General features: G+C 59.5%; 44 protein-coding genes (2 of these 44 running past the window's edge). 16 read left to right on the plus strand and 28 right to left on the minus strand.

The window, feature by feature from the left end:
• From SBC1_RS13750 to SBC1_RS13765, 4 genes are all read left to right on the plus strand, one after another.
• Positions 1-1,141, plus strand: partial view of a hypothetical protein gene (locus SBC1_RS13750; protein WP_243830221.1) — the 3' portion only. 1,133 nt of this gene lie to the left of the window's left edge; only the last 1,141 of its 2,274 coding nucleotides appear in the window; the start codon falls outside the window, past its left edge; it ends in the stop codon at positions 1,139-1,141.
• A 391-nt stretch (positions 1,142-1,532) separates the two neighbouring features.
• Positions 1,533-1,706, plus strand: a complete 174-nt coding sequence (locus tag SBC1_RS13755) for a hypothetical protein (RefSeq protein WP_165988119.1) — start codon at positions 1,533-1,535, stop codon at positions 1,704-1,706.
• A 461-nt stretch (positions 1,707-2,167) separates the two neighbouring features.
• On the plus strand, positions 2,168-2,308 hold the full coding sequence (locus SBC1_RS13760; protein ID WP_165988121.1) for a hypothetical protein: 141 nt from the start codon (positions 2,168-2,170) through the stop codon (positions 2,306-2,308).
• A 102-nt stretch (positions 2,309-2,410) separates the two neighbouring features.
• Positions 2,411-2,863 carry a GDP-mannose mannosyl hydrolase gene (locus tag SBC1_RS13765; RefSeq protein WP_165988866.1) on the plus strand — a complete coding sequence of 151 codons (453 nt, stop codon included), beginning with the start codon at positions 2,411-2,413 and terminating at the stop codon, positions 2,861-2,863.
• A gap of 245 nt (positions 2,864-3,108) precedes the next feature.
• Here SBC1_RS13765 and galU (SBC1_RS13770) read toward each other — a convergent pair whose 3' ends face one another.
• Positions 3,109-4,041, minus strand: a complete 933-nt coding sequence (galU, locus tag SBC1_RS13770) for a UTP--glucose-1-phosphate uridylyltransferase GalU (protein ID WP_165988123.1) — start codon at positions 4,039-4,041, stop codon at positions 3,109-3,111.
• 279 nt (positions 4,042-4,320) lie between these two features.
• Here galU (SBC1_RS13770) and SBC1_RS13775 point away from each other — a divergent pair, with 279 nt between their 5' ends.
• A complete protein-coding gene (locus SBC1_RS13775) occupies positions 4,321-5,493 on the plus strand; it encodes a GlxA family transcriptional regulator (RefSeq protein WP_243830222.1) in 1,173 nt (390 codons plus the stop codon).
• Between the two features lie 140 nt (positions 5,494-5,633).
• On the plus strand, positions 5,634-6,224 hold the full coding sequence (locus SBC1_RS13780) for a phosphatase PAP2 family protein (RefSeq protein WP_165988125.1): 591 nt from the start codon (positions 5,634-5,636) through the stop codon (positions 6,222-6,224).
• Positions 6,225-6,293: 69 nt separating this feature from the next.
• Here the strand turns inward: SBC1_RS13780 and galU (SBC1_RS13785) are convergent, their stop codons facing one another.
• Entirely contained in the window at positions 6,294-7,214 is a 921-nt protein-coding gene (gene galU / locus SBC1_RS13785) for a UTP--glucose-1-phosphate uridylyltransferase GalU (RefSeq protein ID WP_165988127.1), read from the minus strand.
• Positions 7,215-7,490: 276 nt separating this feature from the next.
• Complete coding sequence (locus SBC1_RS13790; protein ID WP_165092361.1) at positions 7,491-7,634, minus strand: hypothetical protein; 144 nt, start codon at positions 7,632-7,634, stop codon at positions 7,491-7,493.
• 303 nt (positions 7,635-7,937) lie between these two features.
• Here SBC1_RS13790 and SBC1_RS13795 point away from each other — a divergent pair, with 303 nt between their 5' ends.
• From SBC1_RS13795 to SBC1_RS13805, 3 genes are all read left to right on the plus strand, one after another.
• Positions 7,938-9,116 carry an acyltransferase gene (locus SBC1_RS13795; protein WP_165988129.1) on the plus strand — a complete coding sequence of 393 codons (1,179 nt, stop codon included), beginning with the start codon at positions 7,938-7,940 and terminating at the stop codon, positions 9,114-9,116.
• A gap of 244 nt (positions 9,117-9,360) precedes the next feature.
• A complete protein-coding gene (locus SBC1_RS13800) occupies positions 9,361-10,623 on the plus strand; it encodes an aconitase X catalytic domain-containing protein (RefSeq protein ID WP_165988870.1) in 1,263 nt (420 codons plus the stop codon).
• Positions 10,601-11,053, plus strand: coding sequence for an aconitase X swivel domain-containing protein (locus SBC1_RS13805; RefSeq protein ID WP_165988131.1), 453 nt, complete (start codon positions 10,601-10,603; stop codon positions 11,051-11,053). Before SBC1_RS13800 ends, SBC1_RS13805 begins: the two co-directional genes overlap by 23 nt.
• Here the strand turns inward: SBC1_RS13805 and SBC1_RS13810 are convergent, their stop codons facing one another.
• From SBC1_RS13810 to SBC1_RS13820, 3 genes are all read right to left on the minus strand, one after another.
• The gene (locus SBC1_RS13810) at positions 11,054-13,564 is read right to left on the minus strand and encodes a glycosyltransferase family 4 protein (protein ID WP_165988133.1); all 2,511 of its coding nucleotides are present in this window, start codon (positions 13,562-13,564) and stop codon (positions 11,054-11,056) included.
• Between the two features lie 15 nt (positions 13,565-13,579).
• Complete coding sequence (locus SBC1_RS13815; RefSeq protein WP_165988136.1) at positions 13,580-15,073, minus strand: oligosaccharide flippase family protein; 1,494 nt, start codon at positions 15,071-15,073, stop codon at positions 13,580-13,582.
• 1,128 nt (positions 15,074-16,201) lie between these two features.
• Positions 16,202-18,439 (minus strand): hypothetical protein, encoded by a 2,238-nt coding sequence (locus tag SBC1_RS13820; RefSeq protein ID WP_371826736.1) that lies wholly within the window; start codon positions 18,437-18,439, stop codon positions 16,202-16,204.
• 865 nt (positions 18,440-19,304) lie between these two features.
• Between SBC1_RS13820 and SBC1_RS13825 the strand changes: the two genes are divergently transcribed.
• Positions 19,305-20,285 (plus strand): GDP-mannose 4,6-dehydratase, encoded by a 981-nt coding sequence (locus tag SBC1_RS13825; RefSeq protein ID WP_165988137.1) that lies wholly within the window; start codon positions 19,305-19,307, stop codon positions 20,283-20,285.
• On the opposite strand, the gene SBC1_RS13830 is transcribed toward SBC1_RS13825, so the two are convergent.
• From SBC1_RS13830 to SBC1_RS13880, 11 genes are all read right to left on the minus strand, one after another.
• Positions 20,275-21,246 (minus strand): LysR family transcriptional regulator, encoded by a 972-nt coding sequence (locus SBC1_RS13830; RefSeq protein WP_165988139.1) that lies wholly within the window; start codon positions 21,244-21,246, stop codon positions 20,275-20,277. The genes SBC1_RS13825 and SBC1_RS13830 overlap by 11 nt on opposite strands.
• A gap of 218 nt (positions 21,247-21,464) precedes the next feature.
• Positions 21,465-22,631: a glycosyltransferase family 4 protein gene (locus tag SBC1_RS13835; protein WP_165988141.1), complete on the minus strand. Its 1,167-nt coding sequence runs from the start codon at positions 22,629-22,631 to the stop codon at positions 21,465-21,467.
• Between the two features lie 52 nt (positions 22,632-22,683).
• Positions 22,684-23,970, minus strand: a complete 1,287-nt coding sequence (locus tag SBC1_RS13840; RefSeq protein WP_165988143.1) for a glycosyltransferase family 4 protein — start codon at positions 23,968-23,970, stop codon at positions 22,684-22,686.
• On the minus strand, positions 23,967-25,496 hold the full coding sequence (locus tag SBC1_RS13845) for a glucose-6-phosphate isomerase (RefSeq protein ID WP_243830223.1): 1,530 nt from the start codon (positions 25,494-25,496) through the stop codon (positions 23,967-23,969). Before SBC1_RS13845 ends, SBC1_RS13840 begins: the two co-directional genes overlap by 4 nt.
• A gap of 3 nt (positions 25,497-25,499) precedes the next feature.
• Positions 25,500-26,657: a glycosyltransferase gene (locus SBC1_RS13850; RefSeq protein WP_165988145.1), complete on the minus strand. Its 1,158-nt coding sequence runs from the start codon at positions 26,655-26,657 to the stop codon at positions 25,500-25,502.
• A gap of 56 nt (positions 26,658-26,713) precedes the next feature.
• Positions 26,714-27,700 carry a glycosyltransferase family 2 protein gene (locus SBC1_RS13855; RefSeq protein WP_165988876.1) on the minus strand — a complete coding sequence of 329 codons (987 nt, stop codon included), beginning with the start codon at positions 27,698-27,700 and terminating at the stop codon, positions 26,714-26,716.
• Positions 27,701-27,742: 42 nt separating this feature from the next.
• Positions 27,743-29,965, minus strand: coding sequence for a polysaccharide biosynthesis tyrosine autokinase (locus SBC1_RS13860; RefSeq protein WP_165988147.1), 2,223 nt, complete (start codon positions 29,963-29,965; stop codon positions 27,743-27,745).
• A gap of 46 nt (positions 29,966-30,011) precedes the next feature.
• Positions 30,012-31,187 carry a polysaccharide biosynthesis/export family protein gene (locus SBC1_RS13865; RefSeq protein WP_165988149.1) on the minus strand — a complete coding sequence of 392 codons (1,176 nt, stop codon included), beginning with the start codon at positions 31,185-31,187 and terminating at the stop codon, positions 30,012-30,014.
• Entirely contained in the window at positions 31,181-31,636 is a 456-nt protein-coding gene (locus SBC1_RS13870; protein WP_165988151.1) for a low molecular weight protein-tyrosine-phosphatase, read from the minus strand. The genes SBC1_RS13865 and SBC1_RS13870 overlap by 7 nt, the downstream gene beginning before the upstream one ends.
• 118 nt (positions 31,637-31,754) lie before the next feature.
• Positions 31,755-33,146: a UDP-glucose/GDP-mannose dehydrogenase family protein gene (locus SBC1_RS13875; RefSeq protein ID WP_165988153.1), complete on the minus strand. Its 1,392-nt coding sequence runs from the start codon at positions 33,144-33,146 to the stop codon at positions 31,755-31,757.
• 51 nt (positions 33,147-33,197) lie between these two features.
• On the minus strand, positions 33,198-34,568 hold the full coding sequence (locus SBC1_RS13880; protein ID WP_165988154.1) for an undecaprenyl-phosphate glucose phosphotransferase: 1,371 nt from the start codon (positions 34,566-34,568) through the stop codon (positions 33,198-33,200).
• Positions 34,569-34,732: 164 nt separating this feature from the next.
• Here SBC1_RS13880 and SBC1_RS13885 point away from each other — a divergent pair, with 164 nt between their 5' ends.
• Positions 34,733-35,056, plus strand: coding sequence for a hypothetical protein (locus SBC1_RS13885; RefSeq protein WP_165988156.1), 324 nt, complete (start codon positions 34,733-34,735; stop codon positions 35,054-35,056).
• 66 nt (positions 35,057-35,122) lie between these two features.
• On the plus strand, positions 35,123-36,628 hold the full coding sequence (locus SBC1_RS13890) for a mannose-1-phosphate guanylyltransferase/mannose-6-phosphate isomerase (RefSeq protein WP_165988158.1): 1,506 nt from the start codon (positions 35,123-35,125) through the stop codon (positions 36,626-36,628).
• A gap of 109 nt (positions 36,629-36,737) precedes the next feature.
• Here the strand turns inward: SBC1_RS13890 and SBC1_RS13895 are convergent, their stop codons facing one another.
• The 4 genes from SBC1_RS13895 to SBC1_RS13910 form a co-directional block, all read right to left on the minus strand.
• The gene (locus SBC1_RS13895; RefSeq protein WP_243830224.1) at positions 36,738-37,712 is read right to left on the minus strand and encodes a transposase; all 975 of its coding nucleotides are present in this window, start codon (positions 37,710-37,712) and stop codon (positions 36,738-36,740) included.
• A 360-nt stretch (positions 37,713-38,072) separates the two neighbouring features.
• Entirely contained in the window at positions 38,073-39,113 is a 1,041-nt protein-coding gene (locus SBC1_RS13900; RefSeq protein ID WP_243830225.1) for a glycosyltransferase family 9 protein, read from the minus strand.
• A gap of 204 nt (positions 39,114-39,317) precedes the next feature.
• Positions 39,318-39,545: a polysaccharide biosynthesis protein gene (locus tag SBC1_RS13905; RefSeq protein WP_371826757.1), complete on the minus strand. Its 228-nt coding sequence runs from the start codon at positions 39,543-39,545 to the stop codon at positions 39,318-39,320.
• 240 nt (positions 39,546-39,785) lie between these two features.
• Entirely contained in the window at positions 39,786-41,054 is a 1,269-nt protein-coding gene (locus SBC1_RS13910) for a tyrosinase family protein (protein ID WP_165988160.1), read from the minus strand.
• A gap of 854 nt (positions 41,055-41,908) precedes the next feature.
• Here SBC1_RS13910 and SBC1_RS13915 point away from each other — a divergent pair.
• Positions 41,909-43,141: a GNAT family N-acetyltransferase gene (locus SBC1_RS13915; protein WP_165988162.1), complete on the plus strand. Its 1,233-nt coding sequence runs from the start codon at positions 41,909-41,911 to the stop codon at positions 43,139-43,141.
• A 217-nt stretch (positions 43,142-43,358) separates the two neighbouring features.
• Positions 43,359-44,492 (plus strand): hypothetical protein, encoded by a 1,134-nt coding sequence (locus SBC1_RS13920; protein WP_165988164.1) that lies wholly within the window; start codon positions 43,359-43,361, stop codon positions 44,490-44,492.
• A 363-nt stretch (positions 44,493-44,855) separates the two neighbouring features.
• Here SBC1_RS13920 and SBC1_RS13925 read toward each other — a convergent pair whose 3' ends face one another.
• The 6 genes from SBC1_RS13925 to SBC1_RS13950 form a co-directional block, all read right to left on the minus strand.
• The gene (locus tag SBC1_RS13925; RefSeq protein WP_165988166.1) at positions 44,856-46,037 is read right to left on the minus strand and encodes a glycosyltransferase; all 1,182 of its coding nucleotides are present in this window, start codon (positions 46,035-46,037) and stop codon (positions 44,856-44,858) included.
• A complete protein-coding gene (locus SBC1_RS13930) occupies positions 46,034-47,215 on the minus strand; it encodes a glycosyltransferase family 4 protein (RefSeq protein ID WP_165988168.1) in 1,182 nt (393 codons plus the stop codon). The genes SBC1_RS13925 and SBC1_RS13930 overlap by 4 nt, the downstream gene beginning before the upstream one ends.
• A gap of 312 nt (positions 47,216-47,527) precedes the next feature.
• Positions 47,528-48,895: a murein biosynthesis integral membrane protein MurJ gene (gene murJ / locus SBC1_RS13935; RefSeq protein ID WP_165988169.1), complete on the minus strand. Its 1,368-nt coding sequence runs from the start codon at positions 48,893-48,895 to the stop codon at positions 47,528-47,530.
• Between the two features lies 1 nt (position 48,896).
• Positions 48,897-49,184 carry a hypothetical protein gene (locus SBC1_RS13940; RefSeq protein ID WP_165988172.1) on the minus strand — a complete coding sequence of 96 codons (288 nt, stop codon included), beginning with the start codon at positions 49,182-49,184 and terminating at the stop codon, positions 48,897-48,899.
• Positions 49,185-49,245: 61 nt separating this feature from the next.
• Positions 49,246-50,523: a Vi polysaccharide biosynthesis UDP-N-acetylglucosamine C-6 dehydrogenase TviB gene (gene tviB, locus SBC1_RS13945; RefSeq protein ID WP_165988174.1), complete on the minus strand. Its 1,278-nt coding sequence runs from the start codon at positions 50,521-50,523 to the stop codon at positions 49,246-49,248.
• A gap of 84 nt (positions 50,524-50,607) precedes the next feature.
• Positions 50,608-52,854, minus strand: coding sequence for a polysaccharide biosynthesis tyrosine autokinase (locus SBC1_RS13950; RefSeq protein ID WP_165988176.1), 2,247 nt, complete (start codon positions 52,852-52,854; stop codon positions 50,608-50,610).
• A gap of 1,101 nt (positions 52,855-53,955) precedes the next feature.
• Here SBC1_RS13950 and SBC1_RS13955 point away from each other — a divergent pair.
• On the plus strand, positions 53,956-54,867 hold the full coding sequence (locus tag SBC1_RS13955) for a glycosyltransferase (RefSeq protein WP_243830226.1): 912 nt from the start codon (positions 53,956-53,958) through the stop codon (positions 54,865-54,867).
• 16 nt (positions 54,868-54,883) lie between these two features.
• Here the strand turns inward: SBC1_RS13955 and SBC1_RS13960 are convergent, their stop codons facing one another.
• Entirely contained in the window at positions 54,884-56,029 is a 1,146-nt protein-coding gene (locus SBC1_RS13960) for a GNAT family N-acetyltransferase (protein ID WP_165988179.1), read from the minus strand.
• A gap of 632 nt (positions 56,030-56,661) precedes the next feature.
• Between SBC1_RS13960 and SBC1_RS13965 the strand changes: the two genes are divergently transcribed.
• Positions 56,662-57,671, plus strand: partial view of an acyltransferase family protein gene (locus tag SBC1_RS13965; protein WP_165988181.1) — the 5' portion only. The gene runs 937 nt beyond the window's last position; only the first 1,010 of its 1,947 coding nucleotides appear in the window; its start codon is at positions 56,662-56,664; its stop codon lies off the right edge, out of view.

Genomic DNA, 57,671 nt, shown 5'->3' on the forward strand with positions numbered 1-57,671 from the left:
GGGCAAGGACACGCACAGTTACGCGCCGTCCTCGCTCGCCGACTACAGCGCCTATATGAAGCGCGTAGGCGAGGAATCGAACCGGGTGCGCTCGAGCATTTTTCCGCGGCAATCGAATAACTACTATCAGGTGAGCTGGGAACCCGACTATGAAGGTGGCCTGCCCTGGCGCGATACGGACGCCAATCTCGTCGCCATGTACAAGGCGACTTACGAAGCAATCCACGCCACCGATCCTCATGCAGTGGTGATGGGGTTGACGTTGTCGTCGCTGGGGAAAAACACTGACTGGCTGAACCGGCTCGCGCCGCTAGGGATTGCCAAGTATCTCGACGGTGTGAGCGCGCATGGGTACTACGACGTGGGAACGTCGCCATCGCATCCGCCAGAACGCATGGCGGGTAACAGCGATCCGCAGAAAGCCGCGCAAAGCCTGCCGGCAATGATGCGCGGGCTGCGTCACGCCATGACGCAAATGCTCAAACCAGGCGCGAAACTGTTCATCACCGAGTCAGGGATCAGCTATGACATTGGCACGAAGTACGGACCCTCGACGCCATCGGCGAACGTGCTCTATGCGCAAGGCGCGTTGGTCTCAAGGCTGCACCTGATCCTGCTCGGCGAGGGTGCGGACATGAGCTATATCTTCTACACGGCCGATCCGACCGAAGTGGGTTATGGCATCTTCTTCGATCTCGTCAACGCCGAAGGCGGCTACGGCCAGACGCAGATCAGCCCGAAACCCGCAGCCATGGGCGTGGCCGCGATGACCCGCATTATCGATGGCACCAGCACGCTTGGACCCGTCAAGAGCACGCCGCCCGGCGTCTACGCGTATGCGTTCCAGCGCTTGAACGGCGGCAAGGTCGTCACCGCGCTGTGGACGCACGAGAATGCGGTCTGGCCGGGGGCAGCCGGCTTCAGCGAGACACATGGCGTGAAATACACGTTGCCCGTGGATGCAGCCGGAACATCCGGAACGGTTACCGTGCTCGACATGATGGGTAATCCGTCCACGCTGCCTTATGCAAACGGCCGCGTGGCGCTGACGCTGACCGAGGCGCCGGTGTATGTGGTGTCGCAGAATGCCGGCGTGATGAAGGCGAACGTCAACACGCCCGAAGGCTACGTGGCGCAGTAACCCTTCTCGTCCTCATACCCAGGTATTGGCATGCCCCGGTCACCCTTTGGCCGGGCGCTCTTCGTTGACGTTTCTCATTCAACGCTCGCGTGTAGGTCCGGCTATCGATGCCGCATGAAAACGACGCTAACGCAGCACGTTTTCCTCACTACAGCGTTTCAAGACTCCATCGAATTTTTGCGAAAGTTCCGACAGAACCGGCTTCCCGCGTGCCTTACATTCGATCTCCATGACGACAGTCGAAGCGATCGAAGGACAAGGCATTGCATGTTCGAGACCCGCTGAGGTCGTCTGATTCGACCACGCCGCGAAGCCTCGGCGCGCGCGTTCGTGCCATTCATGTAATCGGGCAAATCATTTTTAGGGCAGTGGCGACCCCACTGCAATCGACATGAACCACCAAGAACAAGGGCATTCCATCACAACTGCGGGCGGCCTCCTTTTCGCCGCCATACTCGGCTGCCTGACCGTGCTGAGCGCTTGCCCGCCTGAAAAAGCCCACGACACCGCCGAAGAGATCAAGCATCCTGCAGGAACGTCGGTTGAAGAGTCCACGCATGTCTGATGCGCAGCAAACAAGAGGCAACGAAGGAAGACCATCACGCTTAGGCCAGATACGCCAAAACGTAAAGCGCTGCGTCCATGCAACTACGCCCCCAGGCATGACGAGTTCCAGCCACCAGCGCGGTGACAATCGTCGTGGGCATCCGCGCACCGTGTATGCCGCGAATAACAGGCTTGGCTGGTTCGCGAGAATCACAGCATGATCTAAGTACGTCATCCATCAGAAGTTGCCGCTTTCTTCATGCCTATGACGCATCTCCAAGGCCGCTCAAGGACGATTTCTCCGATTGGCTTCCAAACGCGATCTTTCGGCGTAATAAGCCAGTTCAAAGCCGTTACGGCGACGATGGCCGCGCGCTAAACTGGCTCATCTGTATAAAATGCCGACGCAGTGAACGCACGCACGCAAACATTGCGTGCGTGGCCGCCAACACAGCGATCCAAACCACACTCGGAACCATCATGGACGGCCTGCGCTGGACGGCGATTATCCTCGTCGCAATGCTCGGCGGTGGGTTGGCAGTCTGCGCGCTAATCGCCCTAGTGGTGCTTTTCATCGGCCACGTCGCCGCGCGCTTATTCAATAACGATGAACATGACTGAGGTACTACGAGCGTGACAGATCTCTCTTCGTTTTCATCAGTCGCCGCCGCCGCGCAACAGGCCGATCTGCTTAAGAAAGCGCCGCCATCCGAGGCGTCCGTCATCCTCGACGACGCGGATTTCCTCAATGCCATTCGGCTGACACCGCTTGTATCAATTGACCTGATAGTGACCGACGGCAACCGCCGCGTGCTGCTGGGACAACGTCGCAACCGGCCCGCACAAGACACCTGGTTCGTGCCGGGCGGCCGGGTTCGCAAAGGCGAAACGCTCGATGCCGCGTTCACGCGCGTAGTTCGTGATGAGCTAGGCATAGCCAGCGTACAGCGCTCGTCGTCGCGTCTGTTCGGTGTGTTCGAGCACTACTACGACGACAACTTCGCAGGTGTCCCTGACATTGCCACGCACTATGTCGCGCTCGCTTATTCGATCATGCTGAGCGGCTCGGTGCCGATCGGCCGCTTTGATCAACACAGCGACTACGCATGGCTGATGCCCGCAGAAGTGCTGGCTCGCGAAGACGTGCACCCGAACGCAAAAGCGTACTTTCGTTAAGGAACGCGAGTGGTCACCAGTTGTGCTAAAAGCGGCTCGGCGAGCCGCTTTTTTACGTGCTGCGCGCGAAAAAAAAGCCCGCACGTGGCGGGCTAAAGACCATAGCGCGTGCCGGGGGGCTAGCGCTACTTACAACGCGGTTCATGTTGCCATTCGAATCCTGTTCGCCTTGTTCGCCGGACGTGTCTGCAGCTAACACCGGACCAGCGTATTCATCGATTCGTGGTTCGTAACAAGCGATTCATTCAGCCGATCAGTTCCGGCGCCTCATCAAGCGGCTCCTCGTGCGTCTCGGGCGCGGGTTTGAGGCCCGCGAGAAACGCTTGCAAGTAGGCTTCGAACGGACCGGCCACTTCCGGATGACGCAACGCGAACTCCACGGTCGCCTTCAGATAACCCAGCTTGCTGCCGCAATCGAAGCGCTTGCCCTTGTAGCGGTAAGCGAGCACCTGTTCATGTGCAAGCAACGCCTGGATCGCATCGGTCAACTGGATCTCGCCGCCCGCGCCCGGCTTCTGCGTGCGCAAATGCTCGAAGATGCGCGGCATCAGCACATAGCGTCCGACCACGCCAAGGTTGGATGGGGCCAACGCCGGCTCCGGCTTCTCCACCACACCTGCGATCTTGACGAGCCCGTCATCCCACTGCCGGCCCTCAATCACGCCATACGACCCGGACTCGCGCGGATCGATCTCCTCCACGCCCAGTACCGACGAGTGATAGCGGTTGAAGACCTCGACCATCTGCGCCATCACGGGCGGCTTGCCGTCCAGCAGATCGTCGGCGAGCATGACGGCGAACGGCTCGTTGTCGATCAGCTTTTCCGCGCACAGCACTGCGTGGCCGAGTCCGAGCGGCTCCGCCTGACGCACATAGACACAGTTGACGTGGGACGGTTTGATGCTGCGTACCAGTTCAAGCAGCGCACGTTTTCCGCGTGCCTCGAGCTCGGCTTCAATTTCGTATGATTTATCGAAGTGGTCCTCGATCGCGCGTTTGCCCCGGCCCGTGACGAAGATCATTTCCGTGATGCCCGCCGCGACCGCCTCTTCCACCGCATACTGGATCAGTGGTTTGTCGACGATGGGCAGCATTTCCTTCGGACTTGCCTTGGTTGCAGGAAGAAAGCGCGTACCGAGTCCTGCGACGGGAAACACCGCCTTGCGTACCTTGAGCATCTCCGCCCCCTTGTTTGTCCGGCGCTCGATAACGGGCCAGGATTCTAGTCAATGCAGTCTTTCGCGATGCCTCGTGCAATGTCTCATGCAACCCGAAAAAGAGACTGCGCAACTGGCTTTTTTCATCATTGATGTTCAGCTTATTACTTGAATATCGAAACCATCTGCCAACATCTCGTTCTTTTCAGACGACTGCCCTGACGCTTCTACGGCGCCGCGTATAGTGCGACGCATACGATATCAATCCCCGCCGCCCGGGCCGACAACGGAGAGAAGTTGATGGGACACGTCAATGGCATGAGCCGGCTGCAAATCGTGCGATTGCCGAGTGCTGACTCTGCGCCGGCGTCCGATGCGTCCCGCTCGAACCGCCATGAATCCAGGCACGAAACCGCATCCGGAGCCGCGCACGAATCAGGACCCGGTTCAGCACACGAAGCGATGCAAGAAGCCATGCACGAAGCGACACAGGAAGGCAAGACCGCACCGAAGCGGATCGGCATACTGATCTTCGAAGACTTCTCGCTGGTCGAGGTAAGTTCGATATCAGAGGTGTTTTCGCTCGCCAACGACATATCCACGTTGTCCGATTCCGCCGCCGTCAAGTCGGGCGCACCACCGGATTATGCGTTGCTGTTCTTGTCCAGCGATGGCGGCAGCGTTGCCAGCAGTTGTTCGATGCGCATCTGGACCGAGAGTCTGGACACACGCTGGATGAGCGAGTGCGACGCCCTCTTCATTGCTGGCGGCGAAGGCGCGCAGCAAGCGAAACTGGATACGGCGTTACTCAGGCGGCTAAGCCGGGTCGCACCAAAGATATCGTTTGTAAAGGCCATTGGCGAAGGGTCGCAGATCCTCGCGGCGGCGAACCTTTCATTGCAGAACCGGGCGCCCGACTTTGAAGACCCGGCGGCGGCATCCGCGTTGACGAGTTCGCTGTTCATCGCTGAGCAGACACTGACGCTCGATGACCCCAAGGGTCCAATCGCAGCCGCCCTCTCCATCATCAAGCGCGATTACGGCCCGGCGGTGGCGCGTGAAGTATCGGAGCGTTCCATTCCAGGTGCGTGGCCGAAGCTGTCCGCCGTGCTCGACGACACAGACGTAGGCGGAGTGCGACAAAAGATTGACGCAGCGGCGCGGTGGATGCGTGAAAACTACATCCGGCCGATTTCGATTGCGGATGCCGCGCGCGTGGCGGCCATGAGCGAGCGCAATTTCCTGCGCCGCTTCAAGGCGCAGATCGGGTTGACGCCGTCGGAGTATTTGTTGCGGGCGCGACTGGATGCCAGTTGCATGCTGCTCGCCGCGACCGACCTTCCCGTCGATAAGATTGCGCGTCGATGCGGCGCCGGCAGCGGCGATGGACTGGCGAAGATATTCCGCAAGCGCCTGTCCATTTCACCGACCGAATACCGGCTGGCCGGACGCAGGAAAGCCGCGGAGGAATGAGAGGATGTTTACGCTAAGGCGGCTTTACGGCGTGACAGCGTTAGAAACACGGATTAAAAAGCCAAGCAGCAGGCACAGCGCAACAAGCGCAGCGGCGACGATCCTGGTCACCGCTCAAGCGCGCGCTTTTCGGGGGGGGTATGACGAGTACGACTGTTTTGAGTTTGATCACCAATTTCGGTGATGCGGGTTTGACCGTTCCCGTGGCAGCCGGGTGTGCGTTGTGGCTAAGCACGAGTGACAAGCGCGAAGCGCTGGTTTGGTTGGGTACGCTGGTGGGCGCGTTGGCGTTGGTCGGGGTGAACAAGATTCTGTACGCGGGCTGTGGCATCGAGCTTCGTTCGATCGACTTCCGCGTGATCAGCGGCCACACCATGCTGACATCGGCGGTGTGGGGCGTGACGTTCGGTTTGCTGGCCGGCAGCAGAGGCGTGAGGTGGTACAGATTAGGCGCCGCGGCCGGCTTGGCACTGGGCGCACTGATCGGCTTTTGCCGGGTCGTGCAGGACGCACATACACCCATTGAAGTGGTGGCTGGCTGGTTCCTGGGCGGCGGTATCGCGTTGTATTTCCTGCGACGCTTCTTCAAACAGCCGCGCAAGATGCCGGGGTCGATCTTTGCCGGGCTGGGTCTGCTTGCGGTGTCGACGATTGCCTATGGGCATCACGCGCCGATTCAGCAAATGCTCGTCGCCTACTCACCGTGGTTATGCCGGTGGTTTGATTTCTGATTGACTGGTTCTGAGGGAATCGCTCGCGCCACGTGTGACGTGGTGCTGGCGCGAACGAAAATCATCCGCCTAGAAAGGCTCAATCGCCTCAGCTTGCTCGACCACTTCCGCAGGGAACATCGCGGGCAGACACTCACGCAAATAGGCCTCGAAGTCTTCACGCACTTCGGGGTGCTGCAACGCAAGCTGCACCGTCGCCTTCAAATAGCCGAGCTTGCTGCCGCAATCAAAACGGGTGCCGTAATACCGGTAGGCGAGCACCTGCTCGACCGTCAGCAACGACGCAATCGCATCAGTCAATTGAATCTCGCCGCCACTGCCGGGCCTTGTATTGCGTAGATGCGTGAAAATTCCCGGCATGAACACATAGCGCCCCACCACCCCCAGGTTCGACGGCGCCAAAGCCGGCTGCGGCTTCTCCACGATGCCCGACAGCTTGATGATGTCCTCTTCCCACTCGCGCCCTTCAATCACGCCATAGGACGCGCTATCGATGCGGCTGATCCGCTCCACCCCAATGACCGAGCTATGGTAATGATTGAACACATCGACCAGTTGCTTCATGACCGGCTCCTCGCTGTGAAGCAGGTCGTCGGCAAGGATCACGGCGAACGGATTCTCGCCAATCAACTTTTCGGCGCATAGCACCGCGTGGCCGAGCCCGAGCGCGGTCGGCTGGCGCACGTAAAAGCAGTCCACATTCGCGGGCTTGATGTTGCGCACGACCTCGAGCAACGCCTCCTTGCCGCGCGCTTCGAGTTCCGCCTCGATCTCGTAGGATTTGTCGAAGTGGTCTTCAATCGCTCGTTTACTTCGGCCCGTCACGAATATCATTTCCGTGATTCCCGCCGCTATGGCCTCTTCGACCGCGTACTGGATCAGCGGTTTATCGACGACAGGCAGCATTTCCTTCGGGCTCGCTTTTGTCGCGGGAAGGAAACGGGTGCCAAGTCCCGCGACAGGAAATACGGCTTTGGTGACTTTCAACATCGCGCGCGCTTCCCCAAAATACGTTCAAATTAATGCACGAACGCCCGTTCGTGCGTGTTCGTGCAGTATCCCCATGCATCGAATTCGCATTCATTCGAAGCTTTCAATTACGGCACCGATATTCATCGAAAGCCGCGTTTGAAAACGTAAAATAATTTGCTGCGTCGCAAGGCGATGAGCCGGATCACCCTGACCCCATTGGTTGCGGGAGCCAGCCGGTGCACGAAAAAAATATTCAAGCTTGCGCCGCACCGCAGCGCGGCCGCCCTGAAACAATTATTCCTGATCGTCCGAATGCGGAAAGCGAATGCCCGACGCGTTCAGCTTCGACATAGGATCGTTACGCAGCGCGTCCCGATAAGCCGAGACCGCGGCGAGGATCAACAAAACAGCAATACCGGCAAATGCGTGCATGTCCATGACGTACCCCGTTTTTGAATGGTTTGAAATGAAGTTAGCAGAAAAAAAACGACAAATAATTGCCGAATAAATTCGTTACCTTTCGAACAGACCGTAACAAGCTTTTTGCTCATCATGTGCACGACGAGGTGTTTGCCTCGCATATTTTTCCATTATTTGCCGGACTAAGATGCCATCTGCAAAGTGCGCCGCTTAGTAGCCCACCTAGTGAACCACGCAGTGCGCCGCAACCGCACCAGATAAGGCACAGCCAAGGCCGGGAACCGTCTCCGGCCTTTATTCAACCTGGACACGAGGTTTTCAATGAGCGATTCGTCCCTGCTCGATCCGGCCGGTTCCGCCCTGCAGTTACCGATCGAACGCGCAGCCGCTGTCAGCATCGACGACCGCGATGTGGCCATCAACGCGTGGCGTGGTTTTGCGGCATTGCTGGTCGCTTATTTTCACTGCCGCCAGATCACCTGGATCGGCATACAGCAATTCCACAGGACCGGGGCCAGGTTCGACCTCAACACGCTCTTCAGCTATCTCACGTTCCCCATTGCCTGGGGTTCGGCCGGTGTGCCGATCTTCTTCGTGATCAGCGGGTACTGTATTCATCGCGGAACGGCGCGCAAGCTGCTAGCGAATCCCGCCGCTCACTTCAATACCGGCAACTTCCTCATGCGCCGTTTCGCGCGTATTTATCCCGTACTGCTTGCCGCGCTGGTGCTGACGTACGTGCTGGATACGTTCAGCCACGGCTTCACGCCGGTCAGCCCCAAGATTGGCACGGCGGATCTGCATTTGTTCATTGTCAACCTGCTTTCGCTGCAGGGCGTAGCTGGCGGTACATTCGGGTCGAACGGCGCGTTGTGGACGCTGTCGCTCGAAGTGCAGTTCTATCTTGTGTATCCGTTGCTGATTGCATTGCGCCGACGGATCGGGATGAAGTCGGTGCTGGTTTGCGTTGGCATCGTCAATGTGATTTCGGCGTTGGTATTTGAGCGTCACGAGATTGTGCTGTTCGCGTCGTACTGGTTCTCATGGACGCTCGGCGCGTGGATCGCCGAGGCGAAGGCCGCGCCCGATGCGCGCAAGATGCCCAACGGGTCGATGAAGCTGAAGATCGCCGCGGCTGTGGTGGCCTTGCTTGGCTGCGGCGCGTTCAAGTTCGGGCAATACCTGGCGTTCCAGTTCTGGGCGCTGGCGTTCGCGCTGTATCTGTTCCAGGCACTCGATAAACCCATGCGCAACTCGTTGCCGGTAAGGGGTTTCTCGTGGCTTGGCGAGTTCAGCTTTTCACTGTATATCGTGCATATTCCGATCCTGATCCTGCTCGGATCGGTGCTGTTTCACTCTGCGCTGCAAACGACTATCTGGGCGTCGTTCGCCTTCATGGCTGTGCCGATTGCGGTGGCTTATGTGTTCTACATGCTGGTCGAGCGCCCCGCGATGAACTGGTCCGCCAGTCTCAAGCGACGCCAGTCGGCCGCTGCTTAAGCGCAGTCCTCGGCTTAAAACAAAACGAAGAAGCCTCGCGCCAGCAGCAATATCGTCTAGTTAAGGTTCCCGTGAAAAAACCGCGCTCAGCAATGAGCGCGGTTTTTTCTATCTGGACGTGCGTCGGCGTGAATCGGCAGGCAAGTGCCCCTGAGCGGGTTTTGAGAGCAGCTCCTAAGCGCGATAAACTGAGCAACGGCAAATCCCTCGGCAGGTTCCTCGCCGTCCAATCAGGAAATCAATGATGTTGCAGCTCAGTGAGCGAGACGCCGCAATGCTGAATGGCGACGCGGGCAGCGGTGTCGCACTGGCCATGAGGATCGTCACGCGCACGGCGAACGTGATGGGCGCCGGCAGGTTGATCGATATAACGTCGGCGCACATAGACGGTTGTCTTTATCACGGCGCGGCAAGCCTGGACTTCGTCGAACGATTCGTCGAGAGTGAAACACGGGTAGCGGTGCCCACGACGCTGAACGTCGGCTCTCTCGACTTGATCCATCCCGAGCTGTATCAGGGAGAGCAAAGCACTCAGCGCGCCGCCGAGCGGCTCATGAAAGCCCACATCGAACTGGGATGCGAGTCGAGCTTTACGTGCGCGCCCTACCAGCTCGAGCATCGCCCCAAGCTTGGGGACCAGATAGCCTGGGCGGAATCCAACGCCATCGTATTCGCGAATTCGGTCCTGGGCGCCCGCACCAGCCGATACGGCGACTTCCTCGATCTGGCGGCTGCGATCACGGGCCGAGCACCCTACGCCGGCTTGCATGTCACCGAAAATCGGGCGGCCCGGATCCTGATCCGGGTTGCCGATTTCGCCGCGCTTCCTGGCCGCGATGTGTTCTTCGCGGCGCTCGGCTTCGTGCTTGGCAAAGTCGCGGGCGCGAGCGTGGCGGCCATCGACGGTCTGCCGCCCGATACCAGCGAGGACGAGCTGAAGGCGCTTGGAGCAGCGGCGGCTTCGAGCGGCGCGGTGGGGCTTTTTCATGGCATCGGCATCACGCCGGAAGCGCAGACGCTCGACGCAGCGTTTCAGGGAAAGCAGCCCACTCGGGTAATCGATGTTTCGCTGGATCAGCTTCGCGCCGTTCGCCGGCATCTCAATCATGCGCAGCCCGGTGATGCGTTGGTTGCTGTCAGCCTTGGAACGCCGCATTTTTCCGTCAGCGAATTCGAGCAGCTTGCCGCCTTGTTCGCAACGTTCTCCGGTCCGCTCGCGTGCGACTTCTATGTGAACACCAGCCGGTTCGTATTGTGGCAACTCGAGTCGACGGGCATAGCGGATACGCTTGCGTCCAGAGGCGTGCAGATCGTCCTCGATACCTGTACCTACATAACGCCCGTCATGAAAAAGATGAGCGGTATGGTCATGACGAACTCGGGCAAGTGGGCACTTTACGCACCCGCGAATATTGGCGTGCGAGTGGCCTATGGAAGCATGAACGAATGCGTGCGCTCCGCTTTCACGGGAAAGGTTTGCTTCGATGAACCCACAAGCCAGTTTTAAAGCCGAGGCCCTCACGAGCGGATTCGCGCGGGCGCCCGGCGTCTTTATTGAGCCGCTGAGTTTCTGGGGCGGGTACGACGCTGAGACGGGGACCATTGTCGATCAATCGCATCCGGCCTTCGGCCAGCGCCTTGCCGGTGTGATCCTGCTAATGCCGAGAGCAAAGGGGTCGAGCTCCAGCAGCAGCGTGCTTGCCGAAGCCATACGCAACAAAACCGGACCCGCGGGCATTGTGTTATGCGAGCGGGACCTGATCATTGCCATTGGCGTGATCGTCGCGAACGAACTCTATGCATCACAGGTCCCGCTCGTGCTCGTGAGCAACGAGGAATTCGAACAGCTATGCAAAGCCGGCGGCGTCATCCAGATAGACGCGCGATCAGGCAAAGAAGCAGCGCGGGTAACGATCGAGAGTTCTCCTGTGCTTTAGCTAGCTTCGTTTCAATCGCGACTTCCCGGCGACATCGGAGAGAATCTTTTGAACGCTCTCCACATACCTTTCGGTACCGAAGCGGTTGATCGCATTCGCATAACCCTGCTCGACCAGCCGGTTGCGCAAACCGGCATCGGACGATAGCTCGCCCAGCGCGCCCGCGAGCGCGTGGACGTCGCCGGGCGTACAGAGAATGCCGTTCTCGCGATCTTCCACGATGTCCGTCACACCGCCCGCCCGCGCCGCCACGATCGGCCGCTTCGCCAGCATGCCTTCAATAATCACGCGGCCGAACGGCTCCGGGCTGATGGACGTGTGCGCGACAACATCGACCGCTTTCATGCATGCCGCAATATCGTTCTGGAAGCCCAGAAAATGCACGCGGTCAGCCAGACCATGTTCAAGCACGTAGGCACGCAATTCCGCCTCGTAGGCGTCCTCGCCGAAAAGCGCTGCCCCTACCAGCACGGCATGCATCTCGGGCGCCTCCAGCAGCGCCTCGAGCAGGATGTGCTGCCCCTTCCAGCGCGCGAGCCGGCTGAACGAGCCCACGAGGAACGCATCCTGCGGCAAGCCGAAGCGCGCCCGCAACTCGTGCTGAGCGACAGATTCCAGCTCGGTGAACGGCTCGGCTGAAATACCGTTGAACACCACGTCCAGCCGTTCCTCTTTCATGCGCGTCAACGCGGTGAGCGCAACGGCGGATGCCGTCGAGTTCGCGATCACGCGATCCAGCATGAGCTTCGTGCACCACTTGATGATGGTGAGCTGGGTCTTGCCGAAATGCTCCGGGCTGACGATGTCGCGCAGATGCCACACCACCGGTCGCCGCGAGATCAGCCCGGCGATAGCGCCGACCACCATCGCGCGTTGCGTGTTCACGTAGATCACATCGGAGTTGCGCGACTTTTCCAGCGTGCCGCGCACGAGGCTCATGACGCCGCCGATCATGCCCGCGCCCGGCCGCTTCATCCCGCCGTCCTTGCTCAAGCCGCCGAGCCCGGCGCCGTCGAGCACATCAACTTTGATCCCCACCGCTTCGAGCGCGATGCGAAACGGGCCGTCATCGAATAACACGGTCTCATTGGTGCCGCGCATGTTCTTCATGACTTCAAGCAACGAGAGTTCCGCGCCGCCCAGCACACCGCTTTGATCGACGGCGAGAACGCGCATTGCGTCGGCCTCTTCGTGATCCTGGTCCTGCTGCGAAGCCGCGGCCTTAGCCACCGCCTCGACGGCCGGCACCGGCGGCATGGCAGGTGGCGCGAGCATAAAGTTAGGCGCAACGCTTTGCACATAAGCGCGAAGACCATCGCGGAAATGCTTGTGCGAAAAACGCTCGGCATTCGCGCGGCAATCCGCTGGATTGATCTTCACCGCGCCGAGTTCGAAACCTTCCACTGCGTCGATGATCGCGGCGGTCGTCTGTTCATCGAAGAAGAGGCCCGTCGGGCGCGCGTGCGAACTATCCAGCACGGTCTCCAGCGCGCCGCCCTTGCCGTACGCGATCACTGGCGTTCCGCACGCTTGCGCCTCGACCACCGAGATGCCGAAGTCCTCTTCGGCCGCAAACACGAACGCCTTCGCGCGCCGCATCTTGTCCTGCAAAACGGAGAACGGCTGATAGCCCATGATCTCGACGTTCGGCGTGGCCTTGTCGCGGATCTTGCGCATGTCGGGGCCGTCGCCGATCACGACCAGCTTGCGCTCCGGCATCTTCGCAAATGCTTCCACGATCAAATCGATCTTCTTGTACGGCACCATCCGCGACGCCGTCAGATAGAAGTTCTCTTTCACCTCGCAAAGCTGAAACGCCTCGACATCGACGGGCGGAAAGATCACGTGCGAATCGCGGTGATAGACCTTGTTGATCCGTCGGGCGATGAACGCCGAATTCGCGATGAAATGGTCCACCGAATTCGACGTGCGAATGTCCCAGTTACGCATGTAATGCAGCACCATGCGCGCGAGCAGCGACTTCACGCCGGCCGTGAGATTCGATTGCTTCAAGTACTGATGCTGCAGATCCCACGCATAGCGAATGGGCGAATGCACGTAGCTCACGTGAATCTGATCGGGACCGGTCAGCACGCCCTTGGCCACCGCATGGCTGCTTGAGATAACGAGGTCATAGCCGGACACATCGAGCTGTTCGATCGCAAGCGGCATAAGCGGTAGATACGAGCGGTAACGCTTTTTCGCCTGCGGCAGCTTCTGGATGAACGAGGTCGTGACCTTCTTGCCACGCATCCACGTCCGCTCTTCCATGAAGTCCACGACGCTGAAAAGATCAGCATCGGGAAAGCACATGACGATCTGTTCGAGCACCTTCTCAGCGCCGGCGAAAGCGACGAGCCAGTCATGCACGATGGCGACCCGCGGCACCCGTTTCGCGATTCTCGCGCGGTGCCGGGGCGGCGTGTCCTGCACGGCTGGCGGCAGCAGGCCGACGGGGTCGAGCGTCACTCGCACCGGGTCGATAACCGCTTCATCGAGATCATGTCTCATGTGTCTCTCCTCACCTTAAACCGTAGATTTCACGCGCCGTTTGAGGCGCACATTCAATTCGTGGACGAAGCTGCGCGCCATGGAGCGCAACGCGGGCCGCGTGAGAAGGGAGCAGCAAAAATTAAGGCCAGCGATGACAAACGCCGCGGCTATTGATTGCAGCGGGTACTCGATCGGATCGATGACAAACGCCACGCCCAGGCCCGCGACGAGAAACGCGAGATGCATCAGCATGTCGGCGGCAATAGGCCGGGCGTGGATACGGGAAATCCACAGCAGCAGGCCATAGTCGGCGAGCGAACGCAGCACGACCACGCCGGCCGCGCCGATAGGACCGAAGTGCGCGATGCCGAACCACAGCGCCGTCACGAAGAACGGCAGTTGCACCACGCCGATACGCGCCGCCGTGGCGGGATTGATCTGCGACTGGATCATGATGCGCGTGACGCTGGCTTGTCCGACGAGCCACACGCCGATGATCAGGATCCGGCCCACTGGCGCGCTGGCGATCGCGATTTCTTGCCCTACCCAAACATGCAGGAAGGGCGCGAGCACGAGCATGACGAAGAGCGCGATCGGGGTGAATACACCGTTGAGGAATTCAAGTGACTGCTGGACCATGGCATCGGCGTGTTCGCGTTTAACGGCGGACAAGCGCGGGAACAAGGTGCGAACGAGTGAGTTCGGCAGCATGTTCAGGCGCGTGACGAGGTTCTGCGGGACGGTGTAGTACGTGACGAAACGCGCGCCAAGATTGGCTCCCAGGAGAATGCGGTCGAGGGAGTCCGTGATCATGCTGGAGATGGTCGCGACCAGCATCCAGCCGCCGAACTTGAACAAGCCGCCGGCTACGCCTAGCTGCGGCCATTCGATGCGTTTGATGTCGAGCACCTTGAAGCTTGCTCGTGCGAGGAGTATGACGGCGAGGACGCGTGCGACGACGGCGGCGGCGAGTACGGTTTGCAGGTTCGGCGCAATTTTCCAGGCGGCGGCTAGCGGCAGCAACTGAAACAGGAAAGTGCCAATCGTTTGATTGGTGTTGTAGATACCGAAGCGTTCGACGCCGTTGATTGCACCGGCGCAGACCCATGACACGTTGGCGATGGGGATGGCCAGGGCGAGCCACGGGAGCGCGTGGTAGACCTCGCGTTGCATGGCCGGGGAGGAGTGTGCGACGTAGGCGGTGTAGGCGAACGCGCCGAAGTAGATCAGGACGCCGCCGATGATGCCGGTACCGAGGTTGAGCCAGATGGCGCTCCAGAACACGCGTGAACGGGCTTCGGGGTCATTGGCGGCGTGGGCCTTTGAAATCGCGTGTTGAGCGGCCATGCCCATGCCGAGATCGAGAATGCCGAAGTAGCCGATGAGGGTCCAGACGAGGCTGATCACGCCGTAGCGTTCAACGCCGACGAGATGGATGTATGCGGGCACGGTGATCAACGAGACAAAGGTAGGCAATACCAGTCCCGAAAAGTTAATCGCCATGTTCTTCACCATCGATTTTTCCATCGTTCGCACTCGTCCTTGGGGGTTCGTTCGCACTTGGGATTGTTTGGGGCTTCGTGGGTCTTGGGTCGATGCCGGGTTGCTGCTTTTAAGATTGGTGGTCCGTTCTAAGCCCCAGCTCTAGTGGCTCTGAGTCATTGCCGGGTTGATGCTTTCGGTGTTAGTGGTCTGCCTGAGTCGGATTTTCTCTTTATCACTATTAGCCACTGTGCGTGGCGGCACGTCATTTCTTGGTCCTTAGCGACAAAGAAACGAAGCAAAGAAAACGCTTTCAAACCACGCTACCCTAAGTGTCCACAGCGTGCAGTTCCCATTCATAGGTGCCCCAAAAGCACGGTGCTCGCCAGAGCGGAGGATGTGTGAACCCCTCCTTCTCCGAACACGGATACCCACACGCTTCGCCACCAGTGACTGAACCTGCACAAGGAGCACCCCGCGCTATCCGCGTAAAACAATCGACCAAATTTGTAAGCATAACGAACCACGAAACCAACCCACGAAACAACAAAACTCCAACGATTCGTAACGCCGTCGCCAACAGAAATAAGCCTGTAAGCCTGCGACCAACTCACCAAAATCTAAGGCGGTAAATCCCCGTCAAGCTGCTACGGATCACGCTGTCATCTAAGAAAACGACCGCGCAGATCAGGCAGCTAGCCTACAAAAAAACTGCAGCCGTGAATGCGCGTGAGGCCGGGCGGGTTCCTTGGCAACTGGTGCTTGCCCGAGAGCGTTGGGGGCGAAGCGTGTTCGTGTAAGGATTCGCGAGAAGGAGGGTTTCACACATCCGTGGCTCTGGCGAGCACCGTGCTTTTGGGGCACCCATGAATGGGAACTGCACGCTGTGGACACTTAGGGTAGCGTGGTTGAAAGCGCTTTCTTTGCTTCGTTTCTTTGTCGCTTTGGACAAAGAAATGACGTGCCGCCACGCACAGTGGCTAACAGTGATAAAGAAAACATCCAACTCACGCAGACCGCTAAGGTCGAAAGCAGCAACCCGGCATAGACCCGGACCGCTAACCCCGGAACCTGGCAACCCTGCATCAACCCACGACCACTAACCCTGGCATCCCGGCATCAACCCCAACCTCCCGACCCAGTCACCTCAAACCCCAAAGTGCGAACGAACACCTACTCGTGCCACCTGTACATCATCACCTTCCCTCGCGCGTCTTCTTCAACAAACACCAGGTACTCACCATCCGACTGACGGCTCGCGCTAATGCCATTCGGCACATCCACCCACCCTGACGCACCACCCACCTCCGGACCCGGCTTGATCACCCCAACCTCGCGGCCCGTATCCTTCTCATACACATGCACCGTCCCAACCGGTTCCACCGTGAACAAATACTTTCCCTCAACGGTCAAACCAATCGTCGTAGCCAACGGCTTGCTCTTCGTATCCCAAGGCAACTCAATCGAATACCGCTGCACCGGCACCTTCGACCAATGGTCGTACCGCACCAACCGTCGCCCCACTTCCTTCCAATACCCACGGTCAAACGGCTCGTCAGCCGTGTACCCAGTCAAATACATCGTGTCCGTATCCGCCTCATACACCGCTCTCTTCACCACGTTGAACGGCGCAGGCATAGCGTAGTTCTGCGCGTTGGCATACGCATAAACCGGATTGCCCACTCGGTCCACACCACCGTATCGAAAACGATTGATCCCCCGCGTATCACTCGTGTGCCAAATATCGCCCTTCGTATCAACCCACCACCCCCATCCACCAGGATTAGGTAGTAGTCCGTTGTTCACATCGAACTCATTCGCATCAAACCGGCCATTACCGTTAGTGTCGCGCCAGATCCAGTCGCCATGCGGCGGATGATTCGGAATGTTCTGCGCCCCACGCTCACGACCTGCAAAGTAACCCGAAGGAATCGCCAGCTCTCCATCACGCTTTGCATCGAACCGATAAATCTTCAGATGGTCCGAATACATGTCCGTCAAGTACAAGAACGTACGGCCATCAATCTTGCGAGCAATCGGCTGCCCCGGCCAGTCATCCACGCTAAAGCTAGGATCCTCGGGATACTTGAACCGCCCCGACAGGAACCCCACGTACTTCCATTCCTGCCCCGCCGGTTTCGATAGATCCAGCTCGAAGCGCTTGTTGCCGGTGTAGACACTGTTCGGACGCGCCGGGTCCATCCACGCACCATCCACGAACAATAATCCCTGCACTTGCCATAACTGCCGCCCATCAGGCGCATAACTCTCAAGCGTCGCGCCCAGTCCCGCACCGGTCGCGCCCTGCCGAACGCCAATCCCATTCGTCGATACATAAACGTTCCCGGCCGCATCCACACCCACGCCGGTCAGCCCATTGAACCGCTGCGGACCTGGACGGCCCGCGACACCCGAAAAAATGCCGCCACGCTCACCGAGTGCCGCCGACTCGCGGTACTTGTCCGCGCCGCCATCGCGCGTGAAGATCAGCACTTGCTGACGCGGTCCGTTGTCCGCAACCAGCAAACGCCCCTGAGCATCTATCGTCAAATCGACGGCATCCGAGCCCGCCGCCAGCGCGGGAGCATCGTCGATCGCCACGCCCGCCGCCGTGTAATGCGCGAGCTGCGCCCGGCCGCCCTGCGTATTAACCAGCGCCCACAACGTGCCGTCCTTCGCGAGCGCCAGACGCCCCGGCTGAGTTGCGTTCCATTTGTTCTTTTGCTGCATCGACTCGGCGTCGTACACCTCGATGCGGTTCATCGCGGTATTCGCCACATACAACAGCGCATCCGATGCCGCCAGTCCGCCCACGTCCTGCTTTACGTCGTCCGTCTTCGGTGCGCCGCGCTTGTCTTCCGGCGCCTCGTTGATCATCAGGAAAGCGGCGGCGAGCTGCGCGTGCCCATCTTTATCGGCGGCAAGGTTCGCCTGGAACGCCACGCTGCGTTTCATGTCGCTAATGTCTCGGCGCGACACGCCAAACCACTGCTTTCCCTTGGGCGGCCACACACCCGCCTTCTGCAAATTGCCGCGCTCGTTGCCCACTCCGACCGCGACAAACGCATAGCGCCGGTTAAGCGCAATCGCATTGCCGCCGTAGTTGCCCCAGCCGTGCGTGCCACCCGCCGTACCAAGCACCTTGCCGTCCTTGTAGACGCTCACTTCGGCACCGCTTTCGTCCCACGGCGCGTTGGTGTACACGCGGCCGTCGGGCGTAACGGCAATCGCGGTAATGTTGATCTGCGTCCACGTGCCATCACCGAAACCAAAGGTGTTGCCAATCCACGATGTACGCGCCTGGAGCACCGTAGGCGACGCCGGATACGCGGAGGCCACCGCAGCCAGACCGAGCGCTCCCACAACCAGAAAACGTGATGCCAATAGCAAAATGCGCGGAAAACGATGCAAGAGGTTTTCTCCGTCTGAGAGCGGCCCGCTCTGCTCCCATCGGCCGATGGTGCAGTGGAGGCGTTGCGGCCGTTACTCGGGTTAGCTAAGACTACCGTTCAAATATTGCAAAAAAATCTGAAATAAATAGAGAGGGCGGCGCTGAATCACCGGTGGTGAATGAACCACAAAATTCGATCAATTACGTTTTGAAACGACTTTTAAATGCCCCCCTCGCTGCGCGTCAGGAGCCGATAAGGCACCGCAAGCTTCGTCAGCACACCACGAGCGCTGCGATTGATTTTCACGCTGACTTATTTCATTCAAAAAATTGTTTCGAAAAGTAATAAATTCGGCGCCTTTCGGACCTCCCAGCGCATCCTCTTTGGGAATTACTTTTTAACATGTGGCCTTCGACTATTGATTATTTTCCGATTTGTTCTTTCATAGAATAAGCAAAGCGTAATGTTCGACCGTCGGACCCGAGTCGCTCGAGCCAACGGATTACGCTTCGCCACGCCACGGCCCAAGGTTGGGACAAGAATTGCCGATGTCCGAAGGTCATGCGCTGGCGTTCGGCAATTAATTGGCGATACCTCACATCCAGCGCCGGTCACGCCAGGCGTTGCGCCCCCTTGAAGCAGGGGCTACGTGATAAAATCGAGTATTAAATTAATGCAGAAAACGGCGGGAAAGCACCGTAGCGCTGGGCGCAGAGCGGAATTGCACATTCTCATGCGAAACGCCGTTTCGTCGTGGAATTCAACGCTGAGCGGCCGCATTGTCGGAAAACGGCAAGTAGCTGGCGTCACCGGACGAGGCATGCAGAATCATTCCCACCATGCCGCAACCCTTTGCGAAACAGCCGCCGCCTATATCAAGCGCAATGAACGACATAAAACATCCTGACGGCGGCAAACGCCGTCGCGCGCTCATCACGGGTCTTTCGGGCTTTACCGGACGCCATATGGCCGCGCGTCTGCTGGATGAAGGTTACGACGTGTGGGGCACGACTTCGCCCGCGTCCGAGCCCGACGTACCCGGCACGACCGGTGTTCCGCTCAACCTGCTTGATCTCGACGCGGTGCGCGCGTGCGTAAGCGACGCCCAACCCGATGTAGTGGTTCATCTCGCCGGTCTCGCGCACGTCACGGGCAACGCGCCCACGCAAAGTTATCTGGTCAACATCATGGGCTCGCGCAATCTGCTCGAAGCGTTGTCGCAACTCGACAAGAAACCGCGTGCCGTGCTGATGGCGAGTACATCGAACGTGTATGGCAATGCGAACGTGGAAATCATCGACGAAAACGTGCCGCTGAATCCCGGCAATGACTACGCAGTCAGCAAGCTCGCCATGGAGAACATGGCACGCTTGTGGCTCGATCGTCTGCCCGTCTTCTTCACGCGGCCGTTCAACTACACCGGCGTGGGTCAAGGCGAAGACTTCTTGTTGCCGAAGATCGTCAATCATCACGCACGTCATGAAGCACGCATGTCGCTTGGCAATCTGGCCGTGAGCCGCGATTTCTCCGATGTCCGCGACGTCGTCGAAGTCTATACACGGCTCCTGGAAGTCGCGCCGGCGGGCGAGGCATTCAATACATGCTCAGGCACCGGCCATTCGCTTGGCGAAATCCTGACCATGATGCAGCGTATCGCCGGATACAAGATCGATATTTTCGTCGATCCGCGCTTCATGCGGCGCAATGAGATTGCGAAGCTGGTCGGGTCGAACGTCAAGCTGCGGCGCGCGATTGGCCGCGTGCCCATCACGCCTATTTACGACACCCTTGAGTGGATGTTCAAACACGCGCGCGCGCAAGTCGAAGATGAAGCCGTGCAGAGTGCCGCAGTCGTCAGGACGTGACGTGGTTCGCGTGATCAGCGTTGACCGTATGACCAGAGACCAGATCATCCGCGGCTATTTGCAGTGACGTTTGCCGTTTGTAGATCTCCGCGATCCACTCTATAAACACCTTCACCCGCCGTGGCTGATGCCGGTTCGCCGCATACAGGATCGACACCACACGCGGATACGACGGATACGCCTGCAGCACTTCCCTCAGCGCGCCGCTTTCCAGATACGAAGACAGCGTATAGCTCGACGCCTGGATCAGCCCGAGGCCGGCGAGCCCGCACTCCACATACGAATCCGCATCATTGACCGCCAGTATTGCCTTGAGCGGAATGGTCTTGATTTCACCGTCCACCACGAACTCCCAGCTTCTCACGCGCCCGGTCTTGCTCACCAGATAATCCACGCACATGTGGTGCTCGAGATCCTCGAGTGTCCTGGGCTCGCCATATTTCTCAATATACGACGGTGCGGCCGCAGTGACCTGGGAATAGCGGCCGATCTGCTTTGCCACCAGGCCGATATCGCCAACCGCGCCCACGCGAATCACGCAATCCACGCCCGCCTCGATAATGTCGACCTGCTTGTCGGTCAGACTCATTTCCACACGGATATCCGGGTAGGCCGCAAAGAATTCGGGCAACGCGGAGATGATCGTGCTTTTCGCCATGAGCGCGGGCAGGCTGACGCGTACTGTGCCTTTCGGGCTCAGCTTCGAGCGTGACAGGACGGACTCCATGTCGTCCACTTCGCCGAGTACGCGTACGCATCGCTCGTAGTAGATCTCGCCGTCTTCCGTGATGCTGATGCTGCGGGTAGTGCGGTTCAGGAGGCGTGCGCCGAGGTGCGCTTCGAGTGCCTGGACGGTGCGGGAAACGCTCGCGGCAGGCAGGCGCAACGCGTCTGCGGCCTTGGAGAAACTGCCGCTCTCGACCACGCGTACGAAGACTTTCATTGCTAGAAAACGGTCCATGCCAGTCGGTCCCATTCTGGCCCGCAGATGTCAGGTATCTGGCTTTTTGCTGCTGCGCGGGCCTAAAGTGGGATAGTACGACGGTTTTGAGGGGTTCCGCTTGGAAGGCCGCGATCAAGGGTGCCGGATCGGATTACGGGTAACCTGGACTTACCGCTCGAAATCAATGCCCCGGGAGTGCTTTCAGGGCCAGACAGAACCCCCGGTGCGCACGAAAATCAATGCACTAACCCAACTTCAATCGCTTCGCTATAAACCGCCGCCACGCGCTTGGCGATTACCGGCGTGTCAAAATTTTCTCGCGCATAGATCCGGCACTCCTGCTCCGTCGGCAATTTCAGCGACCCATTCAGCCCACCAATCAAGCCATCGGCAATAGCATCCACCCCCGTCGACGGCAAAACAAGATTCGCCGATAAAGGTGCGACCGCCTCTGGCAAACCGCCCACCGGCGTCACCAGCACCGGCGTTCCTGAAGCAAGCGACTCCACCGTAATCAGCCCAAAACCCTCCAGCGCGACCGTCGGCACAATACTCACATCCGCCGCACGATACAGTGCCGCCAAGTGCCGGTCAGGCACAAAACCAAGCAGCCGAACATTGTCGTCGAGAGCGGCTTCGGTAATGCGCGCCTGCAACTCCTCAGCAAGACGCCCCTTCCCCGCGATCAACAGCAACACGTCAGGTTGCTTAGCCTTCACACGCTTCATCGCTTCGATCAGATCTTCAAGGCCCATCCGCCTCACCAGCCGCCGCACTGCGAGCACGACCGGCCGGTCCTGCGGCAACTGAAGCCGGCGACGAGCATCGGAACGGCTCAGCGGGACATTGAACTGCGAGACGTCGACACACCCCGGCACCACGCGAATCCGCTCCGCAGGAATGGCATAACGCGATTGCAATATTTCACCAAACGCTTCCGACAAAACAATCAGCCGCGACGAGCGCGCATACACCCGCTGCTCAAGCAAACGCTTGGTCCGCTGACCGATGGAATCAGCGCCCTCAACGTGGCTCTCATCCGCCCACGGTCCCTGGAAATGCGAGACCTGTGGAATGCCGCGCGTGACATCGAGGCCCGGGAAGGTATAAAGCGCGAAGTGCGACGAGACCACGTCGGGCCGCTCACGGCTCAACGACGCCCGCAACGCCCGGCGTGCAGCCATCAAGCGGCGCGGCAACGACTGCGCCGCCGGACCGAAGCCGCGAATGGCGCCTTCCGTGTCCGCCGCGACCCGCGCCGATCCCGCGACCACACCGCGTACCGTGACGCCCGCACCCGGCAGTGCGCCCACCAACGTGTGGTACATCCGGTCCAAACCGCCCGCACGCTCGGGAAACCAGTGCATTCCAATTTGCAGCGACTTGATGGCTTGCGTGCTCATGTCCACGACCCCGATCGAAATTGTTGATGGATAACGACAACCGCCAAATTGCTCATATAGGCGATGCGTGTGATTCGTTTGATTTGTTTGCCACGCCTGGCCGCACCGAATGGTGGGCACTGATCGTTGCGTTCTTCGTCAGCGCCACCGCTTTAGGCGCTCCGCCCTCGGTCTGCACTTCACCAGACGCCGCCGCGCCGGCCTGATTCGCAAAACCGCGATATAGATCCAGATACCGCCGCGCCATGCGCGCCCAGCCAAATTTGTCCGCCAGCCTCCGCGCAGCTTCACCCATTTCACGACGCAACTCAGGTGCATCAGCAAGCTTCGAGATCGCGCCCGCGAGCGCGGTGGCGTCGTCGGGATCGTCAAGCACAATGCCGCAGTCCGTGCCAATAATCTCCGCCCCACCCGCCGTCTTCGCGGTAATGATCGGCAGACCCGCCGCGAGCGCTTCCAGCAACGAGAGGCTCATCGCTTCGTAACGCGATGGGAATACGAAGGCATCGACGGAATGCATCAGCGTGGGCATGTTCTTCACCAGCCCCAGGAAATGCACGCGATCCGCAATGCCCAGCGCCTTGGCTTCATCGGGGTAAGGACTGCCCGGGAGATAACCCGCCACCACCAGATGCACGTGAGCTGGCAGTTGCACCAGCGCCTTCAGCACCGTGTCCAGATTCTTGCGCGGCGTGCGGAGGTCGCCAACGAACAGCAACAGGCAGGCATCGTCTCGCAGCCCGAATGATTTTCGGTCGGCGCCATTCACCCGAGCCGCACTGAACGCACTCGTATCCACGCCGTTATAGACCACCTCTATACGCTCACCGGCGGTACCGTTCGCGCGAATCTCGATAGCTACTTTCTCGGACACCGCGGCAATAACCTTCGACCGCTGATACGCCCAGTGTTCAAGCCGCGCATTCACGCGGCTATACAAGACCTGATACGCAGACCACAAGCCACCGGTGAGCTTGAACGGATAGTACGGACTGCGCAGCCAGCCGCCGTGTACGAAGTGGGCCGTATTCACGTCGGCTTTGGCCCACGATATAAAACCATTCACATGCAGGACGTCGTATTCATTCTTGTGCGCCCTAAGCCACAACCCCGTTTTCAACGCGAAGATCTGCTGCTTGAAAAGCTTGGTCGGCCAGAAACGTCCGACCTTGATCGCAACCCATCGCAAGCGCGCTTCGGAAGCAAGTTCCGGCGCAACGTGCGATGCCAGCAGCGTGACCTGATGGCCTTCCGCCAATGCGGCGCGCGCGATCTCGTAGTTCACGCGGCCTTGCCCGTCGTTGTGACGCACGACATGAGTGACGATGGCGATTCTCATCGGAGTGCCTTTGCAGGGAGGGAGTGTTCAAAAAGCGCTTGCTCTCGGCGGCGCCCGAGCCGCTGGTGATGGCGCGCCGCGAGGACCGAGCAAAGGCCCATGTAAAGGATCATTCCTCCAATAGACGTGAACGTGTTCGTGAACACCAGCATGCCGACAATCGCAAACGCAACGCTCAGGGAAGCCTGCGCATATTTGTCGTCGCGCAGCGAAAACGAAGCACGGAATGCACGCGCGAGCAGCAAGCCCAGGCCGGCCAGATACATCAGCGAACCTGGCCAGCCGAGCACGAACGGCACGTTCATCACGCCGCTGTCGAAGCTGCCGTATTTACCGAGATCGCCATTGGAGGTGGAGAGTTTCGTCGATGAACCGGTGGCGCCGAAACCTTCGCCGGAGACGTCGGTGAAGGCGGTTTTCGCGAACGACGCGTAGAACTCGTTGCGCGCGGCGTAGCTGTTGTCGTCGCTGAGATTGGTGATGGACTGCAAGCGCGTCGCCATCTTGTCGGCAATCGGCCCGAAGGTAAGCAGTGGCACGGAAAGTCCCGCCAGTACCACCGCGCCGACGAGTATCCGCACCCGCACCTTGTTGCTCGCCTTGATGATTTGCAGCACCATCGCGATGACCCAGCCGCCCCATGTCGAGCGGACCATGCACAGGCCAAACGAGATAAATCCGAGGCCACCCGCGACCCATCGCACGCTTTGCGTGCCTGCCATGGTGAAGGTGAGCGCGGCCATCATCGCAAGCGCGAACGGGCCGGAAGAATTCATGGTGCTAAAAACGCGCACGCCGAGCCGGACCGGATCGCCCTGCGAAGCCATTTGGGAACCGATCATCCACATGGCGTCCCAGGCCGGCATCAGGAAGAACTGCACGAGACCGTAGCCGCCCATGAACAGCATGCCCCAGATGAATGTGTCGAGAATCGCCTGGCGGTACTTCGGATATTCGCGAGCATGGACCATGATGTGAAAGCCGATCAGCACCGGATACAGCCACGCCGCGAGGTCATAGGTGGCCGCCATCGGCCCATTGGACATCACGCCGATCAGGTACGCGTAGGCCAGGCCCATGAAGATCAGGAGGAACGGCAGGCCGCGCCGCTCAGCCAGCACGCGGTAATGCCTGACCACGGTCAGCGCGCAGATCATGGTCACGACCACGGGCGCGATCTGGATCAGGCTGGTGGGCGTAAAACCGCCCTTCGCGAAGTCCGCGAGCCGACGCACTTCAGGACTGAGAAACCACTGCCACCAGACAAAACCGATGTAACGCGCTGGACTCTTGAAGTACAGCCATACTCCGACGGCCGTCGCCATGGCCGGGAAGCCGTACGTCAACGCCGTTCCTTGATGCGCCAAGATAAGCAGCAGCGTGAACGTCCAGAAGCCGCTTTGCGGCACCCAATGTTTCGGGTCGTCGCGGAACAGGCCGAGAAAACCGGCGCGCAGGGGCTTGCCACTGTTCTCGATCAGATCGGCCAGATACTTCGGCGTGCGGGGAACGGCCGGGGAGCTCATGGATCAGTTCACCCGGCGTTGAGGAGCAGCATTGCCAAGCTCGGCATGCAGCGTGGTTTCTGAGGGACGCATGGACATATCCATGCGCCGAGTCCTCATGAACTCCTGCGTGATGCGGACATGCTGCAGCGCGAACTGGCGCGTCGTGTAATCGCGTGCGGCGAAGTGACGGCTCGCCGCCTGCGCACGCTGCAGTGCAAGTGCGGGATTGGCAACTATCGTGTCGAGCGTGCGCTGCAACGCGGGAACGTCGTACGGCGGCACATAAAACACATGCTCGGGGCCGAAGTAATCGCGCAAGGAACCAACATCGGAGACGATCACCGGCTTGCCCAGCGCCACCGCTTCCAGCACCACCGTTATGCCTGAGACATGCGAGTTCGGGCGCAGCGGCACCACGACCACGTCAGCCCAGTCATACAGTTCGCGCGCCGCTTTCAGGCCGAGTGCCGGCGCGATTTTCACGTTGCTTGCATGCAGCGCTTTCGATACCCGTCGACGCGTCGCAATCCGCACTTCATGCGCCGGGTTTTGCCGGAACGCCCGAACAAGCGACTCCCAGTCGCGGTCGCGATCGTTGCCAATCGCAGCGATTCGCACCGGCGTATGCGGTTGCCAGGCAGTCGGCTCTTGCATCGGAAAGTCGATCGGGTTGATACCGTAGAACACCTGCTCCACATCGCGCTTGAAATATTCCCGCGCCATTTGTGCGTTCTCGCTCGCGTGCGTGGTCAGGACATCGGCACGGGCGAGCAACTTTTTGTACACCCACTTCCTGAGCGCACCGTAACCCGCCCACTTGTCGACAAGCCATACGCTTTGCGCGAGCAACATAGGATTGCCGCGAGCGCGGCCTTTCAAAAGCAGCAACAACGCCGCCGATAAATGCTCGGCCTCGGTATGCGTCCAGACTACATCGGCGTTGAGAATCTCCTCACGATTGCGCCACGTGTGGATGAAGTCGAAGCCGAGCGCCGCCTTCAATCCACGCCGCGCGAGTCGCACGAACTTGTTCTCGGGTTCGTCGCGCGAATACGTCAGCGTCAACTCCGGTGACTCTGCATGGTGATAACCGTACAGGCAGCCGATATTCTCCCCTTTGCGGTAAAACCGCGGATCTGTGCCGTAGAACAAATGCACGTGAACCTTGGTCGCTTGCATACGGGAAACCTCCGCGTCGACGTGATGTTGTGAGTTCCGGACCCGCGCTACGCGGCTCATGCGGCTTTCGCGCCGTCGCTGCGGCCGCGCATGGCGAGCACATAGGCTGCTGGCTCGTGCTGCGCGTCGCGGCGAGCGTCCTGTGCACCTTTGCGCATCGCGCGATAACGCGCCCAGCAGGCTGTATCGCGGGTGCGGGCAAGGGCAAGCAGCGCATGCGCGAAGCCGGGCATCGCACGGGTGCCAATGGCGGCGTACCAGTACCACGCCACATGCCGCGCGACCGGACCCAAATGCTCGCGCAATACCAGATGCAGGTTGTATGCGGTGTCGGTGAGCGCTCCAAGGGTCTGCGCATCGCGGCCGTTGTCATCGAAACGTTCAGCGGGAAAATGATCGACCGCCACGCGCGGATCGTAGACCATCTTCCACCCCGTGCGCCGCACGCTCAGGCTAAATGAGAGGTCGTTGCAAGGCTGCGCGCCCTTGCCGCGCAGACGCGTATCGAAGCGCAATCCGCCCACCGCCGAGCGTCGATAAATCATGTTCGCGCCCTTCAGCAGCGAGACCGCTCGCGGCGCGCCCACACCCAGATGATGGTTGCCGCAGATCTTGCCGGTGCGACGGATCACCCCGACTTCCGACCGCTCGCCATCAAGCAGCGCCCCGCGTTCGAACACCCAGTCACGACCGCCGAGCGCACCAAGCGTTTGATCATTGCTGAAGGCTTGATCAATTCGCGCCAGCCAGTCGACACGCGGCGCGGCGTCGTCGTCGGTAATCGCGATGATGTCGCCACGCGCCGCATCAAGTCCGCGGTTCAGCGCCGCGACCTGGCCACCCAAACCGGTCTCGATCACGCGCAGCAGGAACGGATTGTTCGCGGCCAGCTCTGATTCAAGCGCGCGATGCGTTGCATCGTCTTCGGGACGCGCGACGACCAGCACTTCGTCCGCCGGACGCGCCTGCGCGCGCAACGCGTCGAGGCAACGCTTCAGGTCGGCGGGACGACGGTATGTGGGCACCATCACGGAGATGGTCAGGGTCGGGGTCGGGGTCGATGTCATGCAGCGCTCCGCTCGCGTTCAAACATTCAGGTAGTCTTCGACCGCTGCATAGTGTCCGCGGTTATAACCACGCGAACGTGCCGGCATGCCGTTCATGATTGCGCCGTGCAGCGGAATACCCGCTGAGCGCAGGCGCCGGATTGCATCGGAGATTTCCATTTCGTTGTGCGCGCCTGAGCGCATCACGAGGAAGTTCGTTCCCGAGAGCTTGCCGATAATCGACGCGTCCGTGACGGCAAGCACCGGCGGAGTATCGATGAAAACTACGTCGTACACACGCCCCAGGCCATCGAGATATTGCTGCAAGCGCGGCGACATCAACAGCTCCGACGGATTCTCCGGACGCTTGCCCGCAGGCATGAAACTCAGGAATGGCGTGCGCGTGGTGCGGATGGCCTGCTCGAGTCCGATCGTGCCGGCAAGCAATTCCGCCAAGCCATTTGCTCGCTCCAGACCAAACGAACGTTCCAGCTTGCCGCGTCGCATGTCGGCGTCGATCAACAGCACTTTCTTGCCCGACGCCGCGAGCAACACAGCGAGGTTCACCGCGAGAAAGCTCTTGCCAACGCCCGACGCCGGGCCTGTCAGCATCACCGTATGATTGCGCGCTTCCATCAGCGTGAATTGCAGCGACGTACGCAGGCTGCGCATGATTTCCACGCAGACATCGTTCGGACGCATGGTCGCGAGAATTGGCGAGACACGGTCACGATCACGCTCCGTGCGCTTCGCTTCGGCATCGAGCTTCACCTGCTCCGTGCTCATGGGAATGAGACCGATCAGCGGCAGACCTGCCAGGCGCTCGACCTTGTCCGGGTCCACGATGCCCGCGAACATGGCGCGGCGCAGGAACACGAGGCCAGTCCCGAGGATCAGGCCAAGAATCACAGCCGCCGACATGATGAGGAATTTCTTTGGCTTGATCGGCGCACCCGGGCGCAGCGCGGCATCGACAATATGCACGTTGCCGCCCGTCCCCGCCTTCTGCACAGACAGTTCCTGCACGCGATTCAGCAGCAGCACGTAGATGTCTTCGGCCACCTTCGCATCGCGTTGCAGCGACACCGCTTTTACTTCGGAGGCCGGAAGATTCTTGAAGCGTTCGCTGAAATGCGCACGTTCAGCTTCCAGTTCGCTAAGCTGCTGCTGCGCGACGATCAGCGCCGGATGACTGCTTTCGAAGCGCTGGTTCAACGTGGCGATCTGAAGTTTCAATGCGGAAATCTGCGCTTCGTAGGTGATGCTGCCTTCGAGATATACCTTCGCTTCGTCGCTTGCGTTGATCGAACCGGACTGGCTCTGATATTCCGTCAGCGCAGCTTCGGCATGTTCGAGATCACCCTTCAGCCGCGGTTGTTCGCTCTTCAGGAACGCGAGCATTTTTTCCGCATCGGCCTGCTTGCTTTCAATGTGCTGAAGCAGGTACGAATCGGCCAGCGCATTCGCAATTTCCGCCGCGCGCGCCGGGTCGCCGTTCTCGAGCGAGATCTGGATCACGCCCGTCGACTTGCCTTGCTCCACGACCGTAATGCCCGACTGAAATGCGGCGATGGCATCGAGGTCATTGGCCCGTATCACCACGAAGCGCGTACCGGGACGCGCCACCAGTTTCGTGACGTCGATAGATACGCCATTGCCCTTCGCCGTCTCACCCACACGGCCTTCGAGCAGCGGCACACCTTCAGGTGTCGCCAGCGAATAACGGTCGTTGCCAAGCGCGGTCATGGTCAGCTTCACGCCTTCCAGCGACTGCACCACTTCAATTGAATCGACCGTGGCCTGTTCGCCGCCCCACGCATACGAGGTCATGCCGAACCAAGGCTTAGCCGGCTTCCCCGAGGTCGCGAGCCGCTCAGCAATGCTGCCGAGCACGGGCACGGTCATCGGGCTCACCGAGAAGTTGAGCTTGCACTGCGTAACGACCGGTGCGACCACACCCCGGCTCTTGATGATCTCGATCTCGGCGTCGGTTGGCAGCGCGCCCGACGAATTGCCGATCGTGGCGCCCGTCTGCGTTTGCGTAAGCGCTTGCGACGTGTTGTCGGACTGCTCAACGCGGACGTGCGCATCGGCGGAATAAACCGGCTTCGCGACGTAGCAGTAACCGGCCGCGGCGAGAATGATGAACGCCGCGGTACCGATCAGCCACCAGATGTCGTCGAGGACCACCTGCAGCAACTGCCCGAGGACGACGTCCTCTTCTTCGGTCTTGCCCTGATAGGAATGTGCTGGCGTGCTCACGATTCAATCCCTGTTGGTTTGATGCATTCGACGATCTGGAAAGCGTTCATCGCGTCAGTTCCTTCAGGTAGAAGAGTGTCTGCAAGGTCGGCAGAACCTGGTTGACCATGCGGTTGAACTGGACGGCGCCAGCCGTGCCCACATACACCACGTCGAGCGGGTGAAGCTGGAATTGCGCGGACAGCAGCAGCGAGTCCGGTTGCGTCAAATCGAGCCGGTAGATCTCGGGGGACGCTGGCTTGTCACGCGCGCCGCGCACCACGTAGATCTGCCGAGCGTTTGCGTCGGTATCCAGGATGCCGCCGGCTTGCGTCAGCGCGTCGGCAATCGTCAGGCGGCCTTTCATCATCGAAACAGGCAACGGCGTCTTGACTTCGCCCATCACGAACACGCGGCTGTCGGTACGATCCGGTACATTCACGATGTCGCCCGACTGCAGCATCACATTCTGCGAAATCTCGCCGCGATCAAGCACGCCGTCGGCGTCAAGCACGTAGAGTTTGCCGTTGCGCGTGAGGCGCACGCGCTGCAGATCGGCGTCGGCGTTCGTGCCTCCCGAACGCGTGATTGCGTCGACCAGCGTAAGCGGCACGTCGCTCATCGCGAGCGGTCCGGGCGTCTTCACCTCGCCGGTGACTGAGACCTTCTGGCTGCGATAAGCAAGCACGCGAACATCGACCTGCGGTTTCTTCAGGTACGGCGACAAGCCCGCCGCGAGTTGATCGCGAATCTCGCCGGCCGTTTTGCCCGCAACGTGCATCTTGCCAACGAACGGGAAGTAGATCGTGCCGTCAGGCGAGACCGTCTGCCCGAACGGATCGGCCTGCCCGGGCAACGCAGTGGTGTATGGCTGCGCGAGCGCGCCAGCGATCGTTTGCGTGGTGTTGCCGCCCGCCGACAAGGTCTGCCCCTGCTGCGTGGTGAGCTCCGGGTGATCCCATATCGTGATGCCGATCACGTCTTGCGGCGCCAGGCGATACACGTATTGCGCCGGGTCCGCAAAACGCGCGGGTGGCAGCGCCGCTGCCGGGCCCGGCCGGTTCTGCTGCATGATCACGTCCGCCGTGATCAAGTGCACGGAATAGGTCGCGGTCGGCGTGGCGTCGGAATCGTTCAGGCGCGACGTGTCCAGGTTGTAACCTGGCAACGCGCCGCAAGCCGACAAAAAAGTCGCCAGCGAAAAGACCACGGAAACAGATAAAGCTAGAGACCGGTTCACCATATTTTATTCAGCCATCCCTGGACCAGACGTTCAATTAGCCCGAAGCTCTCGCGATAGGCAACTTCGTGGCCGCCGTATGGATCGGCCACTTCAGAGTCTTCCCACTTGCCGAGCAGATGGACCTTGCCGCGTGTGTGCGGCGCCATCTGTTCAATCGCGGCAATCTGTTTTCTTTCAGGCACGAGAATCAACTCGGCCGCGCGCGCCATGGACTCGTCGAGCCGGCGCGCGGAGTGTCCCGATGAATCGACATCGCGCTCCGCCAGCAAGCGGTACATCGTTGGATCGATGTCGCGGCCTTCTTTCGCAAAGAGGCCGGCGGAGCGGAATTCGATCGAACGTCTCGCGTCTTGCTCCGCCAACTTGCCGGCATAATCGCGGAACAGCATTTCCGCGGCAGGGCTTCGGCAAACATTCGCATGGCAGACAATCAAGACGCTTCGAAACATAGGTTGTGTCCGTTAAAGCGGCGCAGTCGCGGCGTCGGGTCCTTCAACCGAAGCCGCGCTCGCAGTGCCTGGGTGTGTCGATATCGTTTTTATTGAGCAGCGGGTCTTGCCAGCCTGTTCAGGCTGCTACCGGAGCCTTCACCGGTTGCCGTACACCACGTCCAATTGCGTGATACTCCACGCCGATCTCGTTCATGGTTTCCGGCTCGTAGAGATTGCGGCCGTCGAAGATAAGCGGGGTCTTCAGGCGGCGTTTCATGCCGTCGAAGTCCGGGCTCTTGAACACCTTCCACTCCGTCACAATGATCAATGCGTCGGCGTTGTCCAGGGCTTCGGTGTGATCGTTCGCGTAGCTCAGGCGAGCGAGCAGCGCGGGCGTATCGCGCAGATCGAGCGCGATCACGCGGCGTGCTTCGTCGGTTGCGACCGGATCGTACGCGCTGATTGACGCGCCGCGTTCCAGCAATGCCGCGATCAATACCCGGCTGGGAGCATCACGCATGTCGTCGGTATTCGGCTTGAATGCGAGGCCCCACAGCGCGAACTTCTTGCCGCGCAGATCATCGCCCAGCCGGGCTACGATCTTGTTGGCAAGCGTCTGTTTCTGCGCCTCGTTCACCGACGTCACGGCCTTCAGGATTTCCATCTGCTCGTCGTACTCGCCCGCCGTCTGGATCAACGAACGTACGTCCTTGGGAAAGCACGAGCCGCCATAACCGCAACCCGCATACAGGAAGTCGTAGCCAATGCGCGGATCGGAGCCAATACCGCGACGTACCGCTTCAATATCCGCACCCACACGATCCGCAAAATTCGCGAGCTCGTTCATGAACGAGATGCGTGTGGCGAGCATGGCGTTGGCCGCGTACTTGGTGAATTCCGCCGAGCGCACGTCCATGTAAAGCGTACGTTCGTGATTGCGGTTGAACGGCGAATACAGGCGTTTCATGCGTTCGCGGGCGCGTTCGCCGGGTACGTCGTCATCGCAGCCCAAAACGATCCGGTCGGGCCGCGTGAAGTCGTCGATAGCCGCGCCTTCCTTCAGGAACTCGGGGTTTGAAACCACCGAGAACATGTGCGGCTCACCACGTGTAGCAAGCTCCTGATCGATCACCGCCTTCACGCGACGCGCCGTGCCGACCGGCACGGTGGACTTGTCGACGATCACCTTGAAGTTGTTCATATAACGGCCGATGTCACGCGCTGCGGCCAGCACGTACTGCAGGTCGGCGGAGCCGTCCTCATCGGAGGGCGTACCCACTGCAATGAACAGCACGTCGCCGTGTTCGACCGCAGCCTTGACGTCGGTGGAAAAGCTGAGGCGTCCTGCCGCACGATTGCGCGCGATGACTTCCTGCAGGCCTGGCTCGTGGATTGGCACGCCACCGCCGTTCAGGATCGCGATCTTGCGTTCGTCGAGATCGAGGCACAGCACGTCGTTACCGATGTCGGCCAGACACGCGCCCGTCACGAGGCCTACATAGCCGCTACCGATGATGGTGAGTTTCATAGCACGCGCTCCAGGGTTGGCAAATTATTCAAAGCGTTTTTAACGAGGTTCTTAGTAAGCATTCGCACCAGCAAAACCCTTCCACAAAGTCATGGCGACAATCTTCATGTCGAGTCCAAAGGTCCAGTGCTGCATGTAGTACAGGTCGAGTTTCACGCGCCCCATCATCTTTTCGATGCGATCGGTCTCGCCGCGAAAACCATTCACTTGCGCCCAGCCGGTAATGCCGGGTTTGATGCGATACCGGTACATGTACCCCTTAACGAGATCCTTGTAGATGTCGTCGTGTTCGAGCGCATGGGGACGCGGACCAACCACCGACATCTCGCCCCTTAGCACGTTGATGAACTGCGGCAACTCATCCAGGCTCGTGCGGCGAAGGAACGCTCCCACGCGTGTCACGCGCTTGTCGCCCTTCTTCGCCTGCGTGACGTGACCCGCGGTTTCCTTGTGAACCCTCATCGAGCGAAACTTGTAGATCTCGAACTCGTTACCGTCTATGCCCTTGCGCTTCTGCTTGAAGAACACCGGCCCGGGTGAAGACATCTTCACGGCCACCGCGAGCACGATCAGCAACGGCGCGAGGCACAGCAGAACGCCTGCGGCGAACAGGCGGTCGAACACCCGCTTCGGCAACACCTTGAGGTCCGTGATCGGCGACGCAGCCAGGTTGATGGCCGGCACACCCAGCAGGTCGACGACCGCGTGGTTGAAGAACGACAGGCTGCGCACGTCCGGGATGAAGCGGATATTCACGAAGTCGTCGCGGAACTCCGTGACGAGCTTGTTGATGGTCCGCTCCTGCGAAATCGGCAGCGCCAGCCATAACTCGCGGATCGCACGTCCGCGCACGAGCAGCGTGAGATCGCCCAGATCGCGGCTTACCGGGACGCCGGCAAGCGTGACTTCCGGGAAGGTTTCATCGAACACATAGACTGGGCTGAAACCTGCTTCGGGGCGGCTGCGCATCTGCTCGATCAGGAACTCCCCGTAAGGCGCCGCGCCCACAATGGCGACCGCTTTCTGGTTAAAACCTTCGCGACGAATTGACTTGAGCGTCGCGTGCACAATAGCCTTCGATAACATCAGCAAGGCCGCTGTCACCGCGCCCCAATACAGCAGCCACATACGTGACAGCAAATCTGCGCGATGCACGCTGAAGGTCAGCAGCACGCCCGCGCCTTCCACCATCAGCCACGCCAGCGTCACGCGCCACAGCAGGTCATACACGGGCTTGCCGCGCCACGATTGGTATATGCCGAACGACGGGAACGTCATGATCACCAGCACGCAATTGAACGCGAGCAGCGTGCTTTGCATGTCGTCGAGCCAGACGGCATTTCCCGCGTGCAGCGACGCGGCCAGCAGCGCGCCCAGCGCCACCATTGCAATGTCGATCATTCTCGAAAGCACGCTCAACATGTAAGACACCTCGGGTGGGAAGACACGGTCTGCTCAGGTCTCGCTTCAGCATCAGCTTCGGCTTCAGCTTCACTCATTCGCTTGGGCAAGACAGGAAGCAAAGGCGGAGAAACGAGACGGTCCGTCGCCTTGGTACATACCCGTATGAGGCTGGAATTAAATTCGTGCTGCAACCGCAAAATAATGCGGAGTTTAATTTGCGCTTTTCCGCGTATTTATTTTTGTCACGAAACGGCGCAACGGTGACAACGGAGCCACAGTGGAACAGCAGCGGCATTGTAGATGCGCCGCGCTGGTGGATTTTTTTCAAGATGTTACCGATCGCCCAGACCCTTATGGATCAAGGCGATCAGCCGAATTTTAAGCAATTAATTTTCGAGAAAAAATTCCGGAAAAGTAAGAAAAAAATTCAATCACTCATATTCGTTACGTTTAATGACCAAGTTACCGATTTGAGTATGTCGAGTGATTATTTTTTGGTTTTTTGATTTATCCGCTATTTACTACGTGCTAAAAATTGTAATACCCGATCAAGCTCAAGGAGCTCCCTCGTCATGTCCGCTCTCGACACAACAACTATCACCACTCCACTCACGCCTGCCGCAACTGAAACGAAGCTCAGGATCCAGCCGGTCATCCTGGCCGGTGGCGCAGGCACACGCCTGTGGCCCATGTCACGCGAGCACTTCCCCAAGCAGCTGATTGGTTTGATCGGTGACCAGTCACTGCTGCAATCCACCGCACAGCGTCTCGATGGCCTGACCTACGGCACCGCGCGTATTGACGACGCAATCATCGTGTGTGGTGAAGATCATCGCTTTACGACCGCCGACCAGTTGCGAGCCGGCGGCAGGCGCGCGCATCTCGTCCTTGAGCCGCTTGCGCGCAATACGGCGCCGGCGCTGACGGTTGCTGCCATGCACGCGATGCCGGCCGGCGAGGACGCTATCCTTGTGGTGATGCCCGCAGATCATGTTGTTACGGATACCGAAGCGTTTCACAAGGCGATTGGCGCAGGTGCCAAGTGCGCGCAGGACGGTGCGATTGTCACCATGTGCATCGTGCCAACGCATGCGGAAACAGGCTACGGCTACATCAAGGTCGGCCAGCAGATGCTTAGCTCGAGTGCATGGCAACTCGAGAAGTTCGTGGAGAAGCCGCATCTCGAACTCGCGCGACAGTACGTCAGCTCCGGCGAATACTGGTGGAACGCAGGGATTTTTATCGTACGTGCGTCGGTATGGCTCAAGGCCATCGCACATTTCCAACCTGCTATCTACACCGCCTGCCGCGCCGCTTGCGATGCCGGCACGCACGACGGCGAGTTCTTCCGGCTCGACAAGCAGGCGTTCGCGGCCTCGCCATCGGACTCTATCGACTACGCCGTCATGGAGCAGTTGGCCAACGACCAGAGCGTCTGCTCGGGTGCCGTGGTGCCGTTGAACGCGGGTTGGTCCGACGTAGGCTCGTGGGATGCAATCTGGAAGATCCTGCCGAAGGACGGCGAAGAAAACGTTGCGCGCGGCCGGGTGATGTTCCAGGGCGCGACATCCACGTATGCGCATTCCGAAGGGCGGCTGATCGCGTGCGTGGGAACGCACAACCTGGTGATCGTGGAAACGGCGGATGCCATTCTCGTCGCGGACAAGGAGTGCGTGCAGGACGTGAAGGCCATCGTCGGGCGCATCAAGGCAGAGCAAGGCAAAGAGGCCGCGGATCATCGCAAGGTGCATCGGCCGTGGGGCCATTACGATTCCATCGATAACGGCGAGCGCTTCCAGGTCAAGCGGATCGTGGTGAAACCGGGCGCGCGGCTGTCATTGCAAATGCATCATCACCGCGCCGAACACTGGGTCGTGGTGCGGGGCACGGCGCTGGTCACACGCGGCACCGAGACGTTTATTCTCGCGGAAAACGAATCGACTTACATTCCGATTGGCGTCCAGCACCGCCTCGAAAACCCGGGCAAGATGCCGCTTGAAATGATCGAGGTGCAGTCGGGCACGTATCTGGGCGAAGACGATATCGTCCGTTTCGACGACAAGTACGGCCGGCAATAAAAAACGCTGTGCGGCCCGTGATTACATGCGCCGCACAGCGTTCGAGTCAAAGCCATCGAGTCAAACCAGACAGAGCGGAAGAGACGTGGTCCCGTGCACTATTCCAGCGTTAGCCTTGCACGTCCGCATAGTGGCGGATCTCAACGCGCTCCGGCGCCGCGGCACGTTCACGCTTCGGATCGTGCTGCGCGTGGCTGACCACATTGGCGACGGGTGCCGCACGATGCGGCGCGGCCGCATCGGTTTGCACGGGATGGGTCACGCGCGTGGACTGCGCCGCAATCCATCTGCGCGACCATTCGAGCGCGTAGTCCGCCGCGTCCTTCGGGTTTTCGTGGCGTGGACCGATCAGGCCAGAACGTTCCACCCGACGCCCGTCCTTCACGATTTCAGCCCAGCCGCGGAACATGCTGCCCGCGACCGGCCGCGCGATGGCGTAGATGGTGTAGCCGTGGCCGTCGTGCACGGGGGCGCAGTCGGGCTCGAACGCCATTGGCAAGGGATCGAAAGATGGGGACCGTGCCGCCGGGCCTGACGACTCACGCTGCAGCGAACGCGATCCCGTGCCGAGCATGGCTACCCTGCCCGCCGACATCGGCGTTGGCGCATTGGCGCGCGCAACGTCGTGCGCTTCCGCGATCCGGCGCGGAACGGCAGCAAACAGCGCGTCTACCGCGTTTGCACCGTTCCCTTCAGAACCGCCCCACGACTCCGGGTTCTGCCAGAACACACCACGGAGGCGATCGCATTCGTAGGTGGCCTGCGTCTGGCGCGGCGGCGCTTCGGTCGGCGTGGACGGCACGATGGTAAAGGAGCGCCCGCGCGATGCCAGCCGCGTCACCATTTCGATCAGCGTGCCGTTCATTTGCCAGTCGTTGAAACGACGGCGGCAGGTAGGCACAGTCGGATAGTGACTGGGCAGCTTCGACCAGGTTTCGCCGGTGGTGAGAATCCACAGCACGGCATTCACGATCGTGCGCGGTTGCGCACGCGGACGGCCGCGCCGGTGTTCGCGGACCTCTCCTTCGGTCACAAGGGCGGCAACTAGTGCCCACTCTTCATTGCTGAGTTCGTCGAAAAACATTGCGTTGCTCCATGCAGCCGGGCTGCGCTGCGCATGTTGAACCAAGCGTAGCAGGCGTTTTTTCTGCCCGCAAAACGGAGGAATCAAGAAATTCCGGGTATTCGCAAACGTTTGCTAAAAACGACAAGATGGTGCACGTAATCTGCATCAAATCCACTAGCTGGTGCAAAACAGGTCCCAAAGCGGCGCACAATCCGGTCTGGCTACTTGTGTATGAAGATTATTGCAGGAAGCATACCATCCTAATGGTTTGCCCGAATATGACAAAGCAGTAGATTTTCAGCGACTCTTATCAGAAATAATTCTTACATTTTCAAGTAATTTATTCCGATTCGGCGATTAATGTATTCAATACGAGTATTAAGCAAATCCTGAAAAATCAGTATCTATCCTTAGTTCTCGATAAGCGCGCCCGACCAGTTCCATATCTGTTGCCCGGTTACTGGCTTGTATACCTTCCAATTCAGGAACGAGCAAAGAAACAGCCTTGCAGCGCGGATAGTCGCGTACCCGCAAATCCGGCGCAATGGTAGTGAAGAACGCCGTCGTCGGGATATTGAAGCCCGCGGCTATATGAATGGCGGCTGTATCCGGAGCCACAAGATAAGCGGCGTGCTTGATCCATGCAAGAAAATCCGCCGTGTCAGGGGCGTTCGAAGTGAGGTCAGCGTAATGCGGGTGATCTATTGCGCCAAAGCCTGCTATGGGAAGCCTGTAGCGCTCCCACAAGGCTTTGACGAAGTCCTTATGCATGGGCACGGGAATGCTGCGCACGGGCGTGCTGGCGGTCGGGCACAGTAATACATAGTCGCCCTTCAGCGCCCGAGGCCGTGGGAGTACCAACTCGTTCAGCCAGTGATTGCGCTTGTCTATCGCCGGGACTTCGTCGGCTTTTATCCCCATTGCGCCGAGAAAAAAATCGATCATCGGCAGCGAGGCAAACTTCGGCCAGAACAAATGATTGCCTAAGTCGATGCGTAATTCGTTGTAAGGAATGGCATCGAGCTTCACGGGTAAATCGACGACAGAACCCAACAGCGGAGCCGCCAGTTCGTAAAGACGCTCTACATAACCAGGCGCATGAGCCGGTCGATAAATCGTGAAGGAAACGTGCGGAAACCGTGTCTTGATCGCCACAAGCGCGGTAAGGCCGATTACGGAATCGCCCAGTGTCACACCCATGCCATTAATCACGTGTACACGCGACCCAACAGCGTAATCCGGATTGAATTCAGCCAAAGCGGCATTACAAATCCCATTCGAAAGCCCTAGCGCGCGATAACCCTCTGCAGGGCTATTCGACACTTCGAGATCGTAGGGAGCCAGGATCTCGTCACACGGCGAGAGCAGCGACCCTGGATTCGTCAATGCGGAGGCGGCGTCCAGCAACTGCGGCGTCACGTTGTGGATCTCAGTTGGTGCGGCAAGATGCTTGCCAGTTTTCGCTGCATGGCCGGTTGATACTCCTGTACCCAGCGGTGTAGTCCTGTACCCAGCGGTGTAGGTCACGACTCGCTCAATCGGATCAGATGGCGCGCCAGATCCACGATCCCTCCCGGCTCCACTTATATCAGAGATAAAGTTCTCGCCAGCAATGGCCCATGCTCAATGCCTGCGGCACGAGTGGCGCTGCTTCGGAGATGGGGTCATCAAGAAGCGTGTGATCCCCGCATGAACTACCTCCATCGGGCCACCCTTCGCGATCTGCTTCTGGAATTTCGGCGTTACGCTTCTCGGGCCGTCGGGACATGACCGCCCTTCACGGTCTCGAGGTTTTCTAGTGTCGGCCTTGGGGCCAGGACCATACCGCCCGGTCTGGCAGCTTGGCGACAGCCAGAGCCCTTCCTCGGCAGCCTAAAGGATGTACGCCAGGTGGATTTACACCAATACGAGCAAGGTTGTGAAAGGTCATACAGGACAGGCAAAGGTTGTCCCCGGCTGCGCCTCAAGCGTTAGAACCGACAAATTTACCCAATGTGAAACCGCCGACAAGAAATAGCAGCTCGCCGGCGCCTGCCCGCTTCCCCGAATGTTTGACCCGCTGCAAGCAGGCCAGCCAACTCCGCAAATTATTCAAGGACCATCAGTCGACAGTTCGACGCGCACTTCGCCGACACTCAATACCTGGCCCTTTGGCGAGTTCGGTCCATTCACCCGTACGAACGAGACCACAAGGTTGTTCAAATTGGCGACCCCTAGATTCTGCAACACATCAGACACTGAAAGTATCAGCGTACCGCCATTGTGATGAATGGCACCCGATGCTTCAAACGGTCCGAATGTCCCGACGAAATGCGCGGGGCTGTTGACATCCGCGTCACCTGCGGCAGGAAGGTTGAGGTAGATATTGTAGTAATAGCCACCTGCCTTTCCCGCGCTGGTGACAGCCACGTTATCCAGCACAATGTTCGGATACCTGAACGTGGTCGTGGGTGTCTGAACGTTTGGTGTCACCGCGTTGGCAGCGGGCGCGGCGTTCGTGGATACCGCACCTTGCAGCGACGAGACTGACGCTGCTGGCAATGAAATATTCGCGCTGACCGAATTCTCGTTGAGTGTCACATTCGCGACGCCACCGAGTGAGCGCCTGTTTGTTGCGATCGTGCGCGCCGGCGTCGTGGCAAAGTTGCCGAGTGCAGGACGTACGAGGATTGGCACAACTTGTGCCTGCACCCGAATGATACGTCCCTGCTGCGCATTCACCGGAAGGGCGGTTGGGACGTTGTCGTTCGAGTAATCGTAGTTCAGCAACGAAGGCATGTACGTCATCGCTTTGGCCATGGTGAGGCCGGAGGCGTAGGTGAACGTTCCGGACCAGTATGAGCTGTTGGGCGCCGGCAAGATCGTCTGGGGCTGCTTCGACCACGCGTGCCATAGCCGGTCAACGTTCGCGTGGTGAAGATAAAAGATAGGATCTGTAGGCGACTGCATATCGGCCATCCACCCGCCGATTATGTTGTGGACCGGATTGTGAGGCGCGGATTCGAACGATGCTTCATACGAGTTCGACGTCCCACGCTGGAAATTGACGACGTTTTTCGCCCACGGCGCGAGCGTTAGTGCGGCATAGACGTCCGTGTTGGCACGGCCCGTCACATACAGGGGATTGCTGCTAGCCGCGTCCGTGAACTCGCTCGGCATAGTCGGGTATGTGTAGTAATCCCAGTACGGCAGAGTGAGCGTGCTGTCGCCCGACACCGTCCGCAACTGCTGTTCAAAATAGTATATGTAGCCTCTGTGCCACGCGAGAAAGTACGGCACCATGTGTGGACAGTTATTAAGGTGCACATTAACCCAGTACGTCCACGACGTAGGCTTCGTCGCGTCAGTTGCCGCTTTCATCAATTTCACTGCATTCAAAAACGATGCGTAGTGAGGTGTCAATTTAAATGCTTGCCATTCCAGACGGATCGACGTGGTTGTTGCGCTAATTGCCGGTAAAGGAAGCGACATTAATGCAGCGGCGGACGCGGAGCCCTTCAAAAAGGCACGCCGGTCAAATGTATTGGTTGTCATGTAAATTCTCCTCGGTTCGGAGATGTCACGCAGGGTTATTACTGCCTGGGGACGGGGCCCGTGGCCTGAGCCCGTTTGTGGCTCGTTGCACCCGGACTAGTTAACGATAGCTGACCTCCTGTGAATGCATTGAGCTATCGAGTGAGAAACGTGCGCAACCTCACATTTCATCCCACTGGAATCGAGAGAAGATAAGTATTCCTTCATGAGGGCCGATAATTGATAAAGGCCGAGCTAAAATATTGCTAGCGAGGCCGCGCAGCCAACGCAGACGGTATGTTTACTTAAACCTCATGTCTACGCCCGGGGCAGACATCGAGCGCGAATGGAGAAGAACGCAGTCGGTATGAACTCATACTTTTAACGATTTGCTATGTCAGTCCTTGCAGAAAATAGACCGTTGATTGCCGCGTGATGCGCTTAGAGGCATCCCGCCAGAACACTGTATCGTCAGCTGAAACGAGTCCTGACTTTGCACCATTGGGTTATCCACCAATGCCTGAAGGCTCGCGAAGCTCACAAAGTGTACGTTGCTTACTGGATAAACCGTCCACATCCTTGGGAGAGGAGGCAACGAAAGGCAGATTACGGCGAGACTTCGGGTCGCTTTGCTGCACGACGTCCGTGCGATGTAGCAGCGGCCTTCACGCTCACACAGAGAGTCCAGGAAGGGAGAAGAAATGCGCAACGCGGAGTCGCAGGTTGAAATTATCTGTGATACGGAGCGCTTTCGAGCGCTACGAGATGAATGGGACGATCTGTGGGTGAGAGCGAGTGGCCAGTACCACGAATCCTTTATGACGTGCTGGCAGAGTTGGCTGGATATCGCAAAGCCCCGAGGCAGCAAATTGCGTTGCATTGTTGCCCGCAAAGACGGCCGGCTTGTCATGGTGTGGCCGCTCGCCCGCTCAACGCATGCCATGTGGAAAATTCTGCGTCCACTGGGCCCCGAAGCTGCCGACTACACCACCATTCTGCTCGAACCAGGCGCCAGCGCCAGGGCGCTGACGAGACAGGCGTGGAACGCAGCCCTGACGCTCTGCGGGGCGGACGTAATTCAACTGCCCTATTTCAGTAGTAGGACCGAACTCCACAGGCTCGTGTCGAAAGAACGGCATCACGTGTTTGGAGACGCGCGCCAGGCGTCTGTCGCCCGACTAACTGCTGAAGCCGACTGGTCATCGTTTTGCCGCTCGCTCGGTACATTGTCCGGCAAAAAGCCGGGTGCACTCGAACGGCGACTGGCGAAACAAGGCACGGTGGATGCGCGCCTTCTCACGCCTGACGACGCGGAGGAAAACGCCAGGCTCGTCGAATGGACACTCTTGCGTAAGCGCGAATGGGCGTCGCGCGTCGACAAGCGAGGCGCGTGGCTCTACTCATCACGCTATCGTGATTTTCTCGTCTCGCTTCTCAATGCACAGGAGCGCAAGCCGATCGCACGCCTTTGTCTGATCACCGTGAACGGGGTGCCCGTCGCCACAACGATCGTTGGCATCGGCCAGTCGTCAATCAAGGGAATCATCACCGGTTTTGACGAACGATATGCAAAATTCAGCCCTGGGCAACTGGTAGTCGAACACATGGTGAAATGGGCTCTCGACAATCACTTTGATTTCGACTTCGGCGTGGGAACAGAGAGCTTCAAAGCCTATTGGAGCCGAGACAACACGGTGACGGTGGCGAGCGCGCAGATTGCCGCCTCCGCATGGGGATGCGTTGCGTTTCGTGCCAAGGAACTGGTTGGGAATGACTCAGGAGGACTGGCTCGTCTGTGGCATATGGCGTTAGGGGACAAGCTTGAAGAAATGCGCACCGCGATGCGCGCCAAGTCGAACGGCGAAGCCTTGGGAGCGGCTGACGGCGATGGCGCGGGGCCAATGCGACAGAACGTGCACGAGCGGAGAAGTTGATCCGATGGTGACGTTTCGCCATACGCACTGCAGAGGCGAACGCGCGCTAACGGCAATACCAATTGATGATGAAACGGCGCTGACGCAGATTGATTAAACGCGCTGCCCGAGCCCGATGCTTGCGCCGGGGCACTAGCCGCCCGTGGGCGTTGCGTGTATCGATCAGGCGCCCTACCTCTTTCGCGGTATGGAGCGAGCGGTAGTCGAGGATTTTAGTATGAGCAAGTCCACGTTATTCGAGGTTTCGACGTTTTCAGTGGAGTGCCCACGCTGTGGTACCCGGATGCGCCGCAATCAGCACCATTGCACTCAGTGCGGCTCATTTAACTCCGAAGCAGCTGATGCGAATGGCGGCCAGCGGATCGAAGTGGGCTTCCCTGCGCCCGGCGACCGTGAGGAACTGCAACCTCTCCGCCTGCCCCCGGCCGTCCTGCCGCCGGGCCTCCTGCCGCCGACCAGCCGTCGCCGCGATGTCACGCGCTGGTCTGCGCCTCCGCCGCCGCTAATGAAGCGAACCCTCAGCGTCAAAACCGCGCTGCTCGGCGCGTGTGCAGTGGGCCTGCTAGCATGCGGCCTGACTTATCTTTGCTTCGGCAGGCCGAGTCCAGAGGACGAAGCGGGTAGTGAAACCCACTCAATCGGCCGGCCTGATTTTGACGCGAAGTCTGCTCTGCCCGCTGATGTTGCCTACATGAGTCCGAAAACGTTGCGCGAAATCTACGCCCGGGTCGGCGCCGCCAGCAGTGCTGACGACGTGTCGCCGGAACCAGCATCGCCGGAGGCCGACCCTGTGCAGACTGTGCTCTCGCCCGACATCCAGCCAGACGCTCCGAGTGATTCCTCGTCTGGCACTGGCACGATGAATACTGCGACGATTCCGCCCGCACCGCCGGGACAGCGCGCCAATACCGCGAGCGGGGCCGACGCGCACGGCGGTGTTAAGCCGCACCGGCGTGTGCACTCGGTCCCGCACGAAGGTTGGGACTCGGATAATTATTCCAGCGTGGAAAGCAAGGGCGCGGGTTCCGCAACTGCTGCAACCATGACACAGGAAGCTGCTTCGGCCAGCCTGCCGACATACACCGCCCGCATGACCCCGTTGTCGGCCCGGCCGAATGAATCCGGGGAGGCGGCCGGAGAGGCGGTGACGCCGATGCCGCAGGAGGCGACGTCGGCCGCGCCGGGGATTACGCGAAAAGAGCAGCCCGTGCCCGCTGCAGCGATGGCTGTTCCGCAGCAGCGCGCGCCCGCTCGCCCGGTCTTTCCAGATGCCAGCAATCCTGACGCCCTGGAGCGCGCGATCAAGGAGTATGGCTGGGAACCGCCGCAGGGCGCGGCGGCATCGCGCTGAATCATTTTCGTCAACACCTCCGTCGGGTCGTCGACGTTGGCGCCTTGGTGGCCGCGACGGAGGCCGGCTGCGGGTTGGCTGAAGGGTGGTCGCGCAGTTGACCAACAGCACCGACCGGTGCGGCCGATCGCCATTGTGTGGACCCAGGGAAAGTCGATCCGGGTTCTGACCGCGGCTGTGCATGTTTGCGCCGATGGCAATACGGTGGCGGCTCCAGGCGCAGCTCGACAGCTCGCATCGAGGAGGGAGAAACGTCGGCAATCCGACCAGGCTATTGGATTGACTACCTCGTATCCTCGGCATCGGGTCTGACCATGAGATAGGGAAACGGAGCACCTTGCGGGTTGCGGCAAAAGTGATGCATCAACCTGCGGGCCGTTGCCGTCTGCCCAGGGCTTCGACGTAGGTCTCTTCATAACGACGCCAGCTCGCTTCAATCGAGAACAAGCCATGGATGCGACTTCTCGCCGCATGCCCGAGCGCGGCCCGTTCAGCACGCGACTGATTGAGCATTGCGCTCAACGCGCGACCGAGCGCCTGCGGATCTTCCGGCGGCACGACCGATCCCGTCGCGCCAATCAGCAATGCGGTGTCACCCACATCCGTGGCGACGCAAGGCACTTCGCACGCCATCGCTTCGCCGATCACCGTCGGCAGGCCTTCGCTCTTCGACGACAAACAGAACACATCGAGCCCCGCCAGCAGCGTCTGTGGCTCCGCTTGCGGCCCAAGCAGCCGGCACGCGTAGCTCGTCTGCGTCGCATCGAGAATGGCGACTAGTTCGCGATTCCCCGGGTCCAGTCCCTGCCCAGCCATCACGAACCGGCATTGCGGCATGGCGTCCAGCACGACGCGCATAGCGGCGACGAAGGTACCGTAGTCCTTGACTGGATGGTAGCGGCCGACGATTCCGACAAGGGGTGCGTTCAACTCAATGCCGATCGATCGGCGCAATGTCTCGCGGCACGCAGGATTTGCACGAAAGAGCTCAAGGTCGATACCGTTATGAATCACCGTCATGCGCTGAGGGCAGTAGCCGCCCTGACGGTGCGACGACCTCGCCGACTCCGCGCAGCACACGATCATGTCGGGTACGCGCGACGACATCAGCGCGCAGGCTCGGGCGATCCAGCGCGTCGCGCGGCTGCTCCCGGTCAACCGCAGATCGGTGTGATGAACGCCCCACAGGAGCGCGGGGCGCCTCACAGCCGCGCCGCGCAGCCAGCGCACTATTTGTGCAGCGTAGGTTGCAGCGCCCCCCAGAAGGTCGGCGTGATACATCCATGTCTGCACGACGTCCGGCTCGAGTTCGTCCAGCCATTGAACGAGCCGGCGGAACAGCCGCACGCTCGGCACGCCTCGTCCCATGCCCAGAATGCGCACTTCGACCCCCAGCGCGACAAGACGCTCGGCAAGCGGCGCCTGCGACGAAAGGGAAATGACCGCGTGCTGCAAGCCATCGCGCCGCGACGTACTGATCAGCCGCACCAGCATTGTCTCTGCGCCGCCAACGGAGAGATCCGTGATGACATGAACGATCTTCATGAAACGATGCTTCCGCTCTGCGGCAGGGCTTGCGGTGCCTGTTCGAGCAGCTCACGATAGACCGCAAGCGTGCGTTCGATCACGATCCGTTCGTCGAACTCGTGCAGCGCCTTTTGCCGTGCCGCGCGGCCGAGCTTGCGGGCAAGCGCGCGGTCGTCGTCGAGCAGGCGTATCGCGTCGGCAAGCGCGTTGCCATCACCCACCGGCACGACGAGTCCCTCCTCGCCATTGATGCTGACAACCTCACGGCATCCGGGTGCATCAGTGATGATGAGCGGCAACGCGCATGCGGCCGCTTCGATCATCGATTTCGGCAAGCCTTCGCGGTAGCTCGGCAACACCGCGACGTCTGTCTGCGCGAAGAGCTTCGGCATGTCGCTGACGTGTCCGAGCCATTCGACCAGCCCTTCCTTGATCCAACCTTGCAGCGATGCTTCGTCGACGCTCGCCGGATTGCCAGGGTCCGGCGAGCCGGCAAGAATACAACGCACGTTGCGGCCTTCGCTCTTCAGGAGGCGGGCTGCGTGGACGTATTCGGCAATGCCCTTGTCCCACAGCAGCCGTCCTGCCAGCACGACACGCAGCGGCTCGCCCTCGCACGGTTCAGCTCCTTCCGGCCGCGGGTTGAAGCGGCTCATGTTGACACCCGATCCTTTGATGATGCGAATCGCGCTTTCATCAACAATATTCGCTTCGCGGAATAAACGGTGATCGTCGGGATTCTGCAGAATTACTATGCTGCCTTTGCAACTCATCGCCATGCTCATGACGCTGCGCACCACCGGCCTCAACAAGCGAGCCTTCAGATCGCGGCTAGTGAACACATAGCCCATGCCCGCCACCGCGTTGACACGGCCGGCCACGCCAGCGAGGCGCGCGGACAGTGAGCCATAGACTGCGCATTTGATCGTGAAGCCGTGCACGAGATCGGGATGCTCGCGCCGCAGGAAACGCACGAGCCAGATCAACAGCGTCAGCTCTCGCAACGGATTGAGACTGCGCCGGACCATTGGCACCGGTTCCCATCGAAACCCGAGGGTGCGCAATTCGGGGCCGTATTCGCCGGGTGGCGACATCAGTACGACGTCATGCCCAAGTTCCCGCAACGCACGTGCAAGCGAGAGCCGGAAGTTGAACAGATACCAGTCAGTATTGGCGAAAAGAATAACCTTGCTCATGTGAGCTCCTTATTGATCGTCACCTGTTGGCGGCCGCCCGCTTGCGCGTCTGCTCGTCCAATCGGCCGGCTGATGCAAGCGGCGACGCTCAACCGCCGGCGCGCTGAAACAGCGCATCCCGCCAGCGCGGCACAGCATTCACCGAGTACCGCTCACCGATCCAATGCACCGCTTGGGGCCGAGTTCAGTGCGCAGTCGTCAGCGACGATTCCGACGCGTGCGATCTGGGTCCATGACGCGGCCGCTTAACTGGGCAACCACCGGCTGGGCAACCACCGCCTGCGCATCGAACTCTCGCGAGCAGGGAGACGGTCATGGCTGCTCCCACGACACCGGGTTCGGAGCCCAGCGTTTGGTGTAGACGAGGTAGCAAACAAGTGTCGTCGCGTGCATCAGCGCCGTCCCGGTGAGAATGCCGGGCACGCCCAGCCAAGACGTCATGGTCAAGTTGGCGAGCACTTTGACCAGGAAGCTCACCAGGGCGATCACGGCCATTTCCCTGTAGCGACTCGCGCTGGCGAACAGCGTCAGCAGCACGAGACCGGAAAAATAGAATGGCATCTGTAACTGGCCCCAGCGGAAAAGCTCGGCGACGGCCGCCGTATCACGCGCGTTAAACGCACCGCGCTGAAACAGCAACGCCACGAGATATGGCGCCAGTAGCCACGCCACGAACGCAACGGCGCTTCCGAGCAGAAACATCAGCAGCGTCCATTTAAGTGCCGTATGCCGTGCGCGCACCGAATCTCCGCTGCCAATGATGTCCGACAGGATTGGCAGCGTTGCCTGGCTGATCGCAAGCGCTCCCATGCTGAGCAAGAGCGAGAGCACGCGGTTCGCGTACCCGAGGGTTGCGATCGCACCATCTCCGTAACGTGCGACGAAGAATTGATCCAGCACCGGCGTGCAGCACATCACCAACTGACCAAGCCCCAGCACGCGCACGGCTCTGAGAACACGCGGCCATTGCGGTGCCTTGAGAGTCAGCCGCAGCTTGAAGCGGATCGGATCGATGCGCACCGACAGCGTGCGCACAACCAGAGTTTGCAAGACGTAGCCGCCGACCGTGCCGCATATGAGCGGCAGCACCGCGGTATGGTCGCTCACAGATAGCACGAAGATCAGCACGAGCCCCGCCGGCAGCCCGTCAAGCAGCGTATTGATGTGACGCTCACGCGATTGCAGACGTGATGCATACCCGCACGACACCAGCATCAGCACGCCAATCGGCGCCATCGTCAGCATCATCTGGCGGCAGATGGCCCGCGTGTCAGGCGAGAGATTCCTGGCAATCAGATGCAGCGCAAGCGGCCAGCACAGATAGAGCAGAACCGTGAAAGCCACGCCGACCGCGGTTGCCCATGCTTCGAGTTCGCCGAGAAAGCGCGCCTGATCTTCAATCGACTGTTGGCGAAGATTGACAAACACCGGCACGAGCACGATCCCGAACACCGTTGCGAATGCCATGGGCAACCAGCTCACGAGCGCCATCGTCAGCTGATAGGCATCAACGACGCCGCCCGTGCCATAGCGATAGGCGATCGCCATTTCCTTGAAGGCGCCCGCGCATCGCCCAGCAAGGACAAAAACCGAGATGCGCAACGCCCCGCGGGCGATGCGCATATGATCAGGATGAATCTGCAGAAGCTTGCTTCGCAACGCGCCAAGCTGAGGGATCATGCTACCTCCCCGCCACGCGAACGGCCGCGGCCAGGCCGCGAGCGTTATCGCCGAAGCGGGTATGGTTGGCGCCAAAGCGCACATACCATGCCATCGCCGCCGCGAGCCCCCGCGCAAGCGTTATCCTGCATTCATGGTTGAGCAGCGTTGCCGCCTTGTCGGCATTGGCCTGCGGATGCCGGATATCGCCCGTGCGATTCGAGCCCAGCAAACCCGCGACACCCGTCACGAGCCATGTTTTCAGGTACCGAACCACGTCACGCCGTGTGCCATCGCAGCGATTTGACATCAATGTCCTCCTACCTATGACGATTGTTCTACTGTCGATGGCCGGCGGGGCCTCGCGAGCGCTAGAGCCGCAGATCGCTCGATTCGGGCGGCAACACATATTTCAGGTCGTAAAGCACATGGCGAGGTTTGCCAAACGAACGCAGCGTATCGGCGCCCCATTCGGCGAATTGACGATGTGCGACAGCGATAATAGTGGCGTCATAAACGCCTTGCGCCGGCTTGTCGATAAGATCGAGCCCGTATTCGTGATGCGCTTCCTCTTTCGATACCCACGGATCAAACACATCAACGAGCACGCCATAGTCCTTCAGCCCGTTCACGACATCAACGACGCGCGTGTTGCGCAGGTCTGGACAGTTTTCCTTGAACGAGAGGCCGAGCACCAGCACCCGCGCACAAGGAATATGAATATCGAAGCGCGTCAACGCCTTGATCAGCTGAGATACGACGTACCCGCCCATACTGTCGTTCAGCCGCCGTCCCGCAAGAATGATCTCCGGGTGATAGCCGATGGACTGGGCCATGTGCGTCAGATAATACGGGTCCACGCCAATGCAGTGTCCGCCCACCAGTCCAGGACGAAACGGCAGGAAATTCCATTTGGTACCCGCTGCCAACAACACCGCTTCGGTGTCGAGGCCGAGTTTGTTGAAGATGATCGAGAGCTCATTAACGAGCGCGATGTTCAGATCGCGCTGCGTATTTTCGATCACCTTCGCGGCCTCGGCTACGCGAATGCTGCTCGCTTTGTGAGTGCCTGCAGTGATGATCTCCCGGTAAAGCGAATCGACCAGGTCGGCGACTTCGGGCGTCGAGCCAGAGGTGATTTTGCGGATGTCGGTCACGCGGTGCGCCTTGTCGCCGGGATTGATCCGCTCGGGACTGTAGCCTGCAAAAAAGTCCACGTTGTACTTCAGGCCCGACTTCTGCTCGAGCAGCGGTACGCATTCATCCTCGGTCGCGCCCGGATAGACCGTGGACTCGTAAATCACGATATCTCCGGGCTTGAGCACCGAGCCGACAGTTTCGCTCGCGCGAATCAGCGGGCCGAGGTCCGGCCGCTTGAAACGGTCGATCGGGGTGGGCACCGTCACGATGAATACGTTGCACTCCTTAAGATGTTCAATGTCCGACGTATAACTCATGCCGGTGCATGCGGCCAGTTCTTCTTCGCTGACTTCAAGCGTCACGTCACGGCCCTCAAGCAATGTCGAAATGCGCGCTCGATTGATATCGAATCCCACTACGGGTCGGTGCTTGCTGAATTCCACCGCCAGTGGCAAGCCAACGTACCCCAGGCCGATTATCGCGACGCTCAGTTCATGTGACGCACGCATGACCACTCTCCAATTAAGGAATGATTGCCGTACGAGCGGACTTCGCGCCCGCCGGGATGGAGTGTTTACTGCCGCGAAAATTAGCTAGTGCGACGGCGCATCGTATTCGTGCGCAACGTAAGCCCGGCTGCCATAGCGGCGAGCGAGCGCATAGTCGGTGGTATGCATGTTGGTCCCGTTCAACAGTACGCCATTTACCCGCGCGCCGGTCTGCGCGAGTCGTTTGACGGATTCTTCAAGTTCGCCGGCACGTGTGTCCGCAAAGCGCGCTACCAGGAACAGCAATCCCGCGACAGGCGCCATGATCCCGGCATCCGACACCACGAGCACGGGCGGCACATCGATCATCACGACGTCGTATCGGGCGGACAGCATCGAGACGATTTCCCGGAATCTTGGCAGCATCAGCAGGTCGGCCGGATCGGGCGGGTACGGACCCGTTTGCAGCACGTCTAGGCGAGGCAGCACCTTTTGCGCAATTGCAGTGTCAAGCTCGCACGTGCCGGAGAGCACATCAGAGAGGCCCGGGCCCGGCGGCAAACCGACATATCTATGCACTCGCCCCTTACGCAGATCGGCGTCGATCAACAGCACGCGTTTGCCACCGGATGCAAGCAGCGCAGCCAGATTTGCAGAGAGGAACGATTTGCCAACACCAGGCAGGGGGCCAGCCAGCATCACGACATTGTTGCGCGCGCCGATCAGGGCGAATTGCAGCGCGGAGCGCAAGATGCGCAGCGCTTCCACTGACGGATCTTTCGAATCCTGCGAGGCGAGCAGCAAGTTTTCGCCGCTCTTCTCCTTCAGCTTCTTGTCGAGCAGTTCCTGCCTGTCGCTGTAAGGAATCGTCGCGACCACGTTCAGCCCGGTGCTCACTTCGATCTCGCGCGAATCAGTGACGCCGCGGAAAATGTAATCGCGCGCAAGCGCGAGTCCAGCGCCTACAAGCAGACCAAACACCGTAGAGACCAGCATGACGAGCCATTTGACTGGTTTGACCGGCCGCTCCGGCACGTCCGCCCTGTCGATCAGTTGTGCAGAAGCCGCCTTGCCTGCCTCAATGACGCGCAACTGTTCAATGTTATTACGCAGCGACGTGTACAGGTCCGTATTGACCCGCACATCGCGCATGAGGCGCATCGCGCCCTGCTCTTCTGTCGGCATCCCCTTGACCTGCAAACTCAGGTTGTCTATGTATTTCTGTGCGGCCGCGATCTGCTTGTCGAGCGAAATGACGGCCGGATAGCTGCTGGAGAACGTCGCCATCAGAGTGTCGCGCCGCCGCTGCAGGTCGATAAGTTGCGTAGTTGCGTCGGCGCTTCGTTGCAGGAGCAGCCGCGCCTCTTCGTCCATGTCGAGCAACGCGTGGCCATTGCGATAGTTGTTGTAGGCGTCTTCCGCTTCTCTGACCTGGCGGGCCATCGTAGGCAGCTGGCTTTGCAGATAATCGAGTGAGTTCTTCGCGATCACTGCCTTGCGCACTGCATTCCATTGCTCGTACTGGTGGCCGATTTCGTTGATCGTCTCGGTTGCGCGAAGCGCGTCGGGGCTTTCAAGTGAGACCTTTAGCACGCTCGATTTCGCGCCCTGCTCCTTGATCTTCACGCTTTTCTGCAGACGGTCAATCGTAAGTTGACGTGAATCGCGCGTCACGTCGAATGCGGCGCCAGGGCGTCCTGCGAGCGAACTGACCAGCAGCGTAATTGGACCGTGGCCGGTATCAAAGCGAGCCACGCTGCCGACCGTGCCCGTCGCGCCCTGCTCAGGCAAACCGGGTCCCCGCAACGAATAGCGCCCCCCCGGGAGCGCCGTGAGCGCATAACTCTCACCCTGCGACTTCTCCGGCACTTCGAACGCCGCCACCTTGATGGATTCGTTGCCCCAGACGTAACCGCCAACGCCCATCAGCCCGGGTTCTGAAAGCCCATCACCGTGGCGGGCCAGCCATTCGCCGATCACCGGGAAGTAGTGCGGCTTCGCGTCCAGATAGAGGTGACGTGCATCGACCGCGCGCGAGACAATCAGTCGCGAACCGATCACTTGAATCTCGCCTTCGGTCGACGACTTTTCATCGAAGCCAGGGGAGATGTTGTTCAGGAGTTCGTTGCCATCCTGGCGTGGCGGCGTACCTGTGGAGTCCTCCACCTTGATCAGGACACTCGCCTCGTAGACCGGCGGCGTCAGGAACGCATAACTCGCGCCAATGAGCACAAAAACTACGGTCGTGACGAGGATCATCACGCGGTACTCGATCAGCGCGTCCAGAATCAAAGCAAAGCCAGCCTGCTCGCTGCGAGCAAAGCCCGTTTCTACTCCGGAAGCCTGTCTCATGCGCGTCTCGCTAAAGATTTTATTTGATCGCTATACCGCATCAGGATGGCCCACCCTATCAGCACTACCCCATCCGGATATGTGCGGAGGAGCACACACCCGGAACAGAGCCCGGAGCGCGTTCAATTGGTGCTTGCGCAGTCATGTTTAGTCAATAACGCCGCCGGAAACTCGCTGCTACTTGCCCTATACAAGGCAGGGCCAAAGCGCCTCCTGGGCGATTCATTCTCGCAACGAGACTGCTGTTTCACCACGCGTCTTCCATGGCCCTCTGCAGGGGACGCCAGGGCATGCCATCCCCGCGACATAAGACCGATTTAATTCCTTGCCTGTTCGAAAGGCTACCCAGAACCCGGATTTCAAATTTCCCAAGGATATGTTCAGAAAATATCCAGTTCTACGCCCGAGCAATAGCGACGTTTTCGTCTTACCTAAAGCAATCCTAATTGCAATCCTAATTGCAATCCAAATATCCTACGAGTCATGTCGGAGAGCACGAACTGAAATTCGGAAAATACCCGGGTTTTTGTGGGCTAGCCCACATTGCGTTTGGCATGCTCCGCTATAACTATGGTAAAGCAGATATCCACGCGTTCTCCTTAACAGTTAATTGAGGCGGTAAAGCAACGTCCAATGCGTCAAATGAAGGTAAACCGCAATGCGAATCTCCCTTGAAGGAGGCGCTTTTTTGCCTATGATAAAGACGATCGTAGAGACGCATGCCTCGCGCGGCGTCTGCAAGGATTGTTTGAGAGACTTATACGGCCTTCTGCAAACACCGAAGGTTCTAAGCCAACTCGCAGACGTTAAGCTCATTTTGAGCTAAACGCCAAACGTCGGAAATCGACCCATCGATGCGTCGCCGGGCTGGATACCATGCTTAATCTTGTGCTGAGCTTTGTTAGTTCTTTCCTCGTCACTATGATGATCGTCCGGTATGCAGACCGATTCGGCAAAACCTTAATAGACTGCGACCTCGACGGGGTGCAAAAAAATCACATGCATGCCGTTCCGCGCGTGGGCGGTGTAGGAATTGTTTGCGCGACTTGCGCAACCTGCATGATTGGTGCGTTCTTCGGATCCAATCCTCGAGGTGAGACCATGATGCTGCTCGGCGCGGGCGCGCCCGCCTTCTGCAGTGGTCTGATCGAAGACATGACGAAATGCGTGAGTCCGCGCACGCGTCTGTTTAGCGCGATGGGTGGTGCAATAGTAGGTGCTTATCTGCTGCAAGCCGTGATCGAGCGCGTGGATTTGCCCCTGATCGATAAATGGCTCGGCATAGCACCTCTAGCGATTGGTCTTACCGTGGTGGTGGTTGCCGGCCTAACCAACGCCATGAATATCATCGACGGTATGAACGGACTCGCGTCGGTAACGTCTATCCTGATCTTCGGGTCGATCGGTTATGTGGCACACGATGTCGGCGACTGGTTCGTAATGAGTGCGGCACTTACCATGGTTGGCGCTATTCTCGGCTTCGCGATCTGGAACTATCCGGCGGCATACATCTTTCTCGGCGACGGCGGCGCGTACTTTGTCGGATTCGTAATGGCGGAGTTGCTGGTCGTCCTGATAGCAAGACATCCTCACCTGTGTGCATGGTACGCGGCGGTGGTCGCGATCTATCCACTCTTTGAGACTGTATTCTCGATTTATAGGCGACGCATACTCAAGGGGCGTCCGGTGAGCCAGCCCGACGGCCTGCATCTGCACACGCTCGTCTACAAGCGCATCGCCCGGCGTGGTTTGTGCTCCGGAAACGCGGCGCAACGCGAGCGCGGCAATCCGCATACTTCTCCCTATCTATGGACGCTCGCGTTGATCTCTATCGTGCCCGCCACGCTGTTCTGGCAGAGTCCGCTGATACTCGCGGGTACTGCGGTAGCGTTCGTTGTTGTTTATCTCTGGCTATATCGCTGCATTGTGCGATTCAGGACTCCACACTGGATGATACCGGGGCATCACACGGTCATCGCACCATCAGCCGCCGAAAAGACGCGGCATCGCTGAAGGACACTCCGGTTCGTCACTTTGACGTCGTCTCCGCGGGGAATTGCTCGGGCGGCCGCTTCCCTGCGATTCGGGCTGCAATGAAAGGAAGACGTTTTGCCGCCTGCTTCGCGGCGAAACCCGCCCGCCCCCAACGCGTTGGCAATACGAGGAAGGAGGTTGTCATATACGAGAAGCCGCTACTCCACGAGGACTTGTACTGCTGATCGCCTGGACCGAAATCAAAATCGAGCCCATTATCGAACGCCCACTTTACGCAGTCGTCGACGAGCACGGTACCCGGAGAAAGGCGCGCGTGTTTCAGGTCGTAGGTAATGGCTAGAAGATAGACGCGGCCGGCGCCCGTGGCCATGATACTCACGGCAAGCGGCTCATCATTGAGTGTCAGGACGCACAGGCGGAACCCACCCGCCTCGTCGGACCCGTTCGATAGCAGCGCATTCCAAAACCTGCGGCTGGATTCGGAAAAGACCCACCGGCTGTTGAGTTCTTTGTGATGGGCCCATTCACGTTTGTGCACAACGAACCAGTCGACAAGCGACAAGCGCCGCTTGTCGTTCGCATCAACGATGTCAAAACTGACTTCGCCACGCGCGCTCAGGCGCCGCCGCAGATACGATGGTTGGCTTTTCCCGCGACCCGGACGCGAGCGGCAAAACGCTTCCCAGTCTTGCTGGCCTTGCAATACGGCGAACGGTGTCGGCTCTTCGCTTGCTCGTCGCACCATGTTCTCATGCACTGCGTAACGGTACAGCAGCGAAGTCGAGCGGATGCGCCATAGCTGGATGACGTCGGCACCGCTGAATTTGAGCGCCGCGCGCCAGGTGGATTTGACGATCTCCTCAACGTCGTGCTCCGGCGCGACGAGGATATCACTAGGGGCGCGGTTCTGCGGGCCGAGCGGCGTCGCGGACTTCCAGCAGGTGTTCCAGAATGTGACGAGCGGCCACAGCGCCACGAGTCTGCCGTCGCGCCTCCCTACGACACAGTGGAGCTTGCGTCGGGTGTCAGCGTCTTCCGCCTGAAAACTGCTATAGCAAAATGCGAAGGTCTGGAAATATTCGCCTTCAGCGCGCCGCCAGAGATCGTCCCACTCGGGGCGAAGCGCACGGAAGCCGTCAATATCGCGAACAACTTCGAATGCTATGGGATTCATTGCCATCGGTGTTCTCCTGAGAGACGTCGGCAGGCGGTGGCATCAGCGAGAGGCACCTTCTAGAGCGGCCGCAACACTGAATGTAGTGCACGTAAGCGAAGAGAAATTACCTTTTCTTTTCCGATGCGTCTATGCGTGGAAGCGTACCGGTTGCGCAATTGGCATACTGATCAACGTCAGGTCAGAACCAAGCTGTCATGCCCAGCCGGTGCAAGCGGAATTCGGGTAGCGAATGTCTGCACTAATGTGTCAAAAGTCTACGCCAACTGCGACCATGGCGACGCAATGTGAGCGTGAAAAGAATCTGACCGCCGATCGCACTGGTTCGTGGTGCTTGTCTTCTCAAGCGCACATCGCAGCCGCGACTTGGCCACCCGCAAGGGCTTCATCGCGCTACTCATGCGGACGCCGTTGACTGCCGCCGAGTTCCCGAGCCGCTCTGCCGACCCCCCATCTACGTGCGCTTGCGCACAGACCGGACTACTGGCTCAAGAGAATTTATCGTTTGGTCTGACGGGCCCATCTTCGGCCGGTCATGGCCGGGTGAATAGGACCTCGCGCACCTGAGCGCATCGTCCAAAGTCCCGCGGCCGACGCACGCATCGGCAAGCCGCGCACGATTCGTATTGGAGGGTTTGATGAAGATGGCATACCGCCCGGATATCGACGCCCTTCGAGCCGTGGCCGTTCTGGCAGTCGTCATATTCCATCTCGAGCGCGACGTGTGCCCCGGCGGATTTGTCGGGGTGGACGTTTTTTTCGTAATCTCCGGCTATTTGATTACCGGACAGATTTATCAAGGACTGGCTGCCAAAGACTTCACGCTCGGCGGTTTCTATAGAAGGCGCGTCAACCGTCTGTTGCCGGCGCTGCTTGTGATGCTTGCCGTAGTGTTCTTCGCGGGGTTGATCCTTCTTTCTGCCTTCGACCTGACACGTCTCGCCAAAACGGCACTCCTGTCGGCGACAGGTTTTTCGAACGTTTATTTATGGAAAGAGTACGGGAATTACTTTTACAGCGGCAGCGCGGAAGCCCCATTGCTTCACACCTGGTCGCTAGCCGTCGAGGAGCAGTTCTACTTGATCTGGCCGCTCGTGTTGATGGGGCTCTGCCGCCTCCCAAAGCGTTGGCTGATTCCCGTGTTGAGCGCGGCGCTATTACTGTTCATTGCATTGTCGGAGTCCAGCGTTCGTTACGCGACAAGCGCAGCTTACTTTCTGCTGCCAAGCCGCTTCTTTGAACCGTTGACCGGTGCTCTGCTCGCCGTCATCGTCGCAAACCTCGAAGGCCGCCGATTTAACGCGTCCCTCTCGAGTGCGTGCGGCATAGTCGGCTTGCTAATGATTGCATGGTCGTGCCTCATGTTGACCGAGGCGACGCTTTTCCCCGGCCTTAACGCGCTGCCGTCCACGGTTGGCACTGCTTTGGTGATCATTGGCGGACTAAACCGCAATAGCGCGTCGTTCAGGATGCTAGCCATAAAGCCGCTCGTATTTATTGGTGTGATGTCTTATTCAATCTACCTGTGGCACTGGCCGATCATCGCCTACCTGACGTATTACGGCGTCAAGCTTGGCACGACGGGTTCCCTGGCCGTTCTCGCGTGCACCCTGGTGCTCGGCTGGGCGTCGTGGCGCTTCATCGAAGT

The organism is Caballeronia sp. SBC1, assembly GCF_011493005.1.
Taxonomy (GTDB): Bacteria; Pseudomonadota; Gammaproteobacteria; order Burkholderiales; family Burkholderiaceae; genus Caballeronia.

Coding starts and splice junctions, on each gene's coding strand:
- SBC1_RS13805 (WP_165988131.1), top strand. CDS start 10,601: ATGAACCCACAAGCCAGTTTTAAAGCCGAGGCCCTCACGAGCGGATTC.
- galU (WP_165988127.1), bottom strand. CDS start 7,214: ATGTTGAAAGTCACCAAAGCCGTATTTCCTGTCGCGGGACTTGGCACC.
- SBC1_RS13810 (WP_165988133.1), bottom strand. CDS start 13,564: ATGAGACATGATCTCGATGAAGCGGTTATCGACCCGGTGCGAGTGACG.
- tviB (WP_165988174.1), bottom strand. CDS start 50,523: ATGCGTGCGTCACATGAACTGAGCGTCGCGATAATCGGCCTGGGGTAC.
- SBC1_RS13840 (WP_165988143.1), bottom strand. CDS start 23,970: ATGAGAATCGCCATCGTCACTCATGTCGTGCGTCACAACGACGGGCAA.
- SBC1_RS13790 (WP_165092361.1), bottom strand. CDS start 7,634: ATGGACATGCACGCATTTGCCGGTATTGCTGTTTTGTTGATCCTCGCC.
- SBC1_RS13835 (WP_165988141.1), bottom strand. CDS start 22,631: ATGAGCACGCAAGCCATCAAGTCGCTGCAAATTGGAATGCACTGGTTT.
- SBC1_RS13815 (WP_165988136.1), bottom strand. CDS start 15,073: ATGGAAAAATCGATGGTGAAGAACATGGCGATTAACTTTTCGGGACTG.
- SBC1_RS13920 (WP_165988164.1), top strand. CDS start 43,359: ATGAGCAAGTCCACGTTATTCGAGGTTTCGACGTTTTCAGTGGAGTGC.
- SBC1_RS13845 (WP_243830223.1), bottom strand. CDS start 25,496: ATGAGCTCCCCGGCCGTTCCCCGCACGCCGAAGTATCTGGCCGATCTG.
- SBC1_RS13870 (WP_165988151.1), bottom strand. CDS start 31,636: ATGTTTCGAAGCGTCTTGATTGTCTGCCATGCGAATGTTTGCCGAAGC.
- SBC1_RS13955 (WP_243830226.1), top strand. CDS start 53,956: ATGATGCTGCTCGGCGCGGGCGCGCCCGCCTTCTGCAGTGGTCTGATC.
- SBC1_RS13950 (WP_165988176.1), bottom strand. CDS start 52,854: ATGAGACAGGCTTCCGGAGTAGAAACGGGCTTTGCTCGCAGCGAGCAG.
- galU (WP_165988123.1), bottom strand. CDS start 4,041: ATGCTCAAGGTACGCAAGGCGGTGTTTCCCGTCGCAGGACTCGGTACG.
- murJ (WP_165988169.1), bottom strand. CDS start 48,895: ATGATCCCTCAGCTTGGCGCGTTGCGAAGCAAGCTTCTGCAGATTCAT.
- SBC1_RS13960 (WP_165988179.1), bottom strand. CDS start 56,029: ATGGCAATGAATCCCATAGCATTCGAAGTTGTTCGCGATATTGACGGC.
- SBC1_RS13925 (WP_165988166.1), bottom strand. CDS start 46,037: ATGAAGATCGTTCATGTCATCACGGATCTCTCCGTTGGCGGCGCAGAG.
- SBC1_RS13930 (WP_165988168.1), bottom strand. CDS start 47,215: ATGAGCAAGGTTATTCTTTTCGCCAATACTGACTGGTATCTGTTCAAC.
- SBC1_RS13800 (WP_165988870.1), top strand. CDS start 9,361: ATGTTGCAGCTCAGTGAGCGAGACGCCGCAATGCTGAATGGCGACGCG.
- SBC1_RS13795 (WP_165988129.1), top strand. CDS start 7,938: ATGAGCGATTCGTCCCTGCTCGATCCGGCCGGTTCCGCCCTGCAGTTA.
- SBC1_RS13915 (WP_165988162.1), top strand. CDS start 41,909: ATGCGCAACGCGGAGTCGCAGGTTGAAATTATCTGTGATACGGAGCGC.
- SBC1_RS13865 (WP_165988149.1), bottom strand. CDS start 31,187: ATGGTGAACCGGTCTCTAGCTTTATCTGTTTCCGTGGTCTTTTCGCTG.
- SBC1_RS13775 (WP_243830222.1), top strand. CDS start 4,321: ATGGGACACGTCAATGGCATGAGCCGGCTGCAAATCGTGCGATTGCCG.
- SBC1_RS13875 (WP_165988153.1), bottom strand. CDS start 33,146: ATGAAACTCACCATCATCGGTAGCGGCTATGTAGGCCTCGTGACGGGC.
- SBC1_RS13830 (WP_165988139.1), bottom strand. CDS start 21,246: ATGGACCGTTTTCTAGCAATGAAAGTCTTCGTACGCGTGGTCGAGAGC.
- SBC1_RS13910 (WP_165988160.1), bottom strand. CDS start 41,054: ATGAAAGCGGCAACTGACGCGACGAAGCCTACGTCGTGGACGTACTGG.
- SBC1_RS13850 (WP_165988145.1), bottom strand. CDS start 26,657: ATGCAAGCGACCAAGGTTCACGTGCATTTGTTCTACGGCACAGATCCG.
- SBC1_RS13890 (WP_165988158.1), top strand. CDS start 35,123: ATGTCCGCTCTCGACACAACAACTATCACCACTCCACTCACGCCTGCC.
- SBC1_RS13940 (WP_165988172.1), bottom strand. CDS start 49,184: ATGTCAAATCGCTGCGATGGCACACGGCGTGACGTGGTTCGGTACCTG.
- SBC1_RS13755 (WP_165988119.1), top strand. CDS start 1,533: ATGAACCACCAAGAACAAGGGCATTCCATCACAACTGCGGGCGGCCTC.
- SBC1_RS13760 (WP_165988121.1), top strand. CDS start 2,168: ATGGACGGCCTGCGCTGGACGGCGATTATCCTCGTCGCAATGCTCGGC.
- SBC1_RS13825 (WP_165988137.1), top strand. CDS start 19,305: ATGAACGACATAAAACATCCTGACGGCGGCAAACGCCGTCGCGCGCTC.
- SBC1_RS13880 (WP_165988154.1), bottom strand. CDS start 34,568: ATGTTGAGCGTGCTTTCGAGAATGATCGACATTGCAATGGTGGCGCTG.
- SBC1_RS13895 (WP_243830224.1), bottom strand. CDS start 37,712: ATGTTTTTCGACGAACTCAGCAATGAAGAGTGGGCACTAGTTGCCGCC.
- SBC1_RS13780 (WP_165988125.1), top strand. CDS start 5,634: ATGACGAGTACGACTGTTTTGAGTTTGATCACCAATTTCGGTGATGCG.